Source organism: Paraburkholderia acidisoli (assembly GCF_009789675.1).
Taxonomy (GTDB): Bacteria; Pseudomonadota; Gammaproteobacteria; order Burkholderiales; family Burkholderiaceae; genus Paraburkholderia; species Paraburkholderia acidisoli.
This window is the reverse complement of record NZ_CP046913.1, coordinates 2,236,808-2,293,729: the sequence shown is the minus strand read 5'-3', so window position 1 is coordinate 2,293,729 and position 56,922 is coordinate 2,236,808. Positions and strand designations below refer to the sequence as shown.

Below are 56,922 nucleotides of genomic sequence, written 5' to 3'. Positions count from 1 at the left end.
GCGTTGATGGCTTGACGTTGACGTCGACGAGAGCGGAGCAGGGCGCCGTGAAAACGGCGCTGAAATGACGGCCTCAATGACAAAAGGCCTTTCCGTCTGGAAAGGCCTTTTGAATGATGGTGCGGCTGGCAGGATTCGAACCCACGACCCCTTGGTTCGTAGCCAAGTACTCTATCCAACTGAGCTACAGCCGCACGTAAAACTGAACGTCTACAACAAAGACTGCTTGAAACACCTTCCGCCGAACAACAACGAAAAACGCTTCGAATAAGTGGCGCGGCTGGCAGGATTCGAACCCACGACCCCTTGGTTCGTAGCCAAGTACTCTATCCAACTGAGCTACAGCCGCACGCAGAAAAGAGATTATAGCAGGGGTTCGAGAAAAGGGAAGGGCTTTTCCGCGATTCATCTCGATTTGTCTTGCCGCGTGCTTCGCGTGTAACCTGACTGTAGTAGGTCCACGCTCAGAACGCGCATTTCAACGATCCATCATGAACAAGGCTTTTGTCAAAGAATCGACCGACGACGACGACGATCTCGACGGCGGTCAACCCGAGATTCCCGCGGGCACGAAAAACTACATCACGCCCGCCGGCTACGAACGCATGCGTAGCGAACTGCTGCACCTCATCGACGAAGCGCGGCCGGAAGTGGTCAAGCTCGTTTCGTGGGCGGCGTCGAACGGCGACCGTTCCGAGAACGGCGATTACATCTACGGCAAGCGCAGGCTGCGTGAGATCGACCGGCGCATCCGCTTTCTCACGAAGCGGCTCGACCTCGCCGAAGTCGTCGACAGCAGCCGCCAGGAGAGCGTCGATCAGGTGTTCTTCGGCGCGACCGTGGAGTACGGCACCGAAGACGGCGAGGCGCACACGATCACGATCGTGGGCATCGACGAGGTGGATCTCGACGTGGGCCACGTGAGCTGGATCTCGCCCATCGCGCGCGCGCTCATCAAGTCGAAGATCGGCGATCAGGTGATCCTGCACACGCCCGCGGGCCCCGCGCCCATCGACGTGCTCGACGTGCGCTATCCGGCGCCGTCGCAAGGCTGACGCGCGCTCGCTACGCGCTTGCCGCATTCGTCGGCAGAAATGAAAAAAGGCGCCGCAAGCGGCGCCTTTTCAGCTGCTGAACTGGCCAAAGCGGCCAGCCTCATGCGGCTTAGAAGCGGTGACGCATACCAACCGTCACAGCAACCTGGTCTTGCGTCGACGAAGCCGAACCCAGACCGTTCAGGTAAGCACCGATGTTCGCCGAGTTCGACGAGATGTGCTGCCAGTCGCCCTGGAGGTAGACGTCCGTGCGCTTCGACAGTGCGTAGTCCGACTGCAGAGCGACCGTGTTGTAGTTCGGGTTCACGCCGCCGCCGAGGTTCGCACGCGTGTACGTGTACGCGCCAGCCAGGCTCAGAGCCGGGGTCAGAGCGTAACGAACGTTGCCTTCGAAGTTCTGGAAGCGAGCGCTTGCGCCGTTGAAGCCGATGCCGCCCGTGCGACCCGATTGCGTGCTCGAGATGCCGCCACCGACGCCGCCGCCGAGGTTCGTCTGCGTGTACACGATGCCAGCCGTTGCCGGGCCGAACGTGTAGTTCACGCCGCCGCCGAACGTGCGCTGACGGCCAGCCAGGAACGTCCATTCGCCGGTTTGCGCGCCAGCGCCGGTCACTGCCGTGTTGGTGTTGCCGTTCGCGAACGGGGTGCCCGACAGGCTGTTGTTCAGTTGCAGGTAACCTGCAGCGACGTTCAGGCCAGCCCAGTTATACGAAGCACCGAAGCTGTATGCACGGTTGTTCGCGAATTGCGCGCTGTTCGAGAACGAGTACGTGCCGCCGAACTTGAAGCCAGCGTAGTTGACGCTGCTGTACTTGATCGTGTTGTTGAAACGGACCGAGTTGTTCAGGTTGTCGTTGTCGTACGGGTGAGCGGCGATCGTGCCACCGTATTGCGTGCCCGTGTTCGACAGCGGTGCCAGGTAGTCGACGACGGAGTCGTACTGACGGCCGAGGGTCACGGCGCCGTACTGGTTGCTTGCGAGACCGACGAAAGCTTGACGGCCGAACATACGGCTCGACTGGCTAGCCGTACCGTTGTCGATGTTGAAGCCGCTTTCCAACGTGAAGATGGCCTTCAGACCGCCACCGAGATCTTCCGAACCGCGCAGGCCCCAACGGCTACCGTTGACCGTGCCGCTCGATGCCTTCCACAGGCTGTGACCGCCCGAGTTGTTGGCGTACGTCACGCCGGCGTCGATCAGGCCGTACAGCGTAACGCTGCTTTGCGCGTGCGCAGCCGTTGCAAAAACGCCCGTCAGGGCAGCGACCATGAGAGTCTTTTTCATCTTTGTAAACTCCGAGAACAGAGGTGGGTTTCGTCGAACCCTGTTTGGGAAACCGTCCACATGAATCGCAGCGAGAGGCATGTTCACGTGGTACGAATTAATCCGCCTAGTCGGTTTCCAGACAGGCAGAGTGTAGAGAGGGTGTTCGAAAAGGAGGTATTCCGATTTGCGCAATAAAGTATTGCGGCAGAGGAAATTATTTAGCGGCTCGCTGTGAGCCCCGTCTGGAAAGGGATTGAGCGGATTTCGCCGCGGGGGGGAGAAAGTGTCAACCGCACAAGCGTTGTGCGATCGCTACAAGAAACACGCCGTAATTACGCAGGAAATCGTCTTAAAACTGGCTTTGATGATTATTGCGTCAGGCGTAACAGATGATTGTGTGCCGCAGACTTAATGGTCAGACGAGCCTGCGGCTATACTGCAATGGCTGCTTTTCGAAGCAGACTTTTTCGTTGACGAAAAAGATCTCCAAACCTTTGTCGGCGCGGCCTTTCAGCCGCGCTTTTTTTTTGCCCCGCGTTTTTGCCTTGCTCCCTGACGGGCGCTTTCGCCCTAGCGGGCTTCGGCGTGCGGGGGCTCGGGTTGCAGGCTCCAGTCTTCCATTACGTAATGCCGCGCGTCCATAGGGGAACACAGCAGGTTATGCCAGTGGTCGCCGTGCCATGGGCCATAGGTGTCGGCTTCTTCAGCCGTCGACGTAATGCCTTCGTTGCGCACGAGCCAATGAATCCAGCTACGTAGTGTCGTCAGCATGGTCACCTCCGCATTCCGCTAACCATTTCATTTTGAAATGAAGCGAATACACGAACAACCGGTGGAAACACTTACGTTTGACACGAATTGTTACACTCCGGGAAATCTTCCCGATAACAGAATGATCGGACAGATAATCGGGTAAAAATGACGCGCACTCACTTTTTTACGGGTGTCCATTCAGTGCGCATGCAATTTTTTGCATGATTTTTGATGTGTTCGGGTTTATCGTCGAAACGGGAATGCTGTTATAAAAAATTCGCTTGACTGGCGATTGGCGTTCCCCGTATAACAGCAAAGCTGATTTTGTTTCGCGACTTATCCATTATGTAGGGTCGGCGAATGCGGGACAGCGGAATGGGCTGACTTCGGCGTAAGGGTATTACCCGCGTCATTAAAATCTTGAGGGAAACAGAAACATGGAAACCGGTATCGTCAAATGGTTTAACGATGCAAAGGGCTTCGGCTTCATCACGTCTGACGCCGGCGGCGACGACCTGTTCGCGCACTTCTCGGAAATCCGCATCGACGGCTTCAAGTCGCTGAAGGAGAACCAGCGCGTGTCGTTCGACGTCAAGGTTGGCCCGAAGGGCAAGCAGGCAGCGAACATCCAGCCGATCTAAGCGCCGCTCCGGCGCGCTCGCTAAGCACGAGCGGCCGGCACCGCACAAGATCGCAAAAGCCCTGGGCAGTCCCGGGGCTTTTTTTATTTTGGCGTCACCATCTGCCGCGTAATAATATCGCCCGCATTTTTATCGATTTCTGGGGGAAACCCTGGTATTGGCTGATTTTCGTTTTCAGATTTGAATGTTCGGGTTTATCCCACTGGCTTTCAAAAACGAAAAACCGCCGTGCGAAAAGATAACGCCCGCGATTTAAATGCGGCAATCGGGCTCATGCGTCAAACTCTCCGGCGCGAACCGCCCAGACAGGGCATACTGAGTCCGTTTTCGTTCTCCGCCGTTGTTCCATCATGTTTGAACCCTCCCTCAGCGCCGCGCAGGACGCCGGCGACATCCCTCTCGTCTTTGTCGATCTGGAAACCACAGGCGGCTCGGTCGGCGAGCATCGTATTACCGAAGTCGGCATCGTCGAGGTCGTGGCAGGGCAGGTGACGCGCTGGAGCACGCTGGTCGATCCTGGCCAGTCGATCCCGCCCTTCATCCAGCAACTCACGGGTATCACGAACGCCATGGTGCGCGGCGCGCCGCGCTTTGCCGAGATCGCGCCCGCGTTGTTCGCGCGGCTCGCGGGCAAATTGTTCGTCGCGCATAACGCAGCCTTCGATCGCGGTTTCCTGCGCGCGGAGTTCGAGCGCGCCGGGCTTTCGTTCAATCCCGACGTACTGTGCACCGTGCGGCTGTCGCGCGCGCTGTTCCCCACGGAAAAGCGCCACGGTCTGGATGCGCTGGTCGAACGCCACGCGCTCGTGCCGTCGGATCGTCACCGCGCACTCGCCGACGCCGATCTGCTGTGGCAATTCTGGCAACGCCTGCCGACGCTGGTCGCCGCGCAAACACTCGCGGCACAGATCGAGCGCACCACGCGCCGTCACGTGCTCGCGGGCGACATCACCGACGAACTGATCGAAACGGCGCCGGCCGGTCATGGCGTCTATGTGTTCTACGGTGAGAATGACGCGCCGCTTTACGTGGGGCGCAGCGTGCGCGTGCGTCAGCGCGTGCGTTCGCATCTGTCGGGCGAACGGCGTTCGTCGCGCGAGCAGCGCATGGCGCAACTGGTGCGGCGCGTGGAGTGGCGCGCGACGGGCGGCGAACTGGGCGCGATGCTGGTCGAAGCGCAATGGATCGCCGAACTCAAGCCGAGCTTCAACCGTGTGCCGCGCGTCTCGAAGCGCGACCCCGTGGATCTGGGCGGCGCGCCCTGGCCGTTTGGCAGTGCGGTGCTCGTGCAAGAGCAGGACGCGGCGAGCGGCGCCGACGTCTTCCATCTGATCGACCGCTGGTGTTACGTGGGCGCGGGTGCCAGTGCGGCCGAAGCCGCGGCGCTCGCCGACGCCGCCATCGAGCGCCCGTTCGAGCCATCGACATGGCGCATTCTGCAAAGCCGCTTCGAACGCGGTTTGTGCGTGCAACCGTTGCAACCCGCGCAGGCCGACGCTCAGTCAACGGCTCAATCAAATGCTCAGTCAACCGCGCAAGCTGCCGCTGCGGTGGGCACACAGGCTGACAACGTCGCCGATCTCGTCTGACCCGTCAGGCCACGCCGCCCACGCCGCCCGATTCGCACACGTGGCCGAGCGCCTGATTCATCGCATTGGCGCGCGCGGAATCGTAGCGCGTCAATTCCTTCCAGCCCGACACCGCGCGCGCCACGCGCGCCGGGCAGTCGGCTGTCGCACGCAGCGGCTGGACGCGTGCGAGTGCGCCGATCAACTGGCCCGTGAGCCGATCGAGTTGCGGGCGCGTCGCCGTGGCGAGATCGGGCGCGGGATCGGTGGGCGCTTGCGAGCTGCGCCATGTTTCGAGCAACGACTTCTGCACCTGTGTGCTGGCGTCGATCTGGTCGCGGAAGAAGTCGTGCGCGAATGCCGGATCGACGCCCGCCGACTTCGCGCGCTTTTCGACATCGGCGAGGAGCGCGTTCTCGCGCGGCGTGTCGGTGATCGGCTTGTGATGCTGCCACTTCCAGTGCGCGACGGGTTCCGCAAGGGCGAGACGCTGCGAAACGAGCGCGACGAGATTGGTGAGAGCGGTGTCGTCGCCGTCGGCATGCGCCGAGGCAATGGGCAGAGCGAGGAGCAGCGCAGCGGCACAACGTACGCTGGCGCGAATGAGCAAAGTCATCGATCGGGAATGGCCGGCAGGAAAAAGCGAAGCATAGCCGGTTATGGCGCGCTTGCGTCTAGTGCGACCTGGTGCGCTCGTTTGGAACCCGGCGTGTGAGCGTAGCGCGAGCGCGCTAGTGTGAGATGGCTCAGCGGCAGTGCTTGAGACGAAATGCGTGAATGGCTGGCGCGATTAGCCGTGCGTGCAATGCGCGATTCGAAGCGCATCCCAACTCACTGGCACGCTCGCATGGGTCATAACGCATTCAAGCGCGGGGCAAATTCATCCGCGCGGCCGCAAGCAGCGCGCAACACGAGCGCACGATAACGTGCGCCGCCCCGTACGGGCTGGCCCCGCGCCGTCCCCTTACTTCTGTTCGTGACCTTTGCGTTGCTCGTCCAGAAACGCTCGCACGTGCGCGGGCAATTCGTCTCCGAGGAACTCGACAGCCACCGGTTCCGGGTCCGGGCTGAAGATCTGGTCCGGGGTCGGAATTCTCGGCGGTTTAGCGTCCATGATCTTTCTCCTGTGTGGATCGATTATCCGATTCAGCACTTCCGTTACGCTAGTGCAAAAAGCCGTAACACACCTTTTCCGGCGCGCGTGTTGCTTTAACCGCACAGCGTCACAACTTAATAACCGCTTGGGAATATAATGATTCGGATATCTTGTCGCCGAAAAAAGCCGTCCAGGCGCGCGCTTTTGGGTAACGACAAGCTTCTTCCCGCTCGTCCTGCTGCGTCTGCAAACTTCCTCACACCCGGCTCGATCTCGCTGCCGCCCATCGGGGCGGTGCCTGACGCCGCGTTGCCGCAACCTCCCGCCGTGCATTCGTTCGCCTCATCCATGGCTTCATTATCGGCGTAATGCGCGCCCGGTTTGAGTGAGAATGTTAAACATAATTAAAACGATGTAAGCGTTCGTTTTCTTGCTCAGCGAGTCAATCGTTAGGAAAGTCGCGCTAATGCAGCGGTTTATTGCGGCGCGCGTATAAATAACGGGCTTAATTCGCGCGATGTATTGATGTACTTCGATACCTCGTCAGGTTTGCAATCCGTTCGGCGATGAAACGTGCTGCACGTGCGGTCGTCGTCCGTGGGTGTCGTCGGTCGCAGATTTCAGAGACGTCTGATTCGGTCGCGCGCGAATCCTGTTTATTTTTAGCGCAGTGTCGGCGCGGTGGTCCCGCGCGTCCCGACACCCACGGCGCTCGTGCCGCCAGCGCCTTCCATCGACATTCACCCAACCCCCGCGCCGCCGTTCGGCCGCCATCAAGATGAGCCATTCCGCCACCGCGTCTGTCGATCATGCAGACGTGTCTCCCGCGCTCGCACTGGCCGACCGGCATTTCGAGCAAGGCCGTCTGAGCGAGGCGCTGAGCGCCTATCAAGCCGTGCTCGCCGAGTCTCCGCGTCACGTGCATGCGCTCCATCGCCTCGCGCTCGCACACTTTCGCGAGGGCAAGCCGGAGCGTGCGCGCGAGTTTCTCGACCGCGCCATTCAGGAAGCGCCCACGCGCGCCGATCTTTGGGAGCATCGCGGGCTGCTGGCCGCCATGGCGCGCGAACTCGCGCCGGCGGAAGCGTGCTACCGGCGCGCGCTGGCGTTGAGTGGCGGCACGGCCAGCCTGCATCGGAATCTCGCCGACGTGTTCAAACTCGGCGGTCGCATGCAGGAAGCGCGCGAGCACTATGAGCGGGCGCTCGACCGCGACCCGACGCTGCATCACGCGATACGGCGTCTCGCGGCATTGAGCACCGAAGCCGGGCGTCACGACGAAGCCGTCGCCTGGTGGCGCCGGGCTTGCGGGCTCAACGCCGCGCCCGGCGGTCCGTCCCGCTCTGCGGACACCGGCGCATCGCGTGGCTCGGCAGCCGGTGCGCCCGATATCGCGCGCGACAACGTGCGCGACAACGCGCGACAAAGCGATCGCATCGAATTGCTCAAAGCCATCGCGCGCCTGGGCGACGAAGCCGTGCTCGCAACACATATCGCGCAGCTACGCGCCGAATTCGCCACCGACATCGCGGCGCTGGAAGACCTGTCGTTCGCGCTGAACCAGTTGCATCGCTACGGCGACGCGTACGACGTCGCGCGGCACGGGCTCACGCTCGACGCCGCGAGCGGCGAGCTGCATCACAACGCGGGCTACGCGTCGAACATGCTCGGCGCGCACGCGCGCATGCGTCATCACGCGGTCGAGGCCGCGCGCTATCTCCCCGACGACGAGCACGTGCAGTTCAACGTCGCCGTTACGCAGTTGCGCGAGGGCGATTTCCTGAATGGCTGGCGCCAGTATCGCTGGCACGAACGGCTCGCGCAGAACGCGACACTCGTGCGCCCGAACTTCCCCGAATGGTTGGGCGAGCCGCTGGCGGGCAAGCGCTTTCTGCTGATCGGCGAGCAAGGGCTTGGCGACCAACTGCAGTCGCTGCGCTATATCTCGTGGTTGCAGCGTCAGGGCGCGAGCGTCGACGTCTGGGTCGACGAGGCCATCGGCGATGTCGCGGCTTGTGCGCGCGGCGTGCATCGCGCGTGGACCGCCATGCCGCGCGAACCGTATGACTTCTGGGGCCGCATGTTTCGCGTGCCCGAACCCATGCGGCTCACGCTCGACCAGTTACCGCTCGCGATGCCTTATCTCGGCGCGCCCGCGGATCAGCTCGTGCGCTGGCGTGAGCGGCTCGACCGCGTGACGCCGCGCGGAGCGGGCACGCTGCGCGTCGGTCTCGTCTGGGCCGGCAATCCCGCTTACGAATTCGATCGCTATCGTTCGCTGGCGTTGCGGGCGCTGCAGCCGGTGCTCGCGCAACGCAACGTCGTATGGTTTTCCTTGCAGAAGGGCGCGGCGCAGGACGAACTCGCGGCGCTGCCGGACGATATCGCGATCACGCTGCTCGGCCCGGAGATCGAGCGCTTCACGGACACGCTCGCCATTGTCGAGTCGCTCGATCTCGTGCTGACCGTCGATACCTCGGTGGCGCATCTCGCGGGCGCGGCGGGCGTGCCGGTCTGGATACTGTTGCCGACCTGCACCGACTGGCGCTGGATGACCGGCCGCGCGGACAGCCCGTGGTATCCGTCGGCGAGATTGTTCCGGCAGCGCGAACTGGGGCGTCGGGACGAGGTGATCGAGGAAGTGGGCAGGGCACTGGCCGCGCATCTGGCGGGGTTTCGCGCCTGAAACCGGGCGCGCGATAAAACCGGCGGGCTTGCATGGCCGCTGGTTTTATCGGCGATACAAAGCAAAAAGCCCAGTCGAAGACTGGGCTTTTTGTTGAAACTTGGTGGTGCCGGAAAGAGGAATCGAACCCCCGACCTTCGCATTACGAATGCGCTGCTCTACCGTCTGAGCTATTCCGGCGTCACATCAGAGAAGAAAGATTATAGAAAAGACTTCTGGAGAGCGCAAGTCTTTTCGCCATCTTTTTATTTTTTCGCGTTGGCCGCTTCGTGGTGATAGCGGGTGACGCGCTCGACTTCGTTCTTCGAGCCGAGGAACACGGCCACGCGCTCGTGCAGGCTCGTCGGCTGGATGTCGAGAATGCGCTGCTCGCCGTTGGTCGCGGCGCCGCCGGCCTGCTCGACGATGAACGACATCGGGTTCGCTTCGTACATGAGGCGCAGCTTGCCCGGCTTCGACGGGTCGCGCTTGTCGGCCGGGTACATGAAGATGCCGCCGCGGTTCAGGATGCGGTGCACGTCGGCGACCATCGACGCGATCCAGCGCATGTTGAAGTTCTCGCCGCGCGGGCCGTCCTTGCCGTCGTTGAGTTCGCCGATGTACTGCTGCACCGGCTCGTACCAGTGGCGCGAGTTCGACGCGTTGATCGCGTATTCGCGCGTGTCTTCGGGAATGCGCATGTTGCTCTGCGTGAGCACCCACGAACCGAGTTCGCGGTCGAGCGTGAAGCAGTTCACGCCGTGGCCGGTCGTGAGCACGAGCACGGTTTGCGGGCCGTACACGGCGTAGCCGGCGGCGACCTGCTTCGTGCCCGCTTGCAGGAACGATTCCTCGCTGGCCTGCTGGCCGTCCGGGCAGCGCAGCACCGAGAAGATCGTCCCGATCGACACGTTCACGTCGATGTTCGAGGAGCCGTCGAGCGGATCGAACACGAGCAGGTATTCGCCCTTCGGATAGTTCGCCGGGATCGGGAAGAACGTTTCCATTTCCTCGGACGCCATGGCGGCGAGGTTGCCGCCCCATTCGTTGGCTTCGAGCAGGATTTCGTTCGAGAGAATGTCGAGGTTCTTCTGCACCTCGCCCTGCACGTTCTCGCTGCCGGCGGTGCCGAGTGCGTCGCCGAGCGCGCCCTTGCTGACGTTGAAGCTGATCGCTTTGCACGCGCGCGCGACGACTTCGATCAACAGACGCAGATCGGCGGGCAGGTTACTGTGCTGGCGCTGCTGCTCGATCAGGTATTTCGTGAGTGTGGTACGACGTTGCAAAGCCATTGCTGTACTCCGGATACGCTTGGGGATGCCGCAATTCTACCCGCTCGACTGTGACTGGCCGCCGCACGGGCGCGCGAAATAAAGCCCGCGTCATGCCAGGCGAGGCGGGCGCGCCGAAAAATATCCGCAAAATAAGCGAAAAAAAAGCCGGCGGGAGGGCCGGCTTGCGGGGCGATCCGCGCGCCGCGTGAGCGATGCGCGCGGTTTTCGCTCGATACGATCAGGCGAGCGCCTTTTCGACGATTTCCCGCACGTCGCGCGATTTCACCTCGGCGGCCACGCGTTCGAGCGCCGCGCGCATCTTGTCGCGCAGCGCGGGCGTAAAGCGGCGCCACAGTTCGAGCGTGCGCGCGAGACGCGCGGCGACCTGCGGATTGAGCGCGTCGAGCGCGATCACCTGGTCGGCCCAGAACGCGTAGCCGGACCCGTCCGCCGCGTGGAACTGCGCGGGATTCGCGGCGCAGAAGCTGAAGATCAGCGAGCGCGCGCGGTTCGGGTTCTTGAGGTTGAACGCCGCGTGACGCATGAGCGCGCGCACCGTTTCGATGGTCGGGCGCTCGGCCGTGCCGCGTTGCGTGGCTTGCAGCGAGAACCATTTGTCGATGACGAGCGGCTCCTTCTCGAAGCGCGCATAGAAGTCTTCGAGCGCGGCGCGGGCGACGTCACGGCCCGTGGCGGCCTGCGCGTTGAGCAGCGCCGAAAGCGCCGCCGCGCGGTCGGTCATGTTGTTCGCCGCGTCGTACTGGGCCGTGGCGAGACGCACCGCGTCGGCCGGATCGTCGAGTTCCGAGAGATACGAAAGCGCGAGATTCTTCAGGCCGCGATGGCCGGCCGCTTCGGGCGTGGGCTCGTAGGCGCCCGGTGTGACGTTGCGCTCGTAAGCGGCGAGCCAGTCGGCCTTGAGCGCCGTGGCCAGTTGCTTGCGCACGAACTGGCGCGCGGCGTGCACGGCGGCCGGATCGGATTCGCTCATCTGCTCGGCGAGATAGGTTTCCGAAGGCAGCATCAGCGCGAGTTCGCGGAACGAGGGCGAGAGCGAAGCGTCGGTGAGCACGCGGCTGAACGCGCTCACGAGCGCGTCGCTCATCTGCAGCGGCTGGCCGGCGGCGGCGCGCGCGGCGAGCGCGAGCAATTCGCGCGTGGCGAGACGCTGGCCCGCTTCCCAGCGGTTGAACGGATCGCTGTCGTGCGCGAGCAGGAACGCGAGTTCGTCGTTGCCGTAGTCGTAATCGACGATCACCGGCGCCGAGAAGTTGCGCAGCAGCGAAGGCAGCGGGCGCGCCGCCACATCGACGAAAGTGAAGGTCTGCTGCGTTTCGGTGAATTCGAGCACGCGCGTCGTGCCTTGCGCGCTCGCTTCGCCTTCGAGACGCAGCGGCAGGTCCGCGCCGTTCGCGTCGATCAGACCGATCGCGAACGGAATATGCAGCGGGCCTTTTTGCGTTTCGCGCGCGGCCGCCGAGCCGTTGCCGTAACCCTGCGAGAGCGTCACGCTGTAGGTGCGCGCGGCTTCGTCGTAGCGCGTGGTCACGGCGATGCGCGGCGTGCCGGCCTGGCTGTACCAGCGCTCGAATTGCGCGAGGTCGCGGCCGTTGGCGTCGGCCATGGCGCGGCGGAAGTCGTCGCACGTCACGGCCTGGCCGTCGTGGCGCTGGAAGTACAGATCCATGCCCTTGCGGAAGCCGTCGCGGCCGAACAGCGTCTGATACATCCGCACGACTTCCGAGCCTTTCTCGTAGACGGTCATCGTGTAGAAGTTGTTGATCTCGACGTAGCTTTCGGGGCGCACCGGGTGCGCCATCGGGCCCGCGTCTTCGGCGAACTGCATCTGGCGCAGCACGCGCACGTCTTCGATCCGCTTGGTCGCGCGCGCCGCCTCGTTTTCGTCGCCGCCCGACATGGCCGCCGAAAACTCCTGGTCGCGGAACACCGTCAAGCCTTCCTTCAGGCTCAGCTGGAACCAGTCGCGGCAGGTCACGCGGTTGCCGGTCCAGTTGTGGAAGTATTCGTGGCCGACCACGGCTTCGATATTGGCGAAGTCGACGTCGGTGGCCGTTTCCGGGTTCGCGAGCACGTACTTCGTGTTGAAGATGTTGAGCCCCTTGTTCTCCATCGCGCCCATGTTGAAGTCGCTCACGGCGACGATCATGAAGCGGTCGAGATCGAGTTCGAGGCCGAACCGCTGCTCGTCCCAGCGAATCGAATGGATGAGCGAATCCATCGCGTGGCGCGTCTTGTCGAGATCGTGCGGCTCGACCCAGACTTGCAGCAGCTTTTCCTTGCCCGAGCCGCTTTGAATGCGTTCTTCGAGCGCGACGAGCTTGCCCGCGACCAGCGCGAACAGGTAGCTCGGCTTGCGGAACGGGTCTTCCCATTTCGCGAAATGGCGGTTGTCCGGCAGGTCGCCTTCTTCGATCAGGTTGCCGTTCGAGAGCAGCACCGGGTACTGGGTTTTGTCGGCGCGCAGCGTGACCGTGAAGGTGGACATGACGTCCGGGCGGTCGAGGAACCACGTGATGCGGCGAAAGCCTTCGGCTTCGCACTGCGTGAAGAAGTTGCCGCTCGAGACGTAGAGGCCCGAAAGCGTGGTGTTCGCGGCCGGATCGCACGCGCCGGTGAGCGTGAGCGTGAAGGCGTCGGGCACGTTCAGGACCGTGAGGCCGTGCTCCTGGGTGCGCACGTGCTCGTACGGCGTGCCGTCGATGGCGGCGCCGATGAACTCGAGCTGTTCGCCCATGAGTTCGAGGTTGTCCGCGTGGCGCGCCGCGGGGTTGCGGCGCACGCGCAGCGTGCTCTTGACCACCGTGCGCTCGGGCACGAGGTCGAATTCGAGGTCGACGGTGTCGATCAGGAAGGCGGGCGGGGCGTAGTCTTCGCGGCGGATCACGGTAGGCGTGGCGGTATCGGACATGGTCGGTGCGCTGGAGGCTTGGGGGCTCGTCGGATCAACATGACCGGCGGCGGTAGCCGCGCGCCCGGCGGGCGGGCGCGGCGGCACCTTCGCGCGGCGGATCGTCCCATTGTACAAAGGCTCGCGCCGCTTGTCCGGGAGCGGGCGGTGCGAGGTCCCGCTGCATCGCGGCGGCGTGCGCGCGCCCGGGCGAACTTTCGCGCCTTCGCGCGAGTCAGTATGATCGGGCTGCCGCGCAAAAGACGTGCGCGGACGTGCGCGGCGTTGCGCGATGCATCATCGGGGTTCGCCGATGATCGTGCGCCGGCCTGCGCGCCGCGGAATCCGCGTAACGAGAACGCCAGCGCGCGCACGGAATAAAATCGTCGGCAAAACCGTATTGAAAAAAAGCACGGAAACAGCGGTCCCCACCACTGCGACTTTCCAACCCAGGCAACACAGCTACGAGAAGACCATGATGCACGACCGATGGACCCGCCGCGCCCTGCTGTTACTGGCGGCGCTCGCCGTGACGCTGTCCGGCTGCACGACCTACGTCACGAGCCAGGTGACCGCTTTTTCCGCGTGGGACGGCGGCAGCGACGCCACGCGCACCTTTGCGTTCACGCGCAACCCCGACCAGCGCCAGAGCATCGAGCAGAGCACCTACGAGCAATACGTGGCCGACGGGCTCGCCTCCCATGCGTTCCGCCAGGTGGGCGAGCCGCAGGCGCACTATCTCGTGGGCCTCGCCTACGGCAGCCGCATGGATACCGTAACGGTCGCGCAGCCCGTGTTCTACAACCCGTGGCCCGGCCCGTACTGGGGCCCGTGGAATCCGTGGGGCGCATGGGGTCCGTACCAGCCGGCCTACGTGAACCAGACCTATCCGGTTTATTCGCACGCGCTCGGCATCCGCATCACGGACAAGGCGACCGGCAAGGAGCTGTACAACGTGAACGCGCGCACCTCGGGCGACGATCCCTCGCTCGTGCGCGCCATGCCGTATCTCGTGCGTAGCGCGCTCGCGAATTTCCCGCTCGCGAACGGCACGGTCACGCAGGTGCGTTTCCCCGTCGACAAAAACGGCGGCGCGCCCAACGAAACGGTCATGCCGCCGGCCGCGCCCGCGCCGCAAGCCGCGCCGGCGCCTCAGGCGAGCGCGCCCGCGAAATAAGCGCGGGTTCCGCATCCATAGAAAAACGCCCCGGACTCGTCATCCGGGGCGTTTTTTTTCATGCCGATGCGGCTTATTGCGTATCGCGTATCGCGCGTATCGCGCGTTGCAGCGCGGGCGTCAGAGCCGCACGCCGTCACGCTGGTGCACGCGCTCGCCGTACGCATAGGTTTCGAACACCGCGCGGTCGTCGCCGAGCAGCGCGAACGCGAACAGCAATTCTTCGAGCGATTCGGCGCGCGCGGTGCGGCGCGCGAGCAGCGGCGTCGCTTGCGGGTCGAGCACGACGAAGTCGGCTTCGCTGTGCGGCGCGAGCGTGCCGACCTTGTCGGCGAGATCGAGGGCCTGCGCCGCGCCCGCCGTCGCGAGCCAGAACATGCGCGTGGCCGTGAGGTGATGGCCGCCCATGCGCGCGACCTTGTGCGCTTCGTTCATGGTTTGCAGCATCGAGAACGAGGTGCCGCCGCCCACGTCGGTCGCGAGCGCGACGGGCATGGCCGCCGCGCCCGCCTTGTCGAAGTCGAACAGGCCGCTGCCGAGGAAGAGATTCGAGGTCGGGCAGTGCGCGGCCGTCGCGCCGGTTTGCGCCATGCGCCGGCGGTCTTCGTCGTCGAGCCAGATGCAGTGGCCGTACACGGCGCGGCGGCGCAGCAAGCCGTAGTGATCGTAGACGTCGAGATAGCTGCGATGGCCCGGAAACAGCTCGGCGACCCACTTCACCTCGTCCGGGTTCTCGGCCACGTGGCTCTGGATGAACACGTCGCCGTGCGCCTTCGCGAGCGCGCCACACGCTTCGAGCTGCGCTTCGGTCGAGGTGGGCGCGAAGCGCGGCGTGAGCGCGTACATCTGGCGGCCGCGGTCATGCCAGCGCGCGATCAGCTCGGCGCTGTCGTCGTAGCCCGTTTGCGGCGTGTCGCGCAGGAACTCGGGGCAGTGGCGGTCCATCAGCACCTTGCCCGCGACCATGCGCAGGTTCTTCGCCTCGCTCGCCGTGAAGAGCGCGTCGGCGGACTGCTTGTGCACCGTGCAGTAGACGAGCGCCGTGGTCGTGCCGCACGCGAGCAGTTCGTCGACGAAAAAGCGCGCCGTGTCCTGCGCCACCGCTGCGTTCTCGAAGCCGCGCTCGGTCGGGAACGTGTAGGTGTCGAGCCACGGCAGCAGACCCGGCGCGGGCGAGGCGATCATGTCGGTCTGCGGATAGTGAATGTGCGTGTCGATGAAGCCCGGCACGATCAGCTTGTCGCGCATCTCGTGAATGCGTGCCGTGGCGTTCACGCGCGACTTGAGCGCCGACCACGCGCCCGCCGCGACCACGTGGCCGTCTTCGACGATCACGACGCCGTCTTCGTCGTACACGGCGGCGCCGGACGATTGCGCGGGGTCGCCGGTGAACGTCAACAGTTTGGCGCGGTAAGCCGCTTGAGCCGCTTGAGCCGATTGAGTCATGGGAACTTCGTCTCCAGAAAAGTCAGTTGTCCTGCATGCTTGCGGCGCATCGCGCATGCCTTTGGGGGAAGCGCGCGAACCCGCGCGGGAACGCTGGCGCGCGCGAGCCTCGCGGGCCGGCGCGCGCGCCGGTCCGTCTGCGTCAAGCACAATGCGGCAAGCGCGCCGTGTCAGTTACTGCGACGCGTCGCTCCAGTACGCGTCGAGTTTCGCGATCAGCGCCGCGCGTTCCCCGGGCGTCACGAACGACGCCTCGAAACCGTTGCGCAGGATCGTGTAGACCTCGCGGTCGTCGAGCTTGAGCGCCTCGATGATGGCGCGGTAGTTCTCGTTGACGTAGCCGCCGAAGTAGGCCGGGTCGTCGGAATTGACGGTCACGGCCACGCCTTCGTCGAGCAATTGCTTGAGCGTGTGCTTCGTCATGTCGTCGAACACGCAGAGCTTGGTGTTCGAGAGCGGGCAAACGGTGAGCGCGACGCGCGTGTCGGCGAGACGCGTGACGAGCGCCGGATCTTCGATACTGCGCACGCCGTGATCGACGCGGTCGACCTTGAGCAGATCGAGCGCTTCGTAAATGTACGAGGGCGGACCTTCCTCGCCCGCGTGCGCGACGAGCTTCAGGCCCAGCGCGCGCGCCGCGGCGAACACGCGCTCGAATTTCGAAGGCGGATGGCCGCGCTCGGAGGAGTCGAGCCCCACGCCGATCAGGCGCGCGTAGCGCGCGAACAGCGGGCGCGCGGCGTCGAACGTGGCGAGCGCGTCGGCTTCGCTCAGATGGCGCAGGAAGCAGAGGATCAGCTTGCTGGTCAGGCCGCGCTTTTCGGCGTCGGCGAGCGCACGGTCGATGCCCGCGACCACGGTTTCGATCGACACGCCACGCTCGGTGTGCGTCTGCGGATCGAAGAAGATTTCGGCGTGCACGACGTTGTCGGCGAGCGCGCGCTCGCAATACGCCGTCGTCATGTCGTAGAAGTCCTGCTCGTGCAGCAGCACGCTCGCGCCCGCGTAGTAGATGTCGAGGAACGATTGCAGGTCGGTGAACGCGTAGGCCGCGCGCAGCGCCTCGATCGAGTCGTACGCGAGCGTCACGCGGTTGCGCTGCGCGAGCGCGAAGATCAGCTCGGGTTCGAGCGAGCCTTCGATATGGATGTGCAGCTCCGACTTCGGTGCGCGGGCTGCCTTGTCGACGAGCGTGGTGTCGTGGGTCGTGATCGTCATGGTTGTTTCGAAATGCGGTGTGGTTCGTTGAGTGACATCACGCGGATTGGGGAGCGGGCGCCCGCGCCGCCGCCGTGGCGGCCTCGATCGCCTGCAGCAGTTGCGCGGCGGCCGAGATCGCGATGACTTCGGGCGTCTTGTCGACGATGCCGTCCACGCCGAGCGGGCAGTTCATGCGCGCGATCTGCATCGGGTCGATGCCGCGCGCGGCGAGCCGGTGCTCGAACTGCTTGCGCTTCGAATGCGAGCCGATCATGCCGAAGAACACGAAGTCGCCGCGCCGCAGGATGCGCTCGGCGAGGTCGAGATCGCGCGCGTGGTCGTGCGTCATCACGATAAAGCTCGTGCCGGGCGGCGCGGCGTCCACGGCTGAGTCGGGCGCGTCGTTGGCGTCCATGGCCACGTTGGGCGCGTTGAGCAGCGCGAACGCTTCGGGCGTGGGAAACGCGGCGTCGCGTTCGTCCACCCAGAGCACGCGGCAGGGCAGCGTGCCGAGCACGCGCACGAGCGCCGCGCCCACGTGGCCCGCGCCGAACAGCACGACGGGAAAGTCGTTGGGCGCGATGGTTTCGGTGAGCAGCAGCGTGCCGCCGGTGGTGCCGCCCATCTCCCACAGCAGGCAGTCGGGCGCTTCCACGCCCGGTTCCGGCTCGGACAGCAGCACCGGATCGGCCGCGACGTTCTCGACGCTGGCGGGGCTCCCGTTCCGCGAGGAGCGAAATGATACGCTACGCACGGTCGAAGCGCCCACGGCAAGACGGCGCGCGAGCGTGGCGAGCCAGCCGAGGTCGGCCACGTCGAGTCGCTCGAACGCGAGCACGACGGCGCCGCCGCAGCACTGGCCCAGACTCGGGCCGAGCGCGAGCCGTTCGAGCCGGCGCGCGTGCGAGGTGTGCATGCCTTCGCGCAGCACCTGACGCGCGATCTCGATGGCCTTCCATTCGAGATGGCCGCCGCCGATCGTGTGGCGAGCGGCTTCGCGCGTGACGATCATCTTCGTGCCGGCTTCGCGCGGCGCCGATCCTTCGACGCGCGCAACGGTCACGAGCACGGCGGCGTCGCCGTGCGCGAGCAGTTGCTGCAGATCGGTGAGCCAGGCTTGCATCGGGCGATTCTCCCTGCGAGGCGGCGCGCGCGTGACATCGGTTGCGCTTGCGTGGGCCGCCGGTTGATCCGGATGCGCGCTTCGGTGGACTTTTCGGTGAACTTCCGGTCAACGTCGGCGCGCCGCGTGGCGATGGTGGCTATCGTCGCTATCGGCGGGCGCGAAACGCGGTCGGATTCGCGCGCCGGTTCTGCGGATTTTGCGCCAACGCGGGACGAAGCGCACCGGACGCGCGAAACGCGCCGAAGGAGACTCGGACGCTCGAGGCACGAATGGCGGCACGAACCGCGGCACGAACCGCGGCAGAATCGGAAGGCAACGGGAGGAAGCGTGCAAGCGGCAGGCAGTGCGCGCGCAAGGCCGAAACGGCGCGCACGAAGCCCGGGAGAGCGAAGCGGATGGTTGGCGTTGTCATGATGAATCCGGGGACATTGCGGATCAGGCGCGCGTTACGCTTCGAGCGCCGCGCTCCTGTCTCGAGCCGGCTCGCGCACGTAGATCGCCATCCAAATTTGAAGATATCACTGCTGGCGGCGCGAAAGTATTTCCGCCGCGAGATGAGGGTTATGCGGCCGCGCTCATGCCCATCGGATGAAACCGGCGGCGAGGTGCAAATAGCGTGCCTTATCGGCGATAAAGACGCGCAATTCCGGTGCCGATGCGCGGCATCGTGCAGATTGTTTGCGTGCGAGGTGGCTTCGCAAAACCGCATCGCCCAAACGATCCCCCCGGGCGATGCGCATCAAACATCCGGAAAAGCGGCGAAAACCGCTTCAGCGGCGAATGCCCGGCCACGACACCTGACGGCGGCGGTTACGCCACAGGCTCGCGGCGAGCAGGACGAACGCGACGACGAACGCCACCAGCGCCCAGATCGGCATGCTCAACCCGACGATCGGCGGATACGTGGTTTCGCACAGGCCTTGCACCTTGAACACGCTGGGCAGCCAGTGCGCGGGCGGCAGGGCGTCGACGATAGGCTGGAGCGTGTCGAAGCCGCAGCTGAAGCTCGGGAACGCCTGCACCCATGCGAGCCGCGCGGCCGTGACGATGCCGCCGAGCGCTGAAATCACGGCAAGCGCTTCGAGCACGCGCACGCCGCGCCAGCTCGTGAGGCGTGCGCCGAGGAACGCGAACACCGCCATCAGCAGGAAGAAATAGCGGATCAGGATGCACAGCGGGCAAGGATCTTCGTGTTGGGCGAACTGGAAGTAGAGCGCGCCACCCACCAGCGCGAGACAGATCAGGCCAAGCAGCACCAAAAGGCCGCGCTCGCGGCGCAACAGCGCGTTATCGTCGTTCATGTGGCTCGTTCGTTCGGTTTTTTTCGATGATGCAGCGCGGCGGCTGCCGCGGCTGTCATGACGTGACGGGATTCTAGCGCGAAGGGCGCGCGCGGCGCGGACGTGGCCGCGCTCGCTTACGGACGTAATGCTGGCGCGCAAGAGCGAAAGCGGGCCGGGCGATGAAACCCGCGCGCGGACAAGCGTGCCCGCGCTCCTATGCCGGGTTCAGCGCAGCGGCGCGAGCACCGCTTCCACGCCGCGCCCGATCGCGAGCAGCGCGTCGTCGGCGTAGGGCGCGGCGGCCAGCATCAGGCCGACCGGCGCCGCGCCGTGGCGATGCACCGGCAGCGAGAGCGCGCAGGCGTCGAGAAAGTTGAACGCGCTCGGGTTACGCAGCACGAGCGCATTGGTGCGCGCGAACACGTCGTCGTCGGCGGCGAGCGGCGCCACGGCGGGCGGCGCGATGGGCACGGTGGGCGCGATCACGGCGTCGAAACGCGACCACAGCGCGGCCTGCGCTTCCTCCATCACAGCCGCGCGCGCGGCGATCACGTCGAGGTAATCGGCGGCCGTCGCGGTTTCGCCCTTCAGAATGCGCACGAGCACGCGCGGATCGTAGTCGGCGCGATGCGTTTCGATCAGCGCGCGATGCCACGCATACGCTTCCATCGACGAGAAACCGATGCGGTTGATGCCGGCGAAACGCTCGAACGCCGAAAACCGCACCTCGCTGACGATCGCGCCCGCCGCGTCGAGATGCTTGAGCGCGGTGTCGATCGTTTCGGCGACTTCGGGGTCGACGTCATCGGTCACGTAGTTCGTCAGCACGCCGAGGCGCACGCCTTCCAGGTGGCGCGCGGCCAGCACGCGCGGTTCGAGCCCGGCGAGCACGCGGTCCACGAGCGCGCAGCACGCGACCGTATTGCCGATGGGGCCGAACGAATCGAGCGTGGTCGAGAGCGGCACGCCGCCCGTGCGCGGAATGCGCGCGGCCGTGGGTTTGAAGCCGGTCAGGCCGCAGAACGCCGCCGGAATGCGGATCGAGCCGCCCGTGTCCGTGCCGAGCGCGACGGCGGCCATGCCGTCCGCCACCGAGGCCGCCGCGCCCGAGGACGAACCGCCCGCGACCCGAGCGTCGCCGTCCACGCCGCGCCGGTAGGGCGAGAGCGGCGTGCCGTAGTGCGGATTGAGGCCGAGCCCGGAGAACGCGAATTCGCTCATGTTGGTGCGCCCCACGAGCACGGCGCCCGCGTGACGCAGCCGCGCGACCACGGCGGCGTCGGCCTGGGCGGGCGCGGCGTTCGCGAGCGCCGTCGAGCCCGCGCGCGTGACTTCGCCGGCCACGTCGAACAGATCCTTCACCGAAACGGGAATGCCCGCGAGCGGCGAGAGCACGGTGCCGCTCGCGCGCAGGCGGTCGTGCGCGTCGGCGGCGGCGCGCACGCGTTCGGCATCGACATGCAGAAACACCGTGGCGCCCTGGCCGGCCGGATCGGCGATGCGCGCGAGCGCCGCCTCCGCGAGCGCGCGGCTCGTGGTGCGGCCCGCGGCCAGGTCGGCGGCGAGGTCGGCGAGGGGCGCGAAGGGAGCAAGGGGCGTGGCGGAACTGGCGGCGTGGGTCATGGCGTCGGACGATCCTGATGGCGGAGGGCCGCATCATTGTAGGGCGGCAAAAACCTGAGCGTTGGGCGCGCGCCGTTATTCGGCGAGCGGCGCGCATCGGGTAACATGCGTTTTTAGATAGCCATTTGTAAGGAAAAGCCTCTATGCATCAGGGAATCGGCTTCATTCAGGATCTGGCAGTCGTGATGGCGATCGCGGGCATCGTCACCGTGCTGTTTCATCGCCTGAAGCAGCCGGTCGTGCTCGGCTATATCGCGGCGGGCGTGATCATCGGACCGTACACGCCGCCGTTCCAGCTCATCCACGACGAGCAGACCATTCAGACGATGGGCGAACTCGGCGTGGTGTTCCTGATGTTTTCGCTCGGCCTCGAATTCAGCCTGCGCAAGCTGTTCCAGGTGGGCGCGACCGCGATCGTCGCGGCGCTCTCGGAGATCGTGCTGATGCTGTGGCTCGGCTACGAGATCGGCCAGGCGTTCGGCTGGGCCGCGATGGATTCGCTGTTCCTCGGCGCGATCCTCGCCATTTCGTCGACGACCATCATCGTGAAGGCGCTCGCCGACCTGGGCGTGAAGCGCGAGCCGTTCGCGCAACTCGTGTTCGGCATTCTGATCGTCGAGGACATTCTCGGCATCGCCATGCTCGTGCTGCTCGGCGGCATCGCGCAAACCGGCGAGCTGTCGCCCGCCATCGCGTTCGTCACGCTCGGCAAACTGCTGCTGTTCATGGTGGTGTCGCTCGTGGTCGGCATTCTGGTCGTGCCGCGCGTGCTCGCCTACGTGGCGCGCTCCGGCAGCGACGAGATGCTGCTGGTTTCCGTGCTGGGCTTTTGCTTCGGCTTCTGCCTGCTGGTCGTGAAGCTCGATTATTCGATCGCGCTCGGCGCATTCCTGATCGGCGCGATCATGGCCGAGTCGCGCCATCTGCATCGCATCGAGCATCTGGTCGCGCCGCTGCGCGACGCGTTTTCGGCGATCTTCTTCGTGACGATCGGGCTGATGCTCAACCCGCTCGTGCTGGTCGACTACGCCTGGCCGATCGCGGTCATTTCGGTGGCCGTGGTGCTGGGCAAGCTGGTGTCGTGCGGGCTCGGCACCTTTCTCGCGGGCCGCGACGGCCGCACGGCGATGCGCGTGGGCATGACCGTGTCGCAGATCGGCGAGTTCTCGTTCATCATCGCCTCGCTCGGCCTCACGCTGAAGGTGACGAGCGGCTTTCTCTACCCGATCGCCGTGACCGTCTCGGCGATCACCACGCTCACCACGCCTTACCTCATCCGCATTGCCGATCCGCTCTCGCAGCGCCTCGCGCGCGCGATGCCGCCTTCGGTCGCCAACGTGTTCGGCATGTACAGCCAGTGGCTGCGCGCGCTGATGCCGCGTTCGGACGGCGGCCCCACGCTGTTCTCGCTCACGAAGCGCATCGTCGTGCAGATCGCGGTGAATCTCGCGCTGGTCTCGGCGATCTTTATCGGCGTGTCCTATGGCGCGCGCTATGCGGCGCCGTTCATCGCGCAATGGGTGGCGGACGAGCGCATCCAGCGCGTCGTGCTGTGGAGCGCGGCGCTCGTGCTCGCCATGCCGTTCCTCGTGGCCGTGTGGCGCAAGACGCAGTCGCTCGCGCTGCTGCTCGCCGAAGTGAGCGTGCAGCCGGAGAAGGCGGGGCGCTTCACGCGCGCGACGCGCCGTGCGATCGCCGAACTCGTGCCGGTGATCTCGATGATCGGCGTGTTCGTGCTGGTGGCCGCGCTCTCGGGCACGATCCTTCCGCCCACGGGCTTCCTGATCGGCGTGCTGGTGTGCGCCGCGCTGCTCACGATGCTGTTGTGGCGCTGGTGCGTGAAGATCCACGCGTCGATGCAGATCGCGTTGCGCGAGACGTTCGACGAGCGGCCGGACGCTTGAGGCGGCGCCAGACCGCGTTGCGCGGGCGGTCAGCTTTGTATCGGGATGTGAGCAATTGTGCGCGGCGGTGGCAGGCAGGTGTCGCAGGGTGGATAATCGGGACGTGTCCATTCGTTCGCGCACCGCGCGCCTGACCCAAACGTCATGAGCGATAACAAGACCGAACATCCCGATCATCCCGAAGGTTCCAACGGCCAGGCGGGCAACGCCAACCGTCCCGCCGATACGGCTGCCACGCCTTCGTCTCCTTCTTCTTCGCACGATTCTTCGCCCGCCGGTTCGTCCTCCACGGCTTCAACCGGCTCCGCGGCTGCCTCGACTTCCTCCGCTGCGCCCGCTCAGCCCGGTGCCGCTACGCCTGCCAGCGAGGCGGCGCAGCGCGCTTCGACCGATTCGCCCGCGAGCGCTTCGACCGTGACGCCAGGCGAGGGCGCGGCCGCCGGTTCGGCGGGCGCGTCTCAGGCGCCGCGCGAGCCTGGCGTGCAGCAGGGCGCGCCTTCGGCAGCAAACCCGGCAGCAAACCCGGCCGCGTCCGCGCCGCGCGCAGCGCCTTCGGCGGCGCCGAATATCCCGATCGAGACCACTGCCGATGCGGGCCAGCGCGCGCCCGCGCCCACGGCGCAGCCCGCGCCGCCCGGCACGGACGAGGCCGACAGCACCGCTGCCGTGGAAACGGCGGAAGCCGCGGCCGCGCGACCGGGCGCGGCACCCGCCGGTTTCGGCCAGGCGCCTGACTTCACGGCGCAGAATCCGCCGCCGCCCGGTTCGATTCCCACCGAGCCGCCGCGCTACCTGCGCCCGAGCGATTCGGCGTGGTCGGTGTTCGGCCGTATCGTCGCGGCGCGCGCGCGCCAACTGTTCGACCGCGCGGGACAACGCATCACGCAACGCACGCTGCGCATTGGCGTGTCGGCGCGCATCTTCCACCCGGAGCCGGGCGCGCAAGGTCTGCGCGGCAAGACGCTGCAATACCTCGAAGAGTCGATTGCGCACTGGGTGATGTCGCGCGACGTCATCGTGTTCATGATCCCGACGGTCGGCCACCAGGGCATGCTGCACCCGAGCAACATCCGCCTGCGCGACTACGCCAAGCATCTGGACGGCCTGTTGCTGCAAGGCGGCGCCGACGTCTCGCCGCAAACTTACGCGGAAGTCTCGCCGCGCCCCGAATGGCCGGGCGACCGCGTGCGCGACATGTACGAACTCGAGTTGCTGCACGAGTTCGTCGAGTCGGGTAAGCCGGTGCTGGGCGTATGCCGCGGCTGCCAGCTCATCAACGTGGCGTTCGGCGGCACGCTGTATCAGGACATTGCCAGCGACGTGCCGACGGCCGGCGTGCACGTGAGCGAGCACTACGACCAGCATCGCCATTCGATCAGCTTCCCGGAAGGCTCCACATTCGCCAGCATGTTCCCCGGCCAGCGTCAGGCGATCGTCAACTCGATTCACCATCAGGCCGTGAGGAGCCTCGGCCGCGACCTGACCGTGGAAGCCGTTTCGGCCGGCGATGGTCTGATCGAAGCGGTGCGATACCGCCGCGCGCCGTTCGTGGTGGGTGTGCAGTGGCACCCGGAGTTTCATCGCGCGGGCGGCCCCGAACTGCTCGACTGTACGCCGCTGCTCGACACGTTTTTGCGCTCGGCGCGCGAGACGCGTTTCTGACTGGCTTCCCTTCATCGACGATAAAGGCTGGGTAACGCGGCGCAAGTCGCGTGATCGAAGAAAAAACCGCGTGCAGTCCGGGCGCGGTTTTTTCTTTTGCCGATGCCGGGATGGTGCGGGATGCCGGGTTCGCGGCGGGCCCGATGGCGAGTCGCGGTGCGCTGGCGTAAGCGACATCGTCGGCGCCCATCGACCTGTCTCCCGCGTGCTGCGCATCGTCGCGCGCACGGCGCTTCCTACGCCCGACTTCTGCGTTTCTCCGTCCGACTGCCGACGTTCCCACATAGGAATAATCCGATTCCTGGTTATCCAAAATAAAAGCCCATTTTTGAGATTTTCACGCGGCGATAATCAAGGGTTACTGGAAATCCGGAATGGAACAGGCAGGTATGAAGCAATCAAACCCGTTGCGTCGCGCCGTGCTGAGCGCCGCGGTTCTCGTGCTCGTGCAGGGCAGCGTCGCGTGGGCAGGCATGCCGGTCGAGGCGGCGCAAGACCGCGCGCCGGTAGCGGGCAGCCGTCCGTCGCTCGGCAGTCTCACGCCGCAGCCGGCCAGCGCGGTGCCGTCGGCCCCGAGTCCCGGCGAGCAGGCGCAATCCAGCGCACAAGGCGACGTGGCCACGCTCATGCAGCTCATCCACGACGCACAACTCGTGGAACTGCGCACGACCTATAACGCGAGCTACGGCGCGAGCCTGTTTTTCTATCCGCCCGAAATGACGTATTACGTCGTGCTGTTTCAGGACAAGCACTTCTGGCGCGTGATTCGTTCGCAGGACGAAACACGCGCCGAGGCGATTTATGCCGACTTCGCGCGGCAAACGGCGCAACTCGCCGACGTCGAGATTCGCCGCACGCAGCTCGAAGCGCAGAAGGCGTTCATCGAGCGCGTGATCGCCGTGTCCGAAGACCGCGCGCGGCGCCTGCAGGCCGACCTCGCCATTGCGCGTACGCAGCAGGCGCGTGTCGACGACTATCAACGTCAGGTACAAGGCGACGCCCAGGCGCTCAACATGCAGAAGGCGCAAGCGCAGGCGCAACTGCGCGATCTCGAGCGTCAGGTGGACGTGTTGCAGCGTGCGACCGAGGCGGGCTTGCCGGGAACGCGCCGCTAGGCCACGGCCTCGCGCAGGTGAAATTCGTCGGGTTCTAATCGATGTAAGCGCCGTCCGGTCACGGGCGGCGCTTTTTTTGCCGTGTTCTGTTGATGCCGTGATCGCGCAGTGGGAAAAGAAAAAGCCCGGACCGTGCCGGGCTTTTTCTTTTGCGCGCTCGCTTATGGTTTTTGCGCGTTACTTCGCGAAGCGATCCGGAACTTCCGTCACGCGACGCTGCGAAACGTGATTGACCCAATCGGTGTTGTCTGCCGCAACGGGGGCGACGGTCGCGCGATTTACCGCAGGCGAGGCCGTATGCGTGTTCGCATAGGTGACGAGCGACGCGTACTCGTCGGCGGGATTCACGTTGGTCTGGCGCGGCGAGTAAGGCTGCGCCGCCGAATACGTACCACGCGAACGCTGCGTGGTTACCGGCGCGGTGTCGCGATACGGCGCGAACGCGCGCGCGTCGTGCACGGCGCCGCGTGTGCCGGCATGACGTGCCGACACTTTGCTCTGGGTTGCGCGACGTTCTTGCGCGGGTTTGAGCATACGTTCGCCGCGGCTCTCGCTGCGCGTGATCAACGTGGCGGGCACAGCGGTCTTGGCCGGGGTGCGCACGCTGAAGTCGGGTTGCGCGCGCGCGGGCGCGGCGGCGACCTTGGCAACGGGAGCGACGGCGACGGGTGAGGTCGTGGCCGTGGGCGCCGCGTTGAGCGCTGCCGTTTCGCCGATGGCCGGCGCTGCCGGGTTTGCCGGAACCGCAATCGTGGCAACGGCCACCGGTGTGGCCGGCGTCGCGTGCGAATTCGGCGTGATGGCGATCGTATGGGTGGCGACCGGCGCAGCGACTCGTGCCGAGGCCGTTGCCGGGCCCGCGGCGGGAGGCGCGGACGCCGCCACTTGCGCGGTTCCGGGCGCGACCTCCGTCCCCGCCGGCGACGCCGCGACGCCCGCCGTTACCGTATTGTCTTCACCCGGTGCAGTGCGCTCGCGCGAAGCAACCGGCGTGGCGGCTTGCGGCTCGCCGGCCGGGCGGGCGATTGCCTGTTCGTGCTGGGCGCGTGCATCGGCGAGGCGATGCGCGGAATCGTTCTGGGCGTTCGGCGCGGCGGCATGGTCGACCGGCGCGGTGTTGTGCGGCGCGTGGCTGGCAATGATCCACGCGAGCATGGCCGCGCCGCCGATGGCGACCGCGCCGCCCGTGAGTTTGTGCCGATCGGCAGGTGGCGTGCGTGCCGGCATTGCGCCGCGCCCCTTGGCGGCAGAAGCGGACGTTTGTGTCGTGGAGCGGGAATCCTGCCCGACCGGCGCCGAGACGGGAATACGCGCAACCGGTTCGGCCGCAGCCGCGGCGGGTGCCGGACTGCGCAAGTGATCCCACCGGTAAATCGAGCGGAAGGTTTCCGCGCTCAGGCACACCGTGCGCATGATGGCGGCGTACAGGGCGCGCAACTCGGTGCGCAGGCTGAAATGAGGAACGGTGAGCGCCCATTCCCGGCCGAACGACGCGGGCAGACGGGCGAGCGGCCGGATGTGCGGCAACGCTAAAACACCTTCGACCTGAACGAATGGAATGGTGGACATCGATCTCTCTCAGACCCGGTGTGACGACTGCGCCGGGCGGCAATGGCATGGATGCCACGCGTGGACGGTCGCCTGCGGTACGCCGCAAGGAAAAGAATGGGGTGCCGGAGATAATCGCTGCCGCGCGAACGGCTTTCTATCAGAAATGTCCGAAAAGACCGGTGAGTTTGATCGTCAGACAGGGTTCGTGCGCCGCGCTCCCGCCGCGCCAAACCGCGTCATACCGCGTCATACCGCGTCATACCGCGTCGAGCCGGTAGACGTAGCGCAGCGCCGTAATATCGACGCCGCCCATGCGGTCCGGCTCCGAGCCCGAGTAGGTCCAGCCCTGGCGCTCGTAGAACGCGATCGCGGGCGTATTGCCGTCGAGCACGTAGAGATAGAGCTGCGCTTCGCCTTGCGCGCGCGCCCAGTCCTGCGCCGCCTGCATGAGACGCTTGCCGACGCCCATGCCCTGATGGCCCGGCAGCGCGTGCAGATTGTCGAGCAGCACGCCCCATGGCGAGCCGGGCTGGCGCTCGACGCAGACGAAACCCACCGGCGTACCGTCGTCGAGTTGGGCGATCAGCACGAGCCGGCGCTCGCCGCCCGGCGCTTCCATGCGCGCGCGCCAGTACGCCGCGCGCTCGGCGCCGACTTCACGCTCGAGATAGTCCGCCGGCAGCAGCGACCGGTAGGTCGCCTGCCAGCTCGCGGCGTGCATGGCGGCGAGCAGCGGGGCGTCGGCGGGAGCGGCGGGGCGCAGCGAGAGAGCGTGATTCATGCGGATGGCGTCAAGCAAACGGCGTGATGGTTCGGCGAGGTTCGATAACCGGGACGACGATGAAAACCCGCTCGCTTTACTCGCGCGCGAGGGGCGTTCCATTGTGCACGATCCTTTCGCGGCGGCGAGCGCGGCTGCCATCGGCGTTATCATAAAGAAAGCAAATAGAAAGATTTATAGAATAAAAATGAAAGAATGTGGGTATAGCGGCGCATTTTAAGCGCGTGCTGTAAGGTATTACCCGGATATCTGACCATGCGTGCGCGCCGGATAATGAGCGCCCGCCCGGGCGCGCGCGCCAGCGGGCGTCCGCGTTCGGCGGGTGTTTGTTTCTCACTGTCCGCGCGGCCGGTTCAAACCTGATTTGAGCGCGGCAGCCGCGAACGGTCTCTTCAGAGAGTGTCATGTCTACCGCGTCCCACGCATCCCCCAGCGAATCGAAATTCCGGACCGTTTTCCGCGTCACCAGCGGCAACTTCCTGGAAATGTACGATTTCATGGTCTACGGCTATTACGCTTCGGCGATCGCCCGGACCTATTTCCCGAGCAATAACGCGTTCGCTTCGCTGATGCTGTCGCTCTCCGTGTTCGGCGCCGGCTTCCTCGTGCGACCGCTCGGCGCCATCATCCTCGGCGCGTACATCGACCATCACGGCCGCCGCAAAGGCCTGATCCTCACGCTCGGCCTCATGGCGCTCGGCACGCTCACCGTGGCCGTCGTGCCGGGGTACGCGACCATCGGCTTCCTCGCGCCCGCCATCGTGCTGCTCGGCCGCCTGCTGCAAGGCTTCTCCGCCGGCGTGGAGCTGGGCGGCGTCTCGGTGTATCTGTCCGAAATCGCGACCAAGGGCAACAAGGGCTTCTACGTTTCGTGGCAGTCGGGCAGCCAGCAGGTGGCCGTGGTGTTCGCGGCGCTGCTCGGCGTGCTGCTGCATCGCCTCCTGCCGCTCGAGGAAATGACGGCCTGGGGCTGGCGCGTGCCGTTCATCATCGGCTGTCTGATCGTGCCGTTCCTGTTCCTGATTCGCCGCTCGCTGCAGGAAACCGAGGAATTCGCGAACAAGAAGCATCGTCCGTCGATCAGCGAAATCATGGCGTCGATGGTGCAGAACTGGGGCGTCGTGATCGCCGGCATGGGCATGGTCATCATGACCACGGTCTCGTTCTACATGATCACGGCCTACACGCCGACTTTCGGCAAGGAAGTGCTCAAGCTCGGCGAACTCGACACGCTCGTCGTCACCGTTTGTATCGGTCTGTCGAATCTGTTCTGGCTGCCGGTTTCGGGCGCGATCTCGGATCGCATCGGCCGTCGTCCGGTGCTGATTGTCTTCACGGTGCTCACGATCCTCACGGCCTATCCGGCGGTGCAGTGGCTCGTGGCCGAGCCGTCGTTCGGGCGTCTGTTGATCGTGGAACTGTGGCTCTCGTTCCTGTACGGCTGCTACAACGGCGCGATGGTCGTGGCGCTCACCGAAGTCATGCCTGCCGACGTGCGCACGGCGGGCTTCTCGCTGGCCTACAGTCTCGCGACCACGATCGGCGGCTTCACGCCCGCGATCTCGACCTACCTCATCCACATGAGCGGCAACAAGGCCGCGCCGGGTGCGTGGATGGGCGTGGCGGGCGTGTGCGGGCTGATCGCGACACTCGTGCTCTATCGCACGGCCGAAGCGCGCAATCAGTACAAGACGGCTTGATGTAATCGTTCAGGCCGGGCGTTTCGCCGCGAGGCGGGACGCCGATAAAGGGCGCCCGGATTACCGGGCGCCCTTTTATCGGCGAAATCAAGGAACGAGGCTCAGGCCTCGCGCAATTCGCGCGCGACCGTGGCGACCACGTCGTCCCACGCATGTGGATGCGGCTGGCGCACGAGCCGCGCGCGCGGGTACCACGGGCTGTCGCTCGTGTGCGCGAACCAGCGCCAGTCGGCGGCGAACGGCAGCATGAGCCAGAGCTTCGCGCCCAGCGCGCCCGCGAGGTGACCGATGGAGGTGTCGATGGACACCACGCCGTCCAGACGTTCGATCACGGCGGCCGTATCGGCGAAATCTTCGAGCTTCGCGCCCAGCCGGTGAATCGAGCGCGAGCGCGGGTGGGCGTCGAGCGCGGCGTGTTCCGCGTCGCTCAGGGCGGGTTGCAGCACGATCCAGTCGATGCCTTCGAGCGCGAACAGCGGTTCGAGCGCGGCGAGCGGTATCGAACGATTCTCGTGCTTCTGCTGGCGGCCCGACCACGCGAGGCCGATCTTGCGACGCGCCTGGCCGCCGAGCGAGCCGCGCCATTTACGGCGATAAGCGGCGCTCGCCTCGAGATACGGCGTGCGCGCGGGCAGATCGTTCGCCTGCGTGCCGAGCGCGAGCGGCAGCGACAGCAGCGGGCAATGCAGGTCGGCGACAGGACGCGGCAGCGCGCCCTGCGCGACCAGCGTGACGCGCCACGCCTCGGCCGCCGGGGCGATCAGCGGAATCAGCGCGGCCTGCACTTCCAGCACGATGCGCGAGTTGGCGTTGCCCTCGCGCGCCGCCGCGACGAGCGGCACGAAGCGCACGAACTGGAGCGTGTCGCCGAAACCTTGCTCGGCCTGGATCAGCAGCGTGCGGCCGTTGAGCGCCTCGCCGTGCCAGCGCGGCGGCTGGCGGCTCGGGTTCGCGGCGGACACGGCACCCGGCGCATAGCCCGCGCCGCTCGGCGCGTTGGCGTGCGCGAACTCGCGCGCGGCCGGGTCGAGCCGCCATTCGTATTCGGGCAGCCCGCGCCGGAAGTCGCCGAGCGTGAGCCACGTGAGCGCGCGGTTCAAATGCGCGGCGGCGAGGTCGGGGCGCACGCGCAGCGCTTCGTCGAAGGCGCGCAGCGCGGCCGCATGGCGGCCGAGCGCGTGATGCGCCGTGCCGAGCGCAAGCCACGCGAGCGCGAATTTCGGGTCGGCGCCGATCGCGCGTTCATAGGGCGCGATGGCTTCGTCGTGACGGCCGAGCGCGGCGAGCGCGTTGCCGAGGCCGAACAGCGCCGGCACGAAGCGTGGCTGCAGCGCGAGCGCGGCTTCGAAACCGTGCACGGCGTTGCCGTGATAGCCGGTCGCGTCGAGCGTGTTCGCGAGATTGAAGTGCGCGGCGACGAAGCGCGGCTCGAGACGCAGCGCCTTCTGGAACTGCTCGACGGCGCCCGCGCTGTCGCCGAGCGCGTTGAGCGACATGCCGAGGTTGTTGTGCGCGCCCGCGTGGCCGGGGCGGATCTTGAGCGCGCGGCGGAACGCTTCGGCGGCTTCGGCATGGCGGCCGAGCGCGTGCAGGGCGTTGCCGAGGTTGTTGTGCGACGAGGCGTCGCCGGGTTGCAGGCGCACGGCGTGGCCGAACGCGTACATGGCGTCTTCGTGGCGGCCGATGGTCGCGTAGGCGTTGCCGAGGTTGTAGTGCGCGAGCGCGAAGGCGGGCGAGAGCGTGAGCGCGTTGCGAAAACGCTCGATCGCGCCCTCGAGCTGGCCGAGCGCCTTGAGCGTGTTGCCGAGGTTCAGCTGGAGCGCGGCGTCGTCGGGGCGCAGCGCGACGGCGCGGCGCACGAGGTCCGCGGCTTCCGCGTGCTGGCCTTGCTGATGGCGCAGCACGCCGAGCAGATGCAGCGCATCGACGTGCACGGGGTCGACGTCGAGCGTCGCGCGATAGCCGCGCTCGGCGTCGTCGAGCCGGCCGTCGCGATGTGCGGCGTACGCGCGGACAAATACGGGTTCCATGACTGATGAAGCAATACGATCGAAACGCAAACCCGGCATTTTCCCACACTCGGGCAACTGCTCCGCACGCTTGACGGGTTTTCCTTACGTTACTAACATATGAATACCTATTCATATGTCGATGATTCTCATGACCGACGCCGCCGCGCCGCTTTCCGCCGACGACGAGCGCATCATGCCGCTCGCCGACCTGTTCCGCCTGCTGGGCGACGCCACGCGGCTGCGCATCGTGCTCGCGTGCGTGCAGCAGCGGCGCGCGGTGGGCGCGATTGCGGAAGCGCTCGGCTTGTCGCCGTCGCTCGTGAGCCATCATCTGCGGCTATTGCGCGCGGCGCGCATCGTGCGCGCGGAACGCATGGGCAAGCAGGTGTTCTACGTCGCCGCCGACGCGCATATCAGCGCCATGCTCGGCGGCATGCTCGAGCACGTGGCCGAACCGGCCACGCATTGGCAGGAGAGCGCATGACGAGCCTCAAACCAGGCTTTAACCCGAGCTCCGGCCGTACACCGGCCGAGGGTTCCGATCACGCCGATCACGCCGATCACGCCGATCACGCCGATCACGCCGATCACGCCGATCGGCCGCATCAAGCCGAACAACGCGACGACGAGCACGCGCCCGTGTGGCTGGACGACGACGCGGCGCACGCGCACGACGATCACGCGGGTCATGCCGGTCATGCGCACGATCACGCTCGCGACGAACACCGCGCGCACGACAAACACGACCACCCCGACCACGACCACGCGCGCGGCGGCCATCATCATCACCATCACGGCGCGCCTGCCGCGGGCCACGGCCGCGCGTTCGCCATCGCCGTGGCGCTGAACGTGGTGATCGTGATCGTGCAGGCGATCTACGGCGTGCTCGCGCAATCGACCGCACTTCTCGCCGACGCCGGCCACAATCTCTCCGACGTGCTCGGCCTGCTGCTCGCGTGGGGCGCGGCCTGGCTCGCGACGAAGCGGCCTTCGGCGCGCTTCACGTTTGGCCTGGGCAGTTCGTCGATCCTCGCGTCGCTCGCCAATGCCGCGCTGCTGCTGGTCGCGTGCGGCGCGATCCTCGCCGAAGCGCTCGGGCGCCTGCTGCATCCGGCGAGCGTGGCGGGCTTCGACGTGTTCGTGGTCGCGCTCGTCGGCATGCTGGTCAACGGCTTTTCGGCGTGGCTCTTCATGCGCGGGCAGAAGGAAGACCTCAACGTGCGCGGCGCGTTTCTGCACATGGCGGCCGACGCGGGCGTGTCGGCGGCCGTGGCCGTGAGCGGCCTCGTGATACTCGCGACGGGCGCGAGCTGGGTCGATCCTGTCATGTCGATCGCGGTCGTGCTCGTGATCCTCTACGGCACGTGGGGCTTGCTGCGCGAATCGGTGCGGCTCGCGCTGGCGGCCGTGCCGGAGAACGTCGATATCGTCGAAGTGCGCGCGTTTTTGTCGCGTCAGGAAGGCGTGGTGGACGTGCACGACCTGCACGTGTGGGCGCTGTCGACCACGGGCTGCGCGCTCACCGCGCATCTGGTGATGCCGGCCGGCCATCCCGGCGACGCCGCGCTCGACGCCATGGTCGCGTCGCTCGGCACGCGCTTCGGCATGCGTCACGTCACGTTGCAGGTCGATCTCGGCACCACCGTGCATCGCTGCGCGCTGGAGACGCCGGTCGCCGCGAATCCCGCGCCGCATGGGCATTGAAGCGAGCGTGAAGCAAGCACGAAGCGCCGAGGCACCGACACGTTCTCTATCCGGCATCAAAACCGTTAACACGTCAAACCGTTAGTCAGCGCGCAGAAAGCCAGCGGTTTTGATGCGCTGCCGCGCGACCGTCACCGGCGCGGGCGATACACTTATGGGACGTATCGAGCGCTGGAGGTATGCATGACCGTGGCTTCTTCCCTCGCGCCCGTGCTCGTCGTGGGCGCGGGACCGACCGGCCTCGCCGCCGCAATGAGTCTCGCGCGCGCCCAGGTTCCCGTGCGTATCATCGACCGCGCGCCCGAACCGGCGCGGCATTCGCGCGCGATCGGCGTGCAGGCGCGCACGCTCGAACTGTTCGAGCAGCACCGCTGCGTCGAGCCGTTTCTCGATCTCGGGCATCGCGCGCACGTCGCGAATCTCTATTCCAACGGTCAGCGCCGTGCGCGGCTCGATTTCGATCCGCTCCTCACGCGCTATCCCTATCTGATCTTCATCGATCAAACCGTCACCGAACGTATCCTGACCGAGCATCTCGCCACGCTCGGCGTGGAGATCGAGCGCGGCGTGGAGCTGCTGGAATTCACGCAAGGCTCGGCGGGCGTGAACGCGGATCTGCGCTACGCCAATGGCCGTCACGAAGTGCTGCGCTGCGCGTATCTGATCGCCGCCGACGGCGCGCACAGCACGGTGCGGCATCGGCTCGGCATGCAGTTCGAGGGCGAGACCATGGCGCAGTCGTTTCTGCTCGCCGACCTCGCACTGACCACGCCGTGGCCCGAAGACGAATTCCATGTCTTCGCGTCGGGCGACGGGCTCGCCGCGCTATTTCCGTTCGGCCGGGGCCGTTTTCGCCTGATCGCCGATCACAAGGCGATGCTGCCCGCCGCGCCCGAAGGCACGATTCCGGTGCCCACGCTCGACGAGTGCCGCGCGATCGTCCAGCAGCGCGTGCATCATCCGGTTTCGGTCTCGGACATGACATGGGGCTCGTACTTCGGCATCAACAGCCGCATGGTGAAGCAGTTGCGCGAGCAGCGGACCTTCTTCGTCGGCGACGCGGCGCACGTGCATAGCCCGGCGGGCGCGCAGGGCATGAACACGGGCATTCAGGAAGCGTTCAACCTGGGGTGGAAACTCGCGCGCGTGCATGCGCTCGGCGCGCCCGAACGCCTGCTCGACACCTATCACGCCGAGCGTTACCCGATCGAGCGTCTCGTGCTGCAACAAACGAGCTTCATGACACAGCTCGTGGAAGCCGATCACGGCCCGCTCAAGCTGTTGCGCGAACGCGTGATGCCGGCGCTCGTCGCGCTCGGGCCGTTGCGCGACGCCGCGCGCCAGGCCGTGAGCGAACTGTCGATCCAGTATCGCCGCAGCCCGCTCACGCTCGATCGCACGCTCGACGGCGGCCCGCGCGCGGGCGAACGCGCGCCCGATGCGCTCGTGCATGTCGTCGACGGACCGCTCGGGCCGTCGCCCGGCAAAGGCCGCATCTTCGATCTGCACGATCCCGCGTGCTTTTCGCTGTTCGTGCTGGTGGACGAAGACACGCCGGCCGAGCAGCGCGCGATGCTGGAACGCTTCGTGGAAGCGGTCGAGCGCCTCTTTCCGCAAGCGTTGCGCGTATGGCGTATTGCCGGCTTGCCGCCGGGCGAAACGCCGCGGGCGGGCGAGGGCGGTCCGTCGCTCGACGAGTCGTACGGGCGCACGCGTCCCGCGTTCTATCTCGTGCGGCCCGACGGCTACATCTGCACGCGCGGGCGCCCCGCGTCGGATCTCAACGCGCTGTTGCGCCACTGCGAGACGTGGTTCGCGCCAACGCGTTACACCGCCTCGGCGCCCGCCGCGCCAATCGATCCCGACGCGTAATCCGGCGCGTCGCCGCTCCCGGTACGCTCAGGCCGCGGCCGGCATGAGCGTGTCGCGGTACTTCGTGAGCGCGGCCAGCACGATGTCCGTGAAGCCCGCGTCCTTGCCTTCGCCGTCGAACGCCGCGAGCAGCGCGCGGCGCATGCGCGGCTCCCAGAACTTGCGGATATGTTCGGCGATGCCCGTGAGCGCTTCCTCGCGGTCGGGCAGCGAGTCGAAGAACATGCCGATCTGGTTCGCCATCTCGATCAGGTGATCGGCTTTCATGTTATTTCCCTGACGTGGTGATCGCGTCGCGCTGCTTCAGCAAATCGAGTTGCGTCGCGTTGAAGCGCGAGTATTCGCGCTGCCATTCCGAAGGCTGCTGCACGTGACTCACCTGCACGGCCGTGACCTTGTACTCGGGGCAATTCGTGGCCCAGTCGGAGGCGTCCGTGGTGATGACGTTCGCGCCCGACTCGGGAAAGTGGAACGTGGTGTAGACCACGCCCGGCTGCATGCGCGTGCTGACCTTCGCGCGCAGCACGGTTTGCCCCGCGCGGGACTCGATGCCCACCCAGTCGCCGTCGCGAATGCCGCGATCTTCCGCGTCCACGGGATGCACTTCCAGCCGGTCCTCTTCGTGCCAGCGCGAGTTCTCGGTGCGGCGGGTTTGCGCGCCCACGTTGTACTGCGACAGGATGCGGCCCGTCGTGAGCAGCAGCGGAAAGCGCCGCGTGACCTTTTCCGGCGAGGCGATGAACTTCGTGATGACGAACTTGCCCTTGCCGCGCACGAATTCGTCGATGTGCATGATCGGCGTGCCGTCGGGCGCGTCCTCGTTGCAGGGCCACTGGATGCTGCCCAATTCGTCGAGCCGCTGGTACGAGACGCCGTGGAACGTGGGCGTGAGGCGCGCGATCTCGTCCATGATCTGCGAAGGATGCGTGTAGCCCATCTCGTAGCCGAGCGCGCGCGCGAGCAGGATCGTCACTTCCCAGTCGGAGTAACCGGCGATCGGCGGCATGACCTTGCGCACGCGCGAGATGCGGCGTTCGGCGTTCGTGAAGGTGCCGTCCTTTTCGAGGAACGACGAGCCCGGCAGCAGCACGTGTGCGTACTTCGCCGTTTCGTTGAGGAAGATGTCCTGCACGACGATGCATTCCATCTTCGAGAGCGCCGCCGCCACGTGTTGCGTGTTCGGGTCGGACTGCACGATGTCCTCGCCCTGGCAGTACAGGCCCATGAAGGTGCCGTCGAGCGCCGCTTCGAACATGTTGGGAATGCGCAGGCCCGGCTCGCTTTGCAGCGCGACGTTCCAGGCGCCCTCGAACAGGGCGCGCACGCTCGCGTCGCCCACATGCCGATAGCCCGGCAACTCGTGCGGGAACGAGCCCATGTCGCATGAACCCTGCACGTTGTTCTGGCCGCGCAGCGGATTCACGCCCACGCCTTCGCGGCCGATGTTGCCCGTGGCCATGGCGAGGTTCGCGATGCCCATCACCATGGTCGAGCCTTGCGCGTGCTCGGTCACGCCGAGGCCGTAATAGATCGCCGAATTGCCCTGCTTCGCGTAGAGGCGCGCGGCGGCGCGCACTTGCTCGGCGGGTACGCCGGTGACTTCGGCCATGGCTTCGGGCGAGTTCTCCGGCAGCGCGACGAAATCGCGCCATTGCTCGAACGCGCGCGTTTCGCAGCGCTCGGCTACGAACGCTTCGTTCACCAGACCTTCGGTGACGATCACGTGCGCGAGCGAGTTGACCATCGCGACGTTGGTGCCCGGGCGCAATTGCAGATGATGCTCGGCCTTCACGTGCGCGGTATCGACGATATCGATCGCGCGCGGGTCGACCACGATCAGTTGCGCGCCCTGGCGCACGCGGCGCTTCAGGCGCGAGCCGAACACCGGATGGCCGTCGGTCGGATTCGCGCCGATCACCATGATGACGTCGGCGTGATCGACGGAAGCAAAAGTTTGCGTGCCCGCCGATTCGCCCAGCGTCGTCTTCAGGCCGTAACCCGTGGGCGAATGGCAGACGCGCGCGCAGGTATCCACGTTGTTGTTGCCGAACGCGGCGCGCACGAGCTTTTGCACGAGATAGGTTTCCTCGTTCGTGCAGCGCGACGACGTGATGCCGCCGATCGAATCGCGGCCGTGCTTCGCCTGAATGCGGCGGAACTCGCTGGCGGCGTAATCGATCGCCTCGTCCCAGCTCACTTCGCGCCACGGGTCCGTGATCTTCGCGCGGATCATCGGCTTCTTGATGCGGTCCTTGTGCGTGGCGTAGCCCCAGGCAAAACGGCCCTTCACGCACGCGTGGCCTTCGTTGGCCTGGCCGTTCTTGTGCGGCACCATGCGCACGACTTCGTTGCCCTTCATCTCGGCCTTGAACGAGCAGCCCACGCCGCAATAGGCGCAGGTCGTGACCACCGAGTGTTCCGCCTGACCGAGCATCACGACGCTCTTTTCCTGCAACGTGGCGGTCGGGCAGGCGGCCACGCACGCGCCGCACGACACGCATTCGGAGTCCATGAACGCTTCGCTCGCGCCGGCGGCCACGCGCGACTCGAACCCGCGCGCCGCGATCGTGAGCGCGAAGGTGCCTTGGGTTTCCTCGCACGCGCGCACGCAGCGATTGCAGACGATGCACTTCGACGGGTCGTAGGTGAAATACGGGTTCGACTCGTCCTTCTTGTCCTTCAGGTGGTTCGCGCCGTCGAAGCCGTAGCGCACTTCGCGCAGGCCCGTCACGCCCGCCATGTCCTGCAGCTCGCAGTCGCCGTTCGCGGGGCAGGTGAGGCAGTCGAGCGGGTGATCGGAGATGTACAGCTCCATCACGTTGCGGCGCAGCTTTTGCAGACGGTCGGTTTGCGTGCGCACCTTCATGCCCGCTTCCACGGGCGTGGTGCACGACGCCGGATAGCCGCGCCGGCCTTCGATCTCGACGAGACACAGGCGGCACGAACCGAACGGTTCGAGCGAGTCGGTGGCGCAGAGCTTGGGCACGTTGACACCGGCCTCGATGGAGGCGCGCATCACCGAGGTGCCCGCGGGCACGGTCACGCATTGACCGTCGATTTCGAGCGTGACGTCGACGTCGGCGTGGCGCAGCGGCGTGCCGAAGTCGGTGTCGTCGAACGGTGAACGTGCATTTGCCTTGTTCATTGCCGCCGATTTGCAGGCGCAATTGCCGGAACCGCAGCCGGCCGTTTTCGTGAGCGTGTCGGACATGGTGGTTCCTCGTTCAGGCGGTCGCGCCGTCGTGCGCGACAGGTTCGAGACCGAAATCTTCAGGGAAATGATTGAGCGCGGAGAGCACGGGGTAGGGCGTCATGCCGCCCATCGCGCAGAGCGAGCCGGACACCATCGTGTCGCAGAGATCGCGCAGCAGCGTGACCTGTTTCTCCGAGGTGTCGCCCTTGCGGATCTTCGCGATCACCTCCACGCCGCGCGTCGAGCCGATGCGGCACGGCGTGCATTTGCCGCACGATTCGAGCGTGCAGAACTCCATGGCGTACTGCGCGAGATCGGCGAGATTCGAGGTGTCGTCGTGCACCACGAGACCGCCGTGGCCCACGACCGCGCCAACCGCCGCATACGCTTCGTAGTCCATGGGAATGTCCCACTGGCTTTCGGGCAGATAGGTGCCGAGCGGGCCGCCCACCTGCACGGCGCGCGCCGGGCGGCCGCTGGCCGTGCCGCCGCCGTAGTCCACCAGCAGTTCGCGCAGCGTCACGCCGAACGCCAGTTCGACGAGCCCGCCGCGCGCGATGTTGCCCGCGAGCTGGAACGGCAGCGTGCCGCGCGAGCGACCCATGCCGAAGTCTTTGTAGAACGCCGCGCCTTTCGCGAAGATGATGGGCACCGTGGCGAGCGTGATGACGTTGTTGATGACGGTGGGCTTGCCGTAGAGCCCGGCGAGCGCGGGCAGAGGCGGCTTCGCGCGCACGATGCCGCGCTTGCCTTCGAGCGATTCGAGCAGCGCCGTTTCCTCGCCACACACGTACGCGCCCGCGCCCTTGGCGACGAACAGGTCGAAGCGCTTGCCGCTGCCGAGCACGTTATCGCCGAGCCAGCCTTGCGCGCGCGCGCGCCGAATGGCTTCTTCGAGCGCGGCGATCGCGTGCGGATACTCGCTGCGCACGTAGATATGGCCGACCGTCGCGCCCACGGTGATCCCCGCGATGGTCATGCCTTCGATCAGCACGTACGGGTCGCTTTCCATCACGAGCCGGTCGGAGAAGGTGCCGGAGTCGCCTTCGTCGGCGTTGCAGACGATGTACTTCTGGTCCGCTTGCGCCTGGGCGACCGTGCGCCATTTGATGCCGGCCGGGAAAGCCGCGCCGCCGCGACCGCGCAGCCCCGATTCGATCAGCGCTTCGCAGGCGGCGGCGCTCGTTGTTGCGAGCGCGTTGCGCAGACCTTCGAGCCCGCCGTGCGCCACGTAGTCGTCGGTGGAAAGCGGATCGGTGATGCCGATGCGCGCGAACGTGAGGCGCTGTTGCTTGCGCAAGTACGGGATCTGTTCGACGAGCCCGACACCGCGCGCGTGCTGGGCGCCTTGCAGGAAGCCGGCGTCAAACAGCGCGGCGATCTCGTCGGCTTCGACATTCGCATAGCCCACGCGGCCGTCGGGCGTTTCGACTTCCACGAGCGGCTCGAGATAGAGCAGACCGCGCGAGCCGTTGCGCACGAGCTCAATGGGCTCGTTGCGCGCGGCGGCTTCGCGTTCGATGGCAACGGCCACGTCGTCGGCGCCAAGTGCGAGTGCCGCGGAATCGCGGGGAACGTAGACGCGGATCATGCGGCCTCCTCGGTGCGCGCGGCGGCCACGGCCTTCGCGAGCAGCGCGTCGAACTTTTGCGGGGTCACTTTCGCGTGCAAGGTGCCGTTAATCATCATGGCGGGCGAGAGCGCGCACTGGCCGAGGCAATACACCGACTCGAGCGCGACCTCGCCTTGTTCATGCGCGTGCGTGAGTTCCGCGGCGGCGTGGCCATGCTGATGAAAACGGCAGCCCGTATGCGCTTGCGCATGCTGCGCGAGCGCCTCGCTACCCATGCTGCGGCACGCTTCGGCACGGCAGAGCTGCACGGTGACGGCGGGGGGCGGCGCGGTGCGGAAGTGGTGGTAGTAAGTGATGACGCCGTGCACTTCCGCGCGCGACAGGTTCAGTGCCTTCGCGAGCGGCGCGACGGTGTCGGGCGGCACGAAGCCGGTTTCGTCCTGGATCGCGTGCAGGATCGCGAGCAGCGTGCGGCCGGGTTGCGCATGGCGACGCACGAGTGCATCCGGTGCCGCGGGCGCGCGAAGCGTTGTCTCTTCCACGGTGGGGTTCCTCCTGGCATATATGCACTTGTTATTCATAAAGTGTGCAACTATGCTCGGGTTGTCTTGTTGTCTGTTCGAACAATAGGCCCGTGCAAAAGCAGACGCAATAGGAAGGATGATTTCATAATGATCAAGGTCGAGTGTCAGGCGCAGCTGGTCGTGCGCGACGCGGAAGGCCGCGAGGCAAGCCTGACGGACGTCGTGCCGCTGCTTGCGCTCGTCGCGGAAGAAGGCAGCATCGCGCAGGCTGCGCAGCGTAAGGGTTTGTCCTATCGCCACGCGTGGGGCGTGCTGCGCGAAGTGGAGGAGCGCCTCGGCGGCGCGCTCATCGCGAAGGCGCGCGGGCGCGGTTCCGTGCTCTCGGAACTGGGCGAGGCGGTGTTGCGCTCGCAACGCCTGTGCGCTGAGCGCCTGCAAGGCAATCTCGACGCGCTCGCGAGCGAAGTGGCCAGCGATCTGAACCGCTGGCTCGCGCCGGCCGCGCAGGACCTGCGCATTCACGCGTCGCATGGCTACGCGGTGGCCGCGCTGGTGACGGCGCTCGTCGGCGATCAGGTGCCGGTGGAGATCAAATACCGCGACAGCGTGGATGCGATCAGCGCGCTTGCGCGCGGCGAATGCGATCTCGCGGGCTTCCATGTGCCGCGCGGCGACTTTCGCTCGGCATGCGCGAACGCGTATCGCGCGTGGCTCGATCCGCATCGCCACGTGCTGATCCACCTCACGCAGCGCAAGCAGGGGCTCTTCGTCGGGCGCGGCAACCCGAAGCGCGTGGCCGGACTCGCCGATCTCGCGCGCGGCGACATTCGTTTCGTGAACCGGCAGCCGGGTTCGGGCACGCGCATGCTGATCGACTTGCTCCTCACGCGCATCGGCGTCGATCCGGAGCGCGTGAACGGCTATGCGTCGTCGGAATTGACGCATTCGGCGATCGCCGCGTTCGTCGCCAGCGGCATGGCCGACGTGGGTTTTGGCGTGGAACCGGCCGCCCATCACTTCGGGCTGGATTTCATCGAAATCGCCGACGAAGACTACTATTTCGCGTGCGATCGCGCGCATCTCGAGCGCGAGCCGTTGTCGACCGTGTTGGCATTGCTGCGTGGGGCCGGATTTCGCGAAGCGGTCGCGCAGCTCGAGGGCTACGATCCGAGCGCCTGCGGCGAAGTCGTCGCGCTGGACGCCGCGTGGGGCGCGGACGGCCCGCGCACGGTGTTCTCGGTATAACGGGCACGGTTCGGGCGCGGCGCGCTGTAACGAAAGGCAATGCAACTCAAGCTTCACTGCCGGTCGACGCTGCAGAGAGCCGCGCTTTTTGTGATACTTTCGACCGGTATTTGCTCTTACGTTTCAGATGCGCGTTATCGCGCCGATCGACTATGAAATTTGTCCTCAAAGTGTGTACCGTCGCCGCAACCGCGGCGGCCTTGTTCGCGACGGTGGATCTCGCCTTCGCACAGAATTCGCCGGGCGTGCCGGGCGGCATCCTGACCGACGAGTTCAAGCTCCAGGAACATCCGCAGATGCAGTTCGCGGCTTCGGCCCCCTCGGGCAAGTATCAGCACGGCAAGCCGACCGCGGCGCGCAAGCGCGGCGACATGGGCGATCCGAACGGCTGCAACCTGCAGTGTCCGCAGGATAATTGAGGGGTTTGAATCACGCGCGGGCGCTGCGCGAGTCGTGTGGCGTGCGTAAGCGGTTCGAGAAACTCGCGAGAGCCTGGGCGATCGCGAGTTTTTTTGTTGCGCGATCTTGGGCGTGAAGTGTGCAAGACACGGCGTGCCAAACAAAAAACCCCGCAAGCCATTGAGCGTGCGGGGTTTTTGCTTTTTGATGCGGCGAATCTGGTGGAGCCGGCGGGAATCGAACCCGCGTCCAGAAGCAGTCCATAAACAGTTCTACATGCGTAGTTCTGTCATTTGATTTAACCGGAGCGACGCGGACGAACACGCTGCGCTACGGCGATTCACTAAGTTTTCGACTCTGGCGTCGTGACGCCGACAGAGCTTAACTGACGTATATGACCTCTGGCGGTATTGCTACCGGTCTTGCGACACTAGCCCGTCAGTGAGCCAGGCAGAGGACGGCGGCCCTTAGGCTGCCAGTGCGAACGTTTCGTCGTTTGCAGTTACGTTTTTCCCATTGATTAACGAGGTGACGGGTCCTCGGCATGCCCTGCCTACTTCATAACCCCTGTCGAAACCAGGTCGGCCCCAGAGGAAGGGAGAATTATCCCATAGTTCGCCAGATGAGGCGAACCGTGCCCGTTTCAAGGGCGCGAGCCTTTAACGGCGCTCAAACCTTGGCGCCAAGGTGCTCCAGCAGCGCGAAAAGTTGCGATGTAGTCTCGGCAACATAGTGCGCGTTCCACTGCGTGGGCGGGACGTCGTTGCCGCAGTAGCCGTAGGCGGCGGCGATCGTCGCCATACCCGCGGCTTCGCCGGCCTGCACGTCGCGCAGGTCGTCGCCTACGTACACCACGCGCTGCGGCGCGACGCCGAGCGCCTCGGCCGCGTGCAGCAGCGGCGCCGGATGCGGCTTGGAGTAGGGCGTCGTGTCGCCGCTCACCACGCAGGCGGCGCGCGTGTCGAGATGCATCAGCTTGACGAGCGGATCGGTCAGGCGCGCCACCTTGTTCGTGACGATGCCCCAGCGCACGCCGCGCGCGTCGAGATCGTCCAGCACCGCGTCGATCCCGTCGAAGAGCGCGGTTTCCACGCGCAGGTTCGCCGCGTAATTGGCGAGGAATTCCTCGCGCATCGCCGCGAATTCGCGATCGTCGGGACCGATGCCGAACGCGCCGCCGATCAGCCCGCGCGCGCCCGCCGAGGCGAGCGGGCGCAGCTTGTCGAGCGGAGCGGGCTTGAGGCCGCGTGCGTGGCGCATCTGGTTCACGGCCGCCGCGAGGTCCGGCGCCGTGTCGGCGAGCGTGCCGTCGAAGTCGAACAGCACGGCGTCGCAGCTAGCCAGTGCCGCACCGCCGTCCGCGGCGGGTTGTGTCGGAGATGTGGTCATGTCGGGGCGAAGGAGAAAGGGCGGAACGGGACGCAAATGGGGCACGAAGCGACGGGCGAAACGGAATGTGAAACGGCGCAAAACGGGCCTCGAAATGCACCCCAAAGCGCGCCCCAAAGCGCGCCCCAAAGCGCGCCCCAAAACGCGCCCCAAAACGCGCCCCAAAACGCGCCTCGAAATGGCGCACGACCGCGCCGCTTCGCCATCGTCAGCGCGAAATTGCGGCTCAGGCGCCGCGCCGGCACGCCACCATGTAGTTGACGCTCGAATCGTTCGAGAGCGTGAAATGGCGCGTGAGCGGGTTGTACGTGATGCCCTTGATCTCGTCGAGATGCAGGTCGGCTTCGCGCACGAAGCGCGCGAGTTCGGAAGGGCGGATGAAGCGCGCGTAGTCGTGCGTGCCCTTCGGCAGCATCCGGGCGATGTATTCCGCGCCGATCACCGCGAGCAGATACGACTTCACGTTGCGATTGAGCGTGGAGAAGAACACCCAGCCGCCCGGCTTCACGAGCGTGGCGCACGCCTTCACGACTTCGGCGGGTTCCGGCACGTGCTCGAGCATTTCCATGCAGGTCACGACGTCGAACGAAGCCGGCTCGCGCGCGGCCAGCGCCTCGGCGGCGATCAGTTCGTAGTCGACGGTGACACCGCTTTCCAGGCTATGCAGATCGGCCACGCCGAGCGCTTCGCTCGACAGGTCGATGCCTTTGACGGTCGCGCCGAGTCCGGCCATCGACTCGGAAAGAATGCCGCCGCCGCAGCCGATATCGAGCACGCGCTTGCCCGGCAGATGCGCATGGCTATCGATCCAGCCGAGGCGCACGGGGTTCAGTTCGTGCAGCGGCTTGAATTCGGCATTCGGGTCCCACCAGCGATGAGCGAGATCGCTGAATTTCTGCAGTTCGTGGGGATCGGCGTTGGTCATGTCGTGGCAGCCTGAAGCGCGGCGCGGGAAGGTGGGAATAACCCCGGAGTATATAGGCCGGTGCGCAGGGCGGCAAAATGCGCGCCAGATGACGCATTCGCGGCTATCTCAATTTGTACGCGCTTCGTTCGAACGGGCGCGAGCCGAACGGCTTGCGAAATAGCGACGCTGGAAATTCCGCGCATAAAAAAAGCCCCGCCGAAGCGGGGCTTTTGAGACCTGCGGTCGAAAGCGCGCGATTACTGCTTTTGCGTGCCGACGACTTCGACTTCCACGCGACGGTCCGGTGCGAGGCAGGCGATGAGTTGCTTGCGGTTCTTCTGGTTGCAGCCAGTCGTAACCGGGTTGCGCTTGCCCTTGCCTTCCGTGTACACGCGTTCTGCCGGAACACCCTTGCTGACCAGGTACGACTTGACAGCTTGCGCACGGCGCAGCGACAGACGGTCGTTGTAAGCGTTCGAGCCGATGCGGTCGGTGTAACCCGTTGCCACGACGACTTCGAGGTTCAGCGCCTGGATCTTGCTTGCCAGATCGTCCAGCTTTTCCTTGCCAGCCGGCTTCAGGATTGCCTTGTCGAAGTCGAACAGGGCGTCAGCTTGATACGTGATCTTCTGGCTGGTGATGGCCGGCGGCGGCGGCGGAGCGACCGGCGGCTGCGGTGCCTGGGCGACCAGGGCGCCATCGCACTTGGCGTTGGCCGTGGCCGGCGTCCAGAATGCATCGCGCCAGCAAAGCTCGTTCGTGCCGTTCATCCACACGTATTCGCCGGTACCATTCACCCAGTTGTCATTGACGGCTTGTCGCGACGCCGGCACCGATTGTGCCTGAGCGGATGCAGCCACAACTGCGGTAGCTGCAATGAACGCGAGCTTTGAAAGTTTATTCATATTTCTCCTCTCGAAATTGAGATTACCGCAGGTTTACTGCGAGCCATATGACGAAGACAAGTCATACATTGCTCGAAGTATAACATTGGCAAGTTGTGGGGAACGTTTTGCGTTGTATAGACTTCGAGCGGTGTCTAACTTTGTGCGTTGGCATTTTGCCATATCGTTCCCTTCCTACGATAAAAAAAATTCTGCCCGTTCCGCTCCGGTCGGCGGAATGTGGTGGCTCAGCAACAAAAAGTTCCCGGCTTTTTTCGGGCAATTTCCCGAGTGCTCGGGCCTTGCCGCGCTGATGCGCCGTTGCGCTCGCCAGTCACTCCCACATCGCCGCCTGCCGTCGATTCCGCAGCGGAATTCCGGTCGTGCTTTCCGTGTTCTCCGGGTCGTTCCTCCGTCACGAATGTTCCACATTGTCATTCCATCGCATTTGTCGCGCAGTCAGCGCGTGCGCCGGTGTCGTTCGCGCGCCACGCCGTCATCCCGTAGCGCGCTTTGGAGCGTTCCGGCGCCACCCCTCTAATAGGTATACGTAGTCGGCGGCCGAGGGTGCCGTGCATGGTAGAATCGCGTGATGCGCTGCGTCCGCGGCGTCCATGCGACAGCAGGGCGTCTCGCGGTTCTGGTTTGCTCGTCCCATCGCTCGCCGCCCGCTTCATGGCGGCAGGAGCGGTTGTGACGGCGAGCGTCGCCCCAGCACCGCGCGTGCCCGAATCAGACATCGATAATGGATCAATTCGCCAAAGAGACTCTGCCTATCTCCCTCGAGGAGGAAATGCGCCGCTCGTATCTCGATTACGCGATGAGCGTGATCGTCGGGCGTGCACTTCCGGACGTGCGCGACGGCCTCAAGCCCGTGCACCGGCGCGTGCTATATGCCATGCACGAGCTGAACAACGACTGGAACCGCGCGTACAAGAAGTCGGCGCGTATCGTCGGCGACGTGATCGGTAAATACCATCCGCACGGCGACACGGCCGTCTACGACACCATCGTGCGGATGGCCCAGAACTTCTCGCTGCGCTACATGCTGGTCGACGGCCAGGGCAACTTCGGCTCGATCGACGGCGACAACGCCGCCGCCATGCGATACACCGAAATCCGCATGGCGAAGATCGGCCACGAGTTGCTCGCCGACATCGACAAGGAAACGGTCGACTTCGGGCCGAACTACGACGGCAGCGAAAGCGAGCCGCTCATCCTGCCCGCGCGTATCCCGAACCTGCTGATCAACGGCTCGTCGGGGATCGCGGTCGGCATGGCCACGAATATTCCGCCGCACAATCTCAACGAAGTTGTCGACGCCTGTCAGCACCTGCTGAAGAACCCCGAGACAACGATCGACGAGTTGATCGAGATCATCCCCGCGCCTGATTTCCCGACCGCCGGCATCATCTACGGCGTCGCTGGCGTGCGCGACGGCTATCGCACTGGCCGCGGCCGGGTGGTGATGCGCGCCGCCACGCACTTCGAGGAAATCGATCGCGGTCAGCGCATGGCGATCATCGTCGACGAACTGCCGTATCAGGTGAACAAGCGTTCGCTGCTCGAACGCATCGCCGAGCTGGTGAACGAGAAGAAGCTCGAAGGCATTTCTGACATTCGCGACGAGTCCGACAAGAGCGGCATGCGCGTGGTGATCGAGCTCAAGCGCGGCGAAGTGCCCGAGGTCATCCTCAATAATCTGTACAAGGCCACGCAGCTGCAGGACACGTTCGGCATGAATATGGTCGCGCTGGTGGACAACCAGCCGAAGCTGCTGAACCTGCGGGAAATGCTCCACCATTTCCTCTCGCACCGCCGCGAAGTGCTCACGCGGCGCACGGTGTACGAACTGCGCAAGGCGCGCGAACGCGGTCACGTGCTCGAAGGCCTGGCGGTCGCGCTCGCCAATATCGACTCGTTCATCGAGATCATCAAGGCCGCGCCCACGCCGCCGATCGCGAAACAGGAGTTGATGAACCGTTCGTGGGATTCCTCGCTCGTGCGCGACATGCTCACGCGCGCGGAGCAGGACAACGCCACGGCGGGCGGCCGCGACGCGTATCGTCCGGAAGGGCTGAACCCGCAATATGGTATGCAGGCCGACGGCCTCTACCGTCTGTCCGACACGCAGGCGCAGGAAATCCTGCAAATGCGTCTCCAGCGCCTGACCGGTCTGGAGCAGGACAAGATCATTGGCGAGTACCGCGAAGTCATGGCGCAGATCGCCGACCTGCTCGACATTCTGTCGCGCCCCGAGCGCGTAACGTCGATGATCTCCGACGAACTCACGTCGATCAAGAGCGAATTCGGCGACGAACGCCGCTCGAAGATCGAAATGAACGCCACGGAGCTGAACACCGAAGACCTCATCACGCCGCAGGACATGGTCGTGACGATGTCGCACTCCGGCTACGTGAAATCGCAGCCGTTGTCGGAATATCGGGCGCAAAAGCGCGGTGGTCGCGGCAAGCAGGCCACGCAGATGAAGGAAGACGACTGGATCGACACACTCTTCATCGCCAATACGCACGACCACATCCTGTGCTTCTCGAACCGCGGCCGCGTGTACTGGGTCAAGGTCTACGAAGTGCCGCAAGGCTCGCGCAACTCGCGCGGCCGTCCGATCGTCAACATGTTCCCGCTGCAGGACGGCGAGAAGATCAACGTCGTGCTGCCGGTCAAGGAATTCTCGGCCGACAAGTACGTGTTCATGGCCACGGCGCTCGGCACGGTCAAGAAGACGCCGCTCGAAGCCTTCAGCCGCCCGCTGCGCAAGGGCATCATCGCGGTCGGTCTGGATGACGGCGACTACCTGATCGGCGCGGCCATCACCGACGGCGAACACGACGTCATGCTGTTCTCGGACGCGGGCAAGGCCGTGCGCTTCGACGAAAATGACGTGCGCCCGATGGGCCGCGAGGCGCGCGGCGTGCGCGGCATGCAGCTCGACGACGGCCAGCAGGTCATCGCGCTGCTGGTGGCGGGCGACGAGCAGCAGTCGGTGCTCACCGCCACGCAAAACGGTTACGGCAAACGCACGCCGATCACCGAGTACACGCGCCACGGCCGCGGCACCAAGGGCATGATCGCGATCCAGACCTCGGAGCGCAACGGCAAGGTGGTGGCGGCAACGCTCGTCGACCCGGAAGCCGAGATCATGCTGATCACCACGACGGGCGTGCTGATCCGCACGCGCGTCTCGGAGATCCGCGAAATGGGCCGTGCAACGCAAGGTGTTACACTCATCAGCCTTGACGAAGGCACGAAGCTCTCAGGCCTGCAGCAGATCGCCGAGGCCGATGCCGAAGGCGACGTCGACGTCGAACCCGGTGAAGGCGCGGGTGAAAACGGCGAAGGCGAAGCCGCGGAGTAAGATGCCACGTTGGCCCGCGAGAGCGGGCCTTTTGGTAAGTGTCGTATCGACTGTCAGGTGACTGACAGGTGTGCTGGATGGACCGCGTGGTCCGGCCGGCGGGCGAGAGTGCCCCGTGGTCCGCGCGAGCCAGCACGTCGACACACGCACAAGAACGTACGATCACGCACGATCAATTTTTCAAAGGGAGTAATGATGCAAAAACGATTCAAGCAGGTGATGTTGCTGGCCGCTCTCGTGCCGACGTTTGCCATGGCTCAGTCGCTCCAGTCCCAGGCGCCCGGCACGGCGGCTCCGGCTGCGGCCGCAGCACCCGTCGATCCGGCCAAGCAAGCCGCGATCAAGGACCTGCTCGACGCGATCGACGCGCAAAAGCTCGTCGGCGCAATCGGCAACAGCGCCCAGATGCAAGCCAAGCAGCTCGTCCCGGCCATCCTGTCGGACGCGCTCTCGGAAAACAAGACGATGTCGGACAAGCAAAAGCAGGCCGCTGTCCCCACGCTGCAAAAGAACACCGTGCCGAAGCTGGTTGACTCGGCAGGTCAGGTCTTCGCGACCGACTCGTTCAAGCAGGACGCCATGCAAGCTCAGTACGACGCTTACGCGAAGTACTACAGCACGCAGGAAATCAAGGACCTGACCACGTTCTACCGCAGCCCGACCGGCCGCAAGTTCATCCAGGTGCAAGACCAGGTGGGCCGCGACGTCGTCAACGGTCTGATGCAGAAGTACATGCCGCAGTCGATCAAGGCCACGCGCGACCAGGCCGACAAGGAAGTCGCGTCGGTCAAGGTTGGCAAGTAAGTTGGCGGATTAGCTCGGCGCAATGCGCTGATGCTGCCGGGCGGCCCGCGTTGGCGGGTTCCCGGCGACAATGCGATAATGGTCGTTTGCGCGATAAGCGCAGACGGCCATTTTCTTTTTCTGGCGCGCTGAGCGGCTTTTTTGCGGCGGCGCCCGCCTCGGGGACCTTGTAACGATGCGCGTCTTCAACTTCTCAGCTGGTCCGGCGGCGTTGCCGGAAGAGGTTCTGCGCCAGGCGGCCGACGAAATGCTCGACTGGCACGGCAGTGGCATGGGCGTGATGGAAATGAGCCATCGCGGTCCGGAATTCATGCAGATCCACAGCGAAGCGCTGCTCGATCTGCGCGAGTTGCTGCAAGTGCCCGCGAGCCACCAGATTCTCTTTCTGCAAGGCGGCGGGATCGGCGAGAACGCCATCGTGCCGCTCAACCTGTTCGGCGCGAAGCCGCGCGCGGACTTCGTGATCACGGGTTCGTGGTCGCAGAAGTCGCAGAAGGAAGCGCTCAAGTACGGCGAGGCGCATATCGCCGCCACGGGCCGCACCGAAGCCGGCTTCACGCATTCGCCGGCGCACGGCGAGTGGCAGCTTTCCGACGACCCCGCCTACGTGCACCTGTGCACGAACGAGACGATCGACGGCGTCGAGACCTTCGAGATTCCCGACCTCGGCGACATTCCGCTGGTGGCCGACGCCTCGTCGCACATCCTGTCGCGCCCGATGGACATCGCCAAATACGGCGTGCTCTACGGCGGCGCGCAGAAGAACATCGGCATGGCGGGCGTGACGGTGTTGATCGTGCGCGAAGATCTGCTCGACCGCGCCATGCCCATCTGCCCCTCGGCGTTCGAATGGAAGACCGTGGCCGCGAACAACTCCATGTTCAACACGCCGCCCACCTATGCGATTTACATCGCCGGGCTCGTGTTCAAGTGGCTGAAGCGCCAGGGCGGTCTCGAAGCCATCGAGGCGCGCAATATCGAAAAGGCGAAGCTGCTCTACGACACGATCGACGCCAGCAGCTTCTACCAAAACAAGGTGGAGCGCCTCGCGCGCTCGCGGATGAACGTGCCGTTCTTCCTCGCCGACGAAACACGTAACGCGGATTTCCTCGCCGGCGCCAAAGCGCGCGGGCTGTTGCAGCTGAAGGGCCACAAGTCCGTCGGCGGCATGCGGGCATCGATTTACAACGCGGTGCCGCTCGAGGCAGTGAAGGCGCTGGTCGAGTACATGAAGGAATTCGAGGCGAAGCGCGCTTGAGCCATTTGGGCTCGCTTAACGCGCATCCTTTCCTATTGCCGGTTTCACGCATGGACGACGAACTCAATTCCCAACTCAAGCCGCTGCGCGAACGCATCGACGCGATCGACGCGCAGCTCATCTCGCTGCTGAACCAGCGCGCCAACGTCGCGCTCGAAGTGGGCGAGGTCAAGAAGCATTTCAACGCGCCGGTGTTCCGCCCCGAGCGCGAGATGCAGGTGATCGCGCGCTTGCAGGACATGAGCGACGGCCCGCTCGGCAACGAGCACATCAGCGCGATCTGGCGCGAGATCATGGCCGCGAGCCGCTCGCTCGAAAAGACCATTTCGGCGGCGTTTCTCGGGCCGGTCGGCACCTATAGCGAACAGGCGATGTACGCGTACTTCGGTCAGTCGATCGAAGGTCTCGCGTGCCCGTCGATCGACGAAGTGTTTCGTTCGGTCGAAGCGGGCGCGGCCGAGTTCGGCGTCGTGCCGGTCGAGAATTCGACCGAAGGCGCGGTGTCGCGCACGCTCGACCTGTTCCTCGAAACGCAGCTCGTGATCGGCGGGGAAATCGCCTTGCCGATCCAGCACAACCTGATGACGCAAAGCGGCACGCTGCAAGGCGTCACGCGCGTGTGCGCGCATCCGCAGTCGCTCGCGCAGTGCCAGCACTGGCTCAACGCGAACGCGCCGCATCTGGAACGTCAGGCCGTGGCGAGCAACGCCGAAGGCGCGCGTCTCGCCGCCGCCGATCCCACCGTGGCCGCGATCGCGGGCGAGCGCGCCGCGACGCACTACGGTCTGCTCATCGCCAACGCGCTGATCCAGGACGATCCGCACAATCGCACGCGCTTCGTGATGATCAGCAAGCAGGCGGCCGGCGCAACGGGCAAGGACCAGACCTCGATCATCGTCACGGTGAAGAACGAGTCGGGCGCCGTCTACAAGCTGCTCGAACCGCTCGCGCGCCACGGCGTGTCCATGACGCGTTTCGAGTCGCGTCCCGCGCGCCTCGGCAGCACGTGGGAGTACTACTTCTATATCGATTTCGAAGGCCATCGCGACGACGCGCCTGTGGTCGCCGCACTCGACGAACTCGGCCAGAAAGCCGCGTTCCTGAAGATCCTCGGTTCGTATCCGCGCGCGCGCTAAGCCGCTTCAAGCCGCGCGTTAAGTCGATTCATCCGCGCGCCGGGGCGCGAACCGCCGCTACGGTTTGCGCCTCGGCCGCCGCCCGAAGCGCGTGTCGATCGTGTGTCGACGTTGCGCGGCGGCACGGGCGGCGCGCTTTCCTCGCAACGACCAGACTCGCCGTCCACCGCACGCCCCGCGCGGCGCCCGGAACCCGGTTGGGAGACTCGCATGACCACGCCATTCGGCCCTTCGTACGTGCGCGCGATCGCGCCTTACCTCGCCGGCAAGCCGATTTCGGAAGTCGCACGCCAGTTCGGGCTCGACGAGGCACGCATCGTCAAGCTCGCGTCGAACGAGAATCCGCTCGGCATGCCCGAGTCGGCGCAGCGCGCGCTGGCCGCGGCGGCCGCCGAACTCGGGCGCTATCCGGATTCGAACGCGTTCGAACTGAAGGCTGCGCTCAGCCGCCGCTACGACGTGCCGCCCGAATGGATCACGCTCGGCAACGGCAGCAACGACATTCTGGAACTGGCCGCGCATGCGTTCGTCGAGCGCGGCGAGGCCATCGTCTATTCGCAGTATTCGTTCGCGGTCTACGCGCTCGCGACGCAAGGGCTCGGCGCGCGCCACGTGGTCACGCCGGCCGTGCGCCACGGTCACGATCTCGGCGCGATGCTGGCGGCGATCGATGCCGACACCCGGCTCGTGTTCGTGGCGAACCCGAACAATCCGACCGGCACCTTCATCGACGGCGCGGCGCTCGAGGCGTTCATCGCGAAGGTGCCCGCGCACGTGGTGGTCGTGCTCGACGAGGCCTACACGGAATATCTCGCGGCCGAGAAGCGCTACGACTCGATCGCGTGGGTGCGCCGGTATCCGAACCTGCTCGTCTCGCGCACGTTTTCGAAGGCGTACGGGCTCGCGGGTCTGCGCGTCGGTTTTGCGATCGCGCCGCCGGGGCTGACCGATCTGCTGAACCGCCTGCGCCAGCCGTTCAACGTCAACACGCTCGCGCAGGCGGCGGCCGTTGCCGCGCTCGGCGACACGGCGTTTCTCGAACGCAGCGCGCAACTCAACGCCGAAGGCTACCGCACGCTTACGGCCGCCTTCGCGCGGCTCGGCCTCGAGTACGTGCCTTCGGACGGCAATTTCGTGCTGGTGCGCGTGGCGCGTGACGCCAATGACGACGCGGCCGGCGAGCGCGTGAATCTCGCGCTGCTCGAGCAAGGCGTGATCGTGCGCCCGGTCGGCAACTACGGTTTGCCGCAGTGGCTGCGCGTGACGATCGGTCTCGCCGACGAGAATGCCGCGTTCGTCGCCGCGCTCGAACGCGCGCTCGGTGCGCGGTGAGTCGCGCAAACACAGGGCGCGATGAGATGCGCGAACCCGCCAACCATTTTTTCGTGGTGATGCCGTGAGTGCTTTTACCTTTAGCAAGCTGGTGATTTTCGGCGTCGGCCTGATCGGCGGATCGCTGGCGCGCGCGCTGCGCGAACGCGGCGCGGCGGTGCAGGGCGCCGAGGTGATCGGCGTGGGCCGCAACGCGCGGTCGGTCGAGCGCGCGCTCGAACTCGGCGTGATCGACACCGCCGTGACGCTCGACGACGACGCGGCGCTCGCCGTCGCGCTCGCGGGCGCCGACATCGTGCTGATCGCCGCGCCCGTCGCACAGACGCGGACGCTGCTCGAACGCATCGCGCCGCATCTCGACGCGAAGACCATCGTGACCGACGCGGGCAGCACCAAGAGCGACGTGATCGCGGCGGCGCGCGCGGTGCTGGGCGAACGTGTCCGGCAGTTCGTGCCGGCCCATCCGATCGCGGGCCGCGAGTCGAGCGGCGTCGAAGCCGCGCTGCCCGATCTCTACGTGGGGCGCAACGTCGTGCTGTGTCCGTTGCCGGAAAACGCGCCCGACACGGTCGCGTGCGTGGCGGCGATGTGGCAGGCCACCGGCGCCGTGATCGGCGAGATGTCGGGCGAGCAGCACGATCACGTGTTCGCCTCGGTCAGCCATCTGCCGCACGTGCTGTCGTTCGCGCTCGTCGACCAGATTCTCGACACGCCCGACGCCGAACTGAAGTTCTCTTTCGCCGCGGGCGGTTTCCGCGACTTCACGCGCATTGCCGCGTCGAGCCCCGAGATGTGGCGCGACGTGTGCCTCGCGAACCGTTCCGCGCTGCTCGCGGAACTCGACGGCTACACTGAAGTACTCGCGAAACTGCGCGCGGCCATCGACGCCGGCGACGGCGTGGCGCTCGAAACCGTGTTCGCGCGCTCGCGCGCGGCGCGCAAGGCGTGGCAGGAGCGCGGCGGCAATCACGCGGGTGCGGCGCCGGGCGCGGCGTCGGCAGCACTCGACGCCATGCCCGACAAATAAGCGGACCCGCCAGCGAACGCAACAGCACGCACATTGACAAGCAGCCGCGACGGCTCGCCTACCCGGCGGCCGCCGGCTCGGCAACAGGCATCACCAGGAAACGTTCATGGAACACCTCGATCTCGGACCGTTCACCCGTGCGACCGGCACGATCCGTCTGCCCGGCTCGAAGAGCATCTCGAACCGCGTGCTGCTGCTCGCGGCGCTTGCCGAGGGCGAAACGACCATCACGAATCTGCTCGATTCCGACGACACGCGCGTGATGCTCGACGCGCTCGACAAGCTCGGCGTGAAGCTCAAGCGCGAGGGCGACACCTGCGTCGTGCAGGGCACGCGCGGCGCGTTCCAGGCGGTGCGCGCCGACCTGTTCCTCGGCAACGCGGGCACGGCCGTGCGTCCGCTCACGGCGGCGCTCGCGGTCAATGGCGGCGACTACCGCATTCACGGCGTGCCGCGCATGCACGAACGGCCAATCGGCGATCTCGTCGACGGCCTGCGCCAGATCGGCGCGAAGATCGATTACGAAGAGAACGACGGCTATCCGCCGCTGCGCATCCGTCCGGCGCAGATCGACGTGACGGCGCCCATTCGCGTGCGCGGCGACGTGTCGAGCCAGTTCCTCACGGCGCTGCTGATGACGCTGCCGCTCGTGCGCGCCGAAGGCGGCGTGACCGTGGTCGAAGTGGAGGGCGAGCTGATCTCGAAGCCCTACATCGACATCACGATCAAGCTGATGGCGCGCTTCGGCGTGAACGTCGAGCGTAACAACGGCTGGCATCGCTTCGAGATTCCTGCGGGCGTGCGCTACCAGTCGCCGGGCAAGATCATGGTGGAAGGCGACGCGTCGAGCGCGTCGTATTTCCTCGCGGCGGGCGCCATCGGCGGCGGCCCGATTCGCGTGGAAGGCGTGGGCCGCGCGAGCATCCAGGGCGATGTCGCCTTCGCGGCGGCGCTCATGAAGATGGGCGCGAACGTCACGGTCGCGGACGACTGGATCGAGGTGCGCGGCATCGGCAACGATCACGGCAAGCTCGATCCCATCGACATGGACTTCAACCTGATTCCCGACGCGGCCATGACGATCGCCGTGGCCGCGCTGTTCGCCGACGGCGCGACCACGCTGCGCAACATCGCGAGCTGGCGCGTGAAGGAAACCGACCGTATTGCCGCGATGGCCACGGAACTGCGCAAGGTCGGCGCCGAAGTGGAGGAGGGCCCCGATTACCTGATCGTGCGCCCGCCCGAAAAGCTCACGCCCAACGCGGCCATCGACACCTACGACGATCACCGCATGGCCATGTGCTTCTCGCTCGTGAGCCTCGGCGGCGTGCCGGTGCGCATCAACGACCCGAAGTGCGTCGGCAAGACCTTCCCCGATTATTTCGAGCGCTTCCTGGCGCTCGCGCAACCCTGACTTTTCGTCGCGATAGCACACGCCGCATGAAACCGACTCGTCCCTTTTATCCGACGCCCGTCATCACGATCGACGGCCCCACCGCTTCCGGCAAGGGCACGGTGGCCACGCTGGTCGCCGCGCACATGGGCTTCCACCTGCTCGACAGCGGCGCGCTCTACCGGCTCGCGGCGCTCGCGAGCATGCGCTACGAGATCGCCGCCGACGACGCCGACGGCCTCGCGAGACTCATCGACGATCTCCACATCACGTTCCGCGAGGGGCTCGCGCAGCTCGACGGCGTTGACGTTTCGAACGAAATCCGCGCCGAGCAAGTGGGCAACCGCGCCTCGATGATCGCGGCGCATCCGGGCGTGCGTACCGCGCTGGTGGCGCGCCAGCGGGCGTTCCGCAAGCTGCCCGGCCTCGTCGCGGACGGCCGCGACATGGGCACGGTGATCTTCCCGGACGCGGTTCTGAAGGTCTTCCTGACGGCCAGCGTGGAGGCCCGCGCGGCCCGCCGGCATAAGCAATTGATCCAAAAAGGATTTTCTGCTAATATGGATGACTTGCTCCGGGATTTGCGTGAACGCGACGCGCGCGACAGTGGTCGTGCAGCCGCGCCGCTCAAGCCCGCAGCGGATGCGCAGCTGTTGGATACCTCGGCGCTGTCCATCGACCAGGCGGTCGAGCAGGTCGTGCAGTGGTATCAGGCATTGCCCGTGCGGCACTCCGAGGCTCACGGCAAAGCGCAGTGAAACAGGCAATACAGCAGTAGGTAGTGGTTGTTCCGTGTTGGTGCCCCGCATGAAGCAGGGCGTTATTTAACCCCTTAACCCCGTTTGGTTTTCGCATCCGTGCCGCGAACGTCGCGTTCCGGCCTCAACGCCAAGCCGTCAAGACTGACTGGCGAGGCAGCGCAAACCATGCAAATACAGATTTTTATGTCCGATCTGCAAACCTCCACCCCGAATACCGAATCTTTCGCGGCTCTGTTCGAAGAGTCGCTGACCCGCCAGGACATGCGTGCCGGCGAAGTCATCTCCGCTGAAGTCGTCCGCGTCGACCACAACTTCGTGGTTGTCAACGCTGGCCTGAA

45 protein-coding genes, 3 tRNA genes and 1 other RNA gene (2 of these 49 only partly in view) are annotated in these 56,922 nt (G+C 65.7%); 24 read left to right on the top strand and 25 right to left on the bottom strand.

What is annotated here, in order from left to right:
* On the top strand, nt 1-7 hold the end of the coding sequence (locus tag FAZ98_RS10030; protein ID WP_158951072.1) for a phage protein NinX family protein. 473 nt of this gene lie to the left of the window's left edge; 7 of the gene's 480 nt are visible here — the last part of the coding sequence; its start codon lies beyond the left edge, outside the window; its stop codon occupies nt 5-7.
* A 110-nt stretch (nt 8-117) separates the two neighbouring features.
* Here the strand turns inward: FAZ98_RS10030 and FAZ98_RS10025 are convergent.
* Both FAZ98_RS10025 and FAZ98_RS10020 read right to left on the bottom strand, forming a co-directional pair.
* Nucleotides 118-194: transfer RNA gene (locus tag FAZ98_RS10025), tRNA-Arg, on the bottom strand.
* A gap of 78 nt (nt 195-272) precedes the next feature.
* Nucleotides 273-349 (bottom strand) — tRNA-Arg (locus tag FAZ98_RS10020).
* Nucleotides 350-491: 142 nt separating this feature from the next.
* On the opposite strand from FAZ98_RS10020, the gene greB reads away from it, so the two are divergent.
* On the top strand, nt 492-1,055 hold the full coding sequence (gene greB / locus FAZ98_RS10015) for a transcription elongation factor GreB (protein ID WP_158951071.1): 564 nt from the start codon (nt 492-494) through the stop codon (nt 1,053-1,055).
* 109 nt (nt 1,056-1,164) lie between these two features.
* Here the strand turns inward: greB and FAZ98_RS10010 are convergent, their stop codons facing one another.
* A complete protein-coding gene (locus FAZ98_RS10010) occupies nt 1,165-2,340 on the bottom strand; it encodes a porin (RefSeq protein WP_158951070.1) in 1,176 nt (391 codons plus the stop codon).
* A 552-nt stretch (nt 2,341-2,892) separates the two neighbouring features.
* A complete protein-coding gene (locus FAZ98_RS10005) occupies nt 2,893-3,093 on the bottom strand; it encodes a hypothetical protein (protein WP_158951069.1) in 201 nt (66 codons plus the stop codon).
* A gap of 419 nt (nt 3,094-3,512) precedes the next feature.
* On the opposite strand from FAZ98_RS10005, the gene FAZ98_RS10000 reads away from it, so the two are divergent.
* Entirely contained in the window at nt 3,513-3,716 is a 204-nt protein-coding gene (locus FAZ98_RS10000; protein WP_158951068.1) for a cold-shock protein, read from the top strand.
* A 350-nt stretch (nt 3,717-4,066) separates the two neighbouring features.
* On the top strand, nt 4,067-5,305 hold the full coding sequence (locus FAZ98_RS09995) for an exonuclease domain-containing protein (RefSeq protein WP_158951067.1): 1,239 nt from the start codon (nt 4,067-4,069) through the stop codon (nt 5,303-5,305).
* Between the two features lie 4 nt (nt 5,306-5,309).
* Here FAZ98_RS09995 and FAZ98_RS09990 read toward each other — a convergent pair whose 3' ends face one another.
* Nucleotides 5,310-5,900: a chorismate mutase gene (locus FAZ98_RS09990; RefSeq protein WP_158951066.1), complete on the bottom strand. Its 591-nt coding sequence runs from the start codon at nt 5,898-5,900 to the stop codon at nt 5,310-5,312.
* Between the two features lie 348 nt (nt 5,901-6,248).
* Nucleotides 6,249-6,398: a hypothetical protein gene (locus FAZ98_RS35350; RefSeq protein WP_199272259.1), complete on the bottom strand. Its 150-nt coding sequence runs from the start codon at nt 6,396-6,398 to the stop codon at nt 6,249-6,251.
* 799 nt (nt 6,399-7,197) lie between these two features.
* Between FAZ98_RS35350 and FAZ98_RS09985 the strand changes: the two genes are divergently transcribed.
* Complete coding sequence (locus tag FAZ98_RS09985; protein ID WP_158951065.1) at nt 7,198-9,066, top strand: tetratricopeptide repeat protein; 1,869 nt, start codon at nt 7,198-7,200, stop codon at nt 9,064-9,066.
* Between the two features lie 104 nt (nt 9,067-9,170).
* On the opposite strand, the gene FAZ98_RS09980 is transcribed toward FAZ98_RS09985, so the two are convergent.
* The 3 genes from FAZ98_RS09980 to pepN all read right to left on the bottom strand — a co-directional run bounded on the left by FAZ98_RS09980 (nt 9,171) and on the right by pepN (nt 13,248).
* A tRNA-Thr gene (locus FAZ98_RS09980) sits at nt 9,171-9,246 on the bottom strand.
* A gap of 65 nt (nt 9,247-9,311) precedes the next feature.
* Nucleotides 9,312-10,337: a class 1 fructose-bisphosphatase gene (locus FAZ98_RS09975; RefSeq protein ID WP_158951064.1), complete on the bottom strand. Its 1,026-nt coding sequence runs from the start codon at nt 10,335-10,337 to the stop codon at nt 9,312-9,314.
* 220 nt (nt 10,338-10,557) lie between these two features.
* Nucleotides 10,558-13,248: an aminopeptidase N gene (gene pepN / locus FAZ98_RS09970; protein ID WP_158951063.1), complete on the bottom strand. Its 2,691-nt coding sequence runs from the start codon at nt 13,246-13,248 to the stop codon at nt 10,558-10,560.
* Between the two features lie 454 nt (nt 13,249-13,702).
* On the opposite strand from pepN, the gene FAZ98_RS09965 reads away from it, so the two are divergent.
* Nucleotides 13,703-14,404 carry a DUF4136 domain-containing protein gene (locus tag FAZ98_RS09965; protein ID WP_158951062.1) on the top strand — a complete coding sequence of 234 codons (702 nt, stop codon included), beginning with the start codon at nt 13,703-13,705 and terminating at the stop codon, nt 14,402-14,404.
* A gap of 120 nt (nt 14,405-14,524) precedes the next feature.
* On the opposite strand, the gene guaD is transcribed toward FAZ98_RS09965, so the two are convergent.
* The 5 genes from guaD to FAZ98_RS09940 all read right to left on the bottom strand — a co-directional run bounded on the left by guaD (nt 14,525) and on the right by FAZ98_RS09940 (nt 21,082).
* Nucleotides 14,525-15,850 carry a guanine deaminase gene (gene guaD, locus FAZ98_RS09960; RefSeq protein ID WP_158951061.1) on the bottom strand — a complete coding sequence of 442 codons (1,326 nt, stop codon included), beginning with the start codon at nt 15,848-15,850 and terminating at the stop codon, nt 14,525-14,527.
* Between the two features lie 174 nt (nt 15,851-16,024).
* On the bottom strand, nt 16,025-17,068 hold the full coding sequence (locus tag FAZ98_RS09955) for an adenosine deaminase (RefSeq protein WP_158951060.1): 1,044 nt from the start codon (nt 17,066-17,068) through the stop codon (nt 16,025-16,027).
* 37 nt (nt 17,069-17,105) lie between these two features.
* On the bottom strand, nt 17,106-18,173 hold the full coding sequence (xdhC, locus tag FAZ98_RS09950) for a xanthine dehydrogenase accessory protein XdhC (protein WP_158951059.1): 1,068 nt from the start codon (nt 18,171-18,173) through the stop codon (nt 17,106-17,108).
* Nucleotides 18,174-18,946: 773 nt separating this feature from the next.
* Nucleotides 18,947-19,477, bottom strand: a complete 531-nt coding sequence (locus FAZ98_RS09945) for a disulfide bond formation protein B (RefSeq protein WP_158951058.1) — start codon at nt 19,475-19,477, stop codon at nt 18,947-18,949.
* A gap of 207 nt (nt 19,478-19,684) precedes the next feature.
* Nucleotides 19,685-21,082 carry an amidase gene (locus FAZ98_RS09940; RefSeq protein ID WP_158951057.1) on the bottom strand — a complete coding sequence of 466 codons (1,398 nt, stop codon included), beginning with the start codon at nt 21,080-21,082 and terminating at the stop codon, nt 19,685-19,687.
* A gap of 143 nt (nt 21,083-21,225) precedes the next feature.
* Here FAZ98_RS09940 and FAZ98_RS09935 point away from each other — a divergent pair, with 143 nt between their 5' ends.
* From FAZ98_RS09935 to FAZ98_RS09925, 3 genes are all read left to right on the top strand, one after another.
* Entirely contained in the window at nt 21,226-22,986 is a 1,761-nt protein-coding gene (locus FAZ98_RS09935; RefSeq protein ID WP_158951056.1) for a cation:proton antiporter, read from the top strand.
* 144 nt (nt 22,987-23,130) lie between these two features.
* Complete coding sequence (locus tag FAZ98_RS09930; protein ID WP_158951055.1) at nt 23,131-24,648, top strand: gamma-glutamyl-gamma-aminobutyrate hydrolase family protein; 1,518 nt, start codon at nt 23,131-23,133, stop codon at nt 24,646-24,648.
* A 389-nt stretch (nt 24,649-25,037) separates the two neighbouring features.
* Complete coding sequence (locus FAZ98_RS09925; RefSeq protein WP_158951054.1) at nt 25,038-25,763, top strand: DUF2968 domain-containing protein; 726 nt, start codon at nt 25,038-25,040, stop codon at nt 25,761-25,763.
* A 177-nt stretch (nt 25,764-25,940) separates the two neighbouring features.
* On the opposite strand, the gene FAZ98_RS09920 is transcribed toward FAZ98_RS09925, so the two are convergent.
* Entirely contained in the window at nt 25,941-27,332 is a 1,392-nt protein-coding gene (locus tag FAZ98_RS09920) for a hypothetical protein (RefSeq protein WP_158951053.1), read from the bottom strand.
* Nucleotides 27,333-27,570: 238 nt separating this feature from the next.
* Nucleotides 27,571-28,095 (bottom strand): GNAT family N-acetyltransferase, encoded by a 525-nt coding sequence (locus FAZ98_RS09915; protein WP_199272257.1) that lies wholly within the window; start codon nt 28,093-28,095, stop codon nt 27,571-27,573.
* 404 nt (nt 28,096-28,499) lie between these two features.
* On the opposite strand from FAZ98_RS09915, the gene tcuC reads away from it, so the two are divergent.
* A complete protein-coding gene (gene tcuC / locus FAZ98_RS09910) occupies nt 28,500-29,795 on the top strand; it encodes an MFS transporter (protein ID WP_158951052.1) in 1,296 nt (431 codons plus the stop codon).
* 101 nt (nt 29,796-29,896) lie between these two features.
* Here tcuC and FAZ98_RS09905 read toward each other — a convergent pair whose 3' ends face one another.
* Nucleotides 29,897-31,825, bottom strand: a complete 1,929-nt coding sequence (locus tag FAZ98_RS09905) for a tetratricopeptide repeat protein (protein WP_158951051.1) — start codon at nt 31,823-31,825, stop codon at nt 29,897-29,899.
* 121 nt (nt 31,826-31,946) lie between these two features.
* Here FAZ98_RS09905 and FAZ98_RS09900 point away from each other — a divergent pair, with 121 nt between their 5' ends.
* From FAZ98_RS09900 to FAZ98_RS09890, 3 genes are all read left to right on the top strand, one after another.
* Nucleotides 31,947-32,291 (top strand): ArsR/SmtB family transcription factor, encoded by a 345-nt coding sequence (locus FAZ98_RS09900; RefSeq protein WP_158951940.1) that lies wholly within the window; start codon nt 31,947-31,949, stop codon nt 32,289-32,291.
* Nucleotides 32,288-33,511, top strand: a complete 1,224-nt coding sequence (locus FAZ98_RS09895) for a cation diffusion facilitator family transporter (RefSeq protein ID WP_158951050.1) — start codon at nt 32,288-32,290, stop codon at nt 33,509-33,511. The genes FAZ98_RS09900 and FAZ98_RS09895 overlap by 4 nt, the downstream gene beginning before the upstream one ends.
* A gap of 183 nt (nt 33,512-33,694) precedes the next feature.
* Nucleotides 33,695-35,383, top strand: a complete 1,689-nt coding sequence (locus FAZ98_RS09890; protein ID WP_158951049.1) for an FAD-dependent monooxygenase — start codon at nt 33,695-33,697, stop codon at nt 35,381-35,383.
* A 27-nt stretch (nt 35,384-35,410) separates the two neighbouring features.
* Here the strand turns inward: FAZ98_RS09890 and FAZ98_RS09885 are convergent, their stop codons facing one another.
* From FAZ98_RS09885 to FAZ98_RS09870, 4 genes are read right to left on the bottom strand one after another with little or no spacing between them, the layout of a single operon-like run.
* Nucleotides 35,411-35,650, bottom strand: a complete 240-nt coding sequence (locus FAZ98_RS09885) for a formate dehydrogenase subunit delta (protein ID WP_158951048.1) — start codon at nt 35,648-35,650, stop codon at nt 35,411-35,413.
* Between the two features lies 1 nt (nt 35,651).
* Complete coding sequence (gene fdhF / locus FAZ98_RS09880; protein ID WP_158951047.1) at nt 35,652-38,594, bottom strand: formate dehydrogenase subunit alpha; 2,943 nt, start codon at nt 38,592-38,594, stop codon at nt 35,652-35,654.
* Nucleotides 38,595-38,607: 13 nt separating this feature from the next.
* On the bottom strand, nt 38,608-40,167 hold the full coding sequence (locus FAZ98_RS09875; protein WP_158951046.1) for a formate dehydrogenase beta subunit: 1,560 nt from the start codon (nt 40,165-40,167) through the stop codon (nt 38,608-38,610).
* Entirely contained in the window at nt 40,164-40,691 is a 528-nt protein-coding gene (locus tag FAZ98_RS09870; RefSeq protein WP_233272594.1) for an NAD(P)H-dependent oxidoreductase subunit E, read from the bottom strand. The genes FAZ98_RS09875 and FAZ98_RS09870 overlap by 4 nt, the downstream gene beginning before the upstream one ends.
* Nucleotides 40,692-40,820: 129 nt before the next feature.
* On the opposite strand from FAZ98_RS09870, the gene FAZ98_RS09865 reads away from it, so the two are divergent.
* On the top strand, nt 40,821-41,918 hold the full coding sequence (locus tag FAZ98_RS09865; protein ID WP_158951044.1) for a substrate-binding domain-containing protein: 1,098 nt from the start codon (nt 40,821-40,823) through the stop codon (nt 41,916-41,918).
* Between the two features lie 152 nt (nt 41,919-42,070).
* The gene (locus tag FAZ98_RS09860) at nt 42,071-42,337 is read left to right on the top strand and encodes a hypothetical protein (protein ID WP_158951043.1); all 267 of its coding nucleotides are present in this window, start codon (nt 42,071-42,073) and stop codon (nt 42,335-42,337) included.
* Nucleotides 42,338-42,536: 199 nt separating this feature from the next.
* Here FAZ98_RS09860 and ssrA read toward each other — a convergent pair.
* The 4 genes from ssrA to ompA form a co-directional block, all read right to left on the bottom strand.
* Nucleotides 42,537-42,906: a transfer-messenger RNA gene (gene ssrA / locus FAZ98_RS09855) on the bottom strand.
* Between the two features lie 80 nt (nt 42,907-42,986).
* Entirely contained in the window at nt 42,987-43,706 is a 720-nt protein-coding gene (gene gph / locus FAZ98_RS09850) for a phosphoglycolate phosphatase (RefSeq protein ID WP_158951042.1), read from the bottom strand.
* Between the two features lie 226 nt (nt 43,707-43,932).
* Nucleotides 43,933-44,631 (bottom strand): bifunctional 2-polyprenyl-6-hydroxyphenol methylase/3-demethylubiquinol 3-O-methyltransferase UbiG, encoded by a 699-nt coding sequence (ubiG, locus tag FAZ98_RS09845; RefSeq protein ID WP_158951041.1) that lies wholly within the window; start codon nt 44,629-44,631, stop codon nt 43,933-43,935.
* A 239-nt stretch (nt 44,632-44,870) separates the two neighbouring features.
* Nucleotides 44,871-45,518, bottom strand: a complete 648-nt coding sequence (gene ompA / locus FAZ98_RS09840) for an outer membrane protein OmpA (protein WP_158951040.1) — start codon at nt 45,516-45,518, stop codon at nt 44,871-44,873.
* A 724-nt stretch (nt 45,519-46,242) separates the two neighbouring features.
* Here ompA and gyrA point away from each other — a divergent pair.
* The 9 genes from gyrA to rpsA all read left to right on the top strand — a co-directional run.
* The gene (gyrA, locus tag FAZ98_RS09835; protein ID WP_158951039.1) at nt 46,243-48,873 is read left to right on the top strand and encodes a DNA gyrase subunit A; all 2,631 of its coding nucleotides are present in this window, start codon (nt 46,243-46,245) and stop codon (nt 48,871-48,873) included.
* A 195-nt stretch (nt 48,874-49,068) separates the two neighbouring features.
* Nucleotides 49,069-49,677, top strand: a complete 609-nt coding sequence (locus FAZ98_RS09830) for a DUF2059 domain-containing protein (RefSeq protein ID WP_158951939.1) — start codon at nt 49,069-49,071, stop codon at nt 49,675-49,677.
* Nucleotides 49,678-49,852: 175 nt separating this feature from the next.
* On the top strand, nt 49,853-50,935 hold the full coding sequence (gene serC, locus FAZ98_RS09825) for a 3-phosphoserine/phosphohydroxythreonine transaminase (RefSeq protein WP_158951038.1): 1,083 nt from the start codon (nt 49,853-49,855) through the stop codon (nt 50,933-50,935).
* 50 nt (nt 50,936-50,985) lie between these two features.
* Nucleotides 50,986-52,071, top strand: a complete 1,086-nt coding sequence (pheA, locus tag FAZ98_RS09820; protein ID WP_158951037.1) for a prephenate dehydratase — start codon at nt 50,986-50,988, stop codon at nt 52,069-52,071.
* Between the two features lie 210 nt (nt 52,072-52,281).
* Nucleotides 52,282-53,403 (top strand): histidinol-phosphate transaminase, encoded by a 1,122-nt coding sequence (gene hisC / locus FAZ98_RS09815; RefSeq protein ID WP_158951036.1) that lies wholly within the window; start codon nt 52,282-52,284, stop codon nt 53,401-53,403.
* A gap of 64 nt (nt 53,404-53,467) precedes the next feature.
* Nucleotides 53,468-54,430, top strand: coding sequence for a prephenate dehydrogenase (locus FAZ98_RS09810; protein ID WP_158951035.1), 963 nt, complete (start codon nt 53,468-53,470; stop codon nt 54,428-54,430).
* A gap of 106 nt (nt 54,431-54,536) precedes the next feature.
* Nucleotides 54,537-55,844 (top strand): 3-phosphoshikimate 1-carboxyvinyltransferase, encoded by a 1,308-nt coding sequence (gene aroA / locus FAZ98_RS09805; RefSeq protein WP_158951034.1) that lies wholly within the window; start codon nt 54,537-54,539, stop codon nt 55,842-55,844.
* A gap of 26 nt (nt 55,845-55,870) precedes the next feature.
* On the top strand, nt 55,871-56,581 hold the full coding sequence (gene cmk / locus FAZ98_RS09800) for a (d)CMP kinase (protein WP_158951033.1): 711 nt from the start codon (nt 55,871-55,873) through the stop codon (nt 56,579-56,581).
* Nucleotides 56,582-56,749: 168 nt separating this feature from the next.
* Nucleotides 56,750-56,922 carry the start of a 30S ribosomal protein S1 gene (gene rpsA / locus FAZ98_RS09795; RefSeq protein WP_158951032.1) on the top strand. Its footprint extends 1,558 nt past the window's final position, so the window shows 173 of its 1,731 coding nt (coding positions 1-173); it begins with the start codon at nt 56,750-56,752; its stop codon lies off the right edge, out of view.

What these genes read in the sequence shown, in the direction of transcription:
- greB (WP_158951071.1), top strand. Translation starts at nt 492, where the DNA reads ATGAACAAGGCTTTTGTCAAAGAATCGACCGACGACGACGACGATCTC.
- FAZ98_RS10010 (WP_158951070.1), bottom strand. Translation starts at nt 2,340, where the DNA reads ATGAAAAAGACTCTCATGGTCGCTGCCCTGACGGGCGTTTTTGCAACG.
- FAZ98_RS10005 (WP_158951069.1), bottom strand. Translation starts at nt 3,093, where the DNA reads ATGCTGACGACACTACGTAGCTGGATTCATTGGCTCGTGCGCAACGAA.
- FAZ98_RS10000 (WP_158951068.1), top strand. Translation starts at nt 3,513, where the DNA reads ATGGAAACCGGTATCGTCAAATGGTTTAACGATGCAAAGGGCTTCGGC.
- FAZ98_RS09995 (WP_158951067.1), top strand. Translation starts at nt 4,067, where the DNA reads ATGTTTGAACCCTCCCTCAGCGCCGCGCAGGACGCCGGCGACATCCCT.
- FAZ98_RS09990 (WP_158951066.1), bottom strand. Translation starts at nt 5,900, where the DNA reads ATGACTTTGCTCATTCGCGCCAGCGTACGTTGTGCCGCTGCGCTGCTC.
- FAZ98_RS35350 (WP_199272259.1), bottom strand. Translation starts at nt 6,398, where the DNA reads ATGGACGCTAAACCGCCGAGAATTCCGACCCCGGACCAGATCTTCAGC.
- FAZ98_RS09975 (WP_158951064.1), bottom strand. Translation starts at nt 10,337, where the DNA reads ATGGCTTTGCAACGTCGTACCACACTCACGAAATACCTGATCGAGCAG.
- pepN (WP_158951063.1), bottom strand. Translation starts at nt 13,248, where the DNA reads ATGTCCGATACCGCCACGCCTACCGTGATCCGCCGCGAAGACTACGCC.
- FAZ98_RS09965 (WP_158951062.1), top strand. Translation starts at nt 13,703, where the DNA reads ATGATGCACGACCGATGGACCCGCCGCGCCCTGCTGTTACTGGCGGCG.
- guaD (WP_158951061.1), bottom strand. Translation starts at nt 15,850, where the DNA reads ATGACTCAATCGGCTCAAGCGGCTCAAGCGGCTTACCGCGCCAAACTG.
- FAZ98_RS09955 (WP_158951060.1), bottom strand. Translation starts at nt 17,068, where the DNA reads ATGACGATCACGACCCACGACACCACGCTCGTCGACAAGGCAGCCCGC.
- xdhC (WP_158951059.1), bottom strand. Translation starts at nt 18,173, where the DNA reads ATGCAAGCCTGGCTCACCGATCTGCAGCAACTGCTCGCGCACGGCGAC.
- FAZ98_RS09945 (WP_158951058.1), bottom strand. Translation starts at nt 19,477, where the DNA reads ATGAACGACGATAACGCGCTGTTGCGCCGCGAGCGCGGCCTTTTGGTG.
- FAZ98_RS09940 (WP_158951057.1), bottom strand. Translation starts at nt 21,082, where the DNA reads ATGACCCACGCCGCCAGTTCCGCCACGCCCCTTGCTCCCTTCGCGCCC.
- FAZ98_RS09935 (WP_158951056.1), top strand. Translation starts at nt 21,226, where the DNA reads ATGCATCAGGGAATCGGCTTCATTCAGGATCTGGCAGTCGTGATGGCG.
- FAZ98_RS09930 (WP_158951055.1), top strand. Translation starts at nt 23,131, where the DNA reads ATGAGCGATAACAAGACCGAACATCCCGATCATCCCGAAGGTTCCAAC.
- FAZ98_RS09925 (WP_158951054.1), top strand. Translation starts at nt 25,038, where the DNA reads ATGAAGCAATCAAACCCGTTGCGTCGCGCCGTGCTGAGCGCCGCGGTT.
- FAZ98_RS09920 (WP_158951053.1), bottom strand. Translation starts at nt 27,332, where the DNA reads ATGTCCACCATTCCATTCGTTCAGGTCGAAGGTGTTTTAGCGTTGCCG.
- FAZ98_RS09915 (WP_199272257.1), bottom strand. Translation starts at nt 28,095, where the DNA reads ATGAATCACGCTCTCTCGCTGCGCCCCGCCGCTCCCGCCGACGCCCCG.
- tcuC (WP_158951052.1), top strand. Translation starts at nt 28,500, where the DNA reads ATGTCTACCGCGTCCCACGCATCCCCCAGCGAATCGAAATTCCGGACC.
- FAZ98_RS09905 (WP_158951051.1), bottom strand. Translation starts at nt 31,825, where the DNA reads ATGGAACCCGTATTTGTCCGCGCGTACGCCGCACATCGCGACGGCCGG.
- FAZ98_RS09900 (WP_158951940.1), top strand. Translation starts at nt 31,947, where the DNA reads ATGATTCTCATGACCGACGCCGCCGCGCCGCTTTCCGCCGACGACGAG.
- FAZ98_RS09895 (WP_158951050.1), top strand. Translation starts at nt 32,288, where the DNA reads ATGACGAGCCTCAAACCAGGCTTTAACCCGAGCTCCGGCCGTACACCG.
- FAZ98_RS09890 (WP_158951049.1), top strand. Translation starts at nt 33,695, where the DNA reads ATGACCGTGGCTTCTTCCCTCGCGCCCGTGCTCGTCGTGGGCGCGGGA.
- FAZ98_RS09885 (WP_158951048.1), bottom strand. Translation starts at nt 35,650, where the DNA reads ATGAAAGCCGATCACCTGATCGAGATGGCGAACCAGATCGGCATGTTC.
- fdhF (WP_158951047.1), bottom strand. Translation starts at nt 38,594, where the DNA reads ATGTCCGACACGCTCACGAAAACGGCCGGCTGCGGTTCCGGCAATTGC.
- FAZ98_RS09875 (WP_158951046.1), bottom strand. Translation starts at nt 40,167, where the DNA reads ATGATCCGCGTCTACGTTCCCCGCGATTCCGCGGCACTCGCACTTGGC.
- FAZ98_RS09865 (WP_158951044.1), top strand. Translation starts at nt 40,821, where the DNA reads ATGATCAAGGTCGAGTGTCAGGCGCAGCTGGTCGTGCGCGACGCGGAA.
- FAZ98_RS09860 (WP_158951043.1), top strand. Translation starts at nt 42,071, where the DNA reads ATGAAATTTGTCCTCAAAGTGTGTACCGTCGCCGCAACCGCGGCGGCC.
- gph (WP_158951042.1), bottom strand. Translation starts at nt 43,706, where the DNA reads ATGACCACATCTCCGACACAACCCGCCGCGGACGGCGGTGCGGCACTG.
- ubiG (WP_158951041.1), bottom strand. Translation starts at nt 44,631, where the DNA reads ATGACCAACGCCGATCCCCACGAACTGCAGAAATTCAGCGATCTCGCT.
- ompA (WP_158951040.1), bottom strand. Translation starts at nt 45,518, where the DNA reads ATGAATAAACTTTCAAAGCTCGCGTTCATTGCAGCTACCGCAGTTGTG.
- gyrA (WP_158951039.1), top strand. Translation starts at nt 46,243, where the DNA reads ATGGATCAATTCGCCAAAGAGACTCTGCCTATCTCCCTCGAGGAGGAA.
- FAZ98_RS09830 (WP_158951939.1), top strand. Translation starts at nt 49,069, where the DNA reads ATGCAAAAACGATTCAAGCAGGTGATGTTGCTGGCCGCTCTCGTGCCG.
- serC (WP_158951038.1), top strand. Translation starts at nt 49,853, where the DNA reads ATGCGCGTCTTCAACTTCTCAGCTGGTCCGGCGGCGTTGCCGGAAGAG.
- pheA (WP_158951037.1), top strand. Translation starts at nt 50,986, where the DNA reads ATGGACGACGAACTCAATTCCCAACTCAAGCCGCTGCGCGAACGCATC.
- hisC (WP_158951036.1), top strand. Translation starts at nt 52,282, where the DNA reads ATGACCACGCCATTCGGCCCTTCGTACGTGCGCGCGATCGCGCCTTAC.
- aroA (WP_158951034.1), top strand. Translation starts at nt 54,537, where the DNA reads ATGGAACACCTCGATCTCGGACCGTTCACCCGTGCGACCGGCACGATC.
- cmk (WP_158951033.1), top strand. Translation starts at nt 55,871, where the DNA reads ATGAAACCGACTCGTCCCTTTTATCCGACGCCCGTCATCACGATCGAC.